General features: G+C 72.0%; 53 protein-coding genes and 4 pseudogenes (2 of these 57 running past the window's edge). 33 read left to right on the top strand and 24 right to left on the bottom strand.

The annotated features are described in order from the left end of the window. Positions 1-238 carry the 3' portion of a gluconokinase gene (locus LPA41_RS30440; RefSeq protein ID WP_229074472.1) on the top strand. 1,244 nt of this gene lie to the left of the window's left edge, so only the last 238 of its 1,482 coding nucleotides appear in the window; its start codon lies beyond the left edge, outside the window; its stop codon occupies positions 236-238. Between the two features lie 68 nt (positions 239-306). Here the strand turns inward: LPA41_RS30440 and LPA41_RS30435 are convergent. The 4 genes and pseudogenes from LPA41_RS30435 to LPA41_RS30425 form a co-directional block, all read right to left on the bottom strand. Continuing rightward, a pseudogene (locus LPA41_RS30435) lies at positions 307-1,441 on the bottom strand (RNA polymerase sigma factor). Between the two features lie 2 nt (positions 1,442-1,443). Next, a complete protein-coding gene (locus tag LPA41_RS30430; RefSeq protein WP_229074471.1) occupies positions 1,444-1,791 on the bottom strand; it encodes a YciI family protein in 348 nt (115 codons plus the stop codon). Positions 1,792-2,098: 307 nt separating this feature from the next. After that, positions 2,099-2,548, bottom strand: a pseudogene (locus tag LPA41_RS43355) (2-phosphosulfolactate phosphatase); the annotation flags it as partial. Between the two features lie 38 nt (positions 2,549-2,586). Next, positions 2,587-3,021 carry a VOC family protein gene (locus LPA41_RS30425; protein ID WP_229074470.1) on the bottom strand — a complete coding sequence of 145 codons (435 nt, stop codon included), beginning with the start codon at positions 3,019-3,021 and terminating at the stop codon, positions 2,587-2,589. A gap of 130 nt (positions 3,022-3,151) precedes the next feature. Between LPA41_RS30425 and LPA41_RS30420 the strand changes: the two genes are divergently transcribed. Next, entirely contained in the window at positions 3,152-3,391 is a 240-nt protein-coding gene (locus LPA41_RS30420) for a hypothetical protein (protein ID WP_229074469.1), read from the top strand. An 85-nt stretch (positions 3,392-3,476) separates the two neighbouring features. Here LPA41_RS30420 and LPA41_RS30415 read toward each other — a convergent pair whose 3' ends face one another. The 6 genes from LPA41_RS30415 to LPA41_RS30390 form a co-directional block, all read right to left on the bottom strand. Then, a complete protein-coding gene (locus tag LPA41_RS30415; protein ID WP_229074468.1) occupies positions 3,477-4,370 on the bottom strand; it encodes a helix-turn-helix domain-containing protein in 894 nt (297 codons plus the stop codon). A gap of 69 nt (positions 4,371-4,439) precedes the next feature. Next, the gene (locus LPA41_RS30410) at positions 4,440-5,462 is read right to left on the bottom strand and encodes a zinc-dependent alcohol dehydrogenase family protein (RefSeq protein WP_229074467.1); all 1,023 of its coding nucleotides are present in this window, start codon (positions 5,460-5,462) and stop codon (positions 4,440-4,442) included. A 197-nt stretch (positions 5,463-5,659) separates the two neighbouring features. Beyond that, a complete protein-coding gene (locus tag LPA41_RS30405; protein ID WP_229074466.1) occupies positions 5,660-6,043 on the bottom strand; it encodes an SPW repeat protein in 384 nt (127 codons plus the stop codon). Between the two features lie 81 nt (positions 6,044-6,124). Then, complete coding sequence (locus tag LPA41_RS30400; protein ID WP_229074465.1) at positions 6,125-6,985, bottom strand: M23 family metallopeptidase; 861 nt, start codon at positions 6,983-6,985, stop codon at positions 6,125-6,127. A 52-nt stretch (positions 6,986-7,037) separates the two neighbouring features. Further along, positions 7,038-7,535: a helix-turn-helix domain-containing protein gene (locus LPA41_RS30395; RefSeq protein WP_229074464.1), complete on the bottom strand. Its 498-nt coding sequence runs from the start codon at positions 7,533-7,535 to the stop codon at positions 7,038-7,040. 18 nt (positions 7,536-7,553) lie between these two features. Further along, positions 7,554-8,492, bottom strand: a complete 939-nt coding sequence (locus tag LPA41_RS30390; RefSeq protein WP_229074463.1) for a hypothetical protein — start codon at positions 8,490-8,492, stop codon at positions 7,554-7,556. A gap of 271 nt (positions 8,493-8,763) precedes the next feature. Here LPA41_RS30390 and LPA41_RS30385 point away from each other — a divergent pair, with 271 nt between their 5' ends. Continuing rightward, on the top strand, positions 8,764-9,429 hold the full coding sequence (locus LPA41_RS30385) for a DUF998 domain-containing protein (RefSeq protein WP_229074462.1): 666 nt from the start codon (positions 8,764-8,766) through the stop codon (positions 9,427-9,429). Between the two features lie 305 nt (positions 9,430-9,734). On the opposite strand, the gene LPA41_RS30380 is transcribed toward LPA41_RS30385, so the two are convergent. Then, on the bottom strand, positions 9,735-10,589 hold the full coding sequence (locus LPA41_RS30380) for an ATP-grasp domain-containing protein (RefSeq protein ID WP_229074461.1): 855 nt from the start codon (positions 10,587-10,589) through the stop codon (positions 9,735-9,737). Between the two features lie 97 nt (positions 10,590-10,686). Between LPA41_RS30380 and LPA41_RS30375 the strand changes: the two genes are divergently transcribed. Both LPA41_RS30375 and LPA41_RS30370 read left to right on the top strand, forming a co-directional pair. After that, positions 10,687-11,427: an MOSC domain-containing protein gene (locus tag LPA41_RS30375; RefSeq protein WP_229074460.1), complete on the top strand. Its 741-nt coding sequence runs from the start codon at positions 10,687-10,689 to the stop codon at positions 11,425-11,427. A 78-nt stretch (positions 11,428-11,505) separates the two neighbouring features. Then, positions 11,506-13,584 carry a serine/threonine-protein kinase gene (locus LPA41_RS30370; protein ID WP_229074459.1) on the top strand — a complete coding sequence of 693 codons (2,079 nt, stop codon included), beginning with the start codon at positions 11,506-11,508 and terminating at the stop codon, positions 13,582-13,584. Here LPA41_RS30370 and LPA41_RS30365 read toward each other — a convergent pair. Further along, positions 13,572-14,477 (bottom strand): trypsin-like serine protease, encoded by a 906-nt coding sequence (locus LPA41_RS30365; protein WP_229074458.1) that lies wholly within the window; start codon positions 14,475-14,477, stop codon positions 13,572-13,574. The two genes, LPA41_RS30370 and LPA41_RS30365, sit on opposite strands and share 13 nt — an antisense overlap. A 114-nt stretch (positions 14,478-14,591) precedes the next feature. On the opposite strand from LPA41_RS30365, the gene LPA41_RS30360 reads away from it, so the two are divergent. The 5 genes from LPA41_RS30360 to LPA41_RS30340 all read left to right on the top strand — a co-directional run bounded on the left by LPA41_RS30360 (position 14,592) and on the right by LPA41_RS30340 (position 18,488). Beyond that, on the top strand, positions 14,592-15,248 hold the full coding sequence (locus tag LPA41_RS30360; protein ID WP_229074457.1) for a response regulator transcription factor: 657 nt from the start codon (positions 14,592-14,594) through the stop codon (positions 15,246-15,248). Continuing rightward, positions 15,248-16,363 (top strand): HAMP domain-containing sensor histidine kinase, encoded by a 1,116-nt coding sequence (locus LPA41_RS30355; RefSeq protein WP_229074456.1) that lies wholly within the window; start codon positions 15,248-15,250, stop codon positions 16,361-16,363. Before LPA41_RS30360 ends, LPA41_RS30355 begins: the two co-directional genes overlap by 1 nt. Then, complete coding sequence (locus LPA41_RS30350) at positions 16,360-17,172, top strand: MerR family transcriptional regulator (RefSeq protein ID WP_229074455.1); 813 nt, start codon at positions 16,360-16,362, stop codon at positions 17,170-17,172. Before LPA41_RS30355 ends, LPA41_RS30350 begins: the two co-directional genes overlap by 4 nt. A 33-nt stretch (positions 17,173-17,205) precedes the next feature. Beyond that, on the top strand, positions 17,206-17,559 hold the full coding sequence (locus LPA41_RS30345; protein WP_229074454.1) for a nuclear transport factor 2 family protein: 354 nt from the start codon (positions 17,206-17,208) through the stop codon (positions 17,557-17,559). A 191-nt stretch (positions 17,560-17,750) separates the two neighbouring features. Beyond that, entirely contained in the window at positions 17,751-18,488 is a 738-nt protein-coding gene (locus tag LPA41_RS30340) for an alpha/beta hydrolase (RefSeq protein ID WP_229074453.1), read from the top strand. A gap of 88 nt (positions 18,489-18,576) precedes the next feature. On the opposite strand, the gene LPA41_RS30335 is transcribed toward LPA41_RS30340, so the two are convergent. Next, positions 18,577-19,014 carry a hypothetical protein gene (locus LPA41_RS30335; RefSeq protein ID WP_229074452.1) on the bottom strand — a complete coding sequence of 146 codons (438 nt, stop codon included), beginning with the start codon at positions 19,012-19,014 and terminating at the stop codon, positions 18,577-18,579. 175 nt (positions 19,015-19,189) lie between these two features. On the opposite strand from LPA41_RS30335, the gene LPA41_RS30330 reads away from it, so the two are divergent. Continuing rightward, entirely contained in the window at positions 19,190-20,434 is a 1,245-nt protein-coding gene (locus tag LPA41_RS30330) for a multidrug effflux MFS transporter (protein WP_229074451.1), read from the top strand. A 23-nt stretch (positions 20,435-20,457) separates the two neighbouring features. On the opposite strand, the gene LPA41_RS30325 is transcribed toward LPA41_RS30330, so the two are convergent. After that, on the bottom strand, positions 20,458-21,459 hold the full coding sequence (locus tag LPA41_RS30325) for an NAD(P)H-dependent glycerol-3-phosphate dehydrogenase (RefSeq protein WP_229074450.1): 1,002 nt from the start codon (positions 21,457-21,459) through the stop codon (positions 20,458-20,460). Between the two features lie 134 nt (positions 21,460-21,593). Between LPA41_RS30325 and LPA41_RS30320 the strand changes: the two genes are divergently transcribed. The 4 genes from LPA41_RS30320 to LPA41_RS30305 all read left to right on the top strand — a co-directional run bounded on the left by LPA41_RS30320 (position 21,594) and on the right by LPA41_RS30305 (position 26,103). After that, on the top strand, positions 21,594-23,228 hold the full coding sequence (locus LPA41_RS30320; protein WP_229074449.1) for a DNRLRE domain-containing protein: 1,635 nt from the start codon (positions 21,594-21,596) through the stop codon (positions 23,226-23,228). 105 nt (positions 23,229-23,333) lie between these two features. Further along, positions 23,334-24,341: a TrkA family potassium uptake protein gene (locus LPA41_RS30315; RefSeq protein WP_229074448.1), complete on the top strand. Its 1,008-nt coding sequence runs from the start codon at positions 23,334-23,336 to the stop codon at positions 24,339-24,341. Positions 24,342-24,401: 60 nt separating this feature from the next. Continuing rightward, positions 24,402-25,097, top strand: a complete 696-nt coding sequence (locus LPA41_RS30310) for a response regulator transcription factor (RefSeq protein ID WP_229074447.1) — start codon at positions 24,402-24,404, stop codon at positions 25,095-25,097. Next, complete coding sequence (locus LPA41_RS30305; protein ID WP_229074446.1) at positions 25,090-26,103, top strand: sensor histidine kinase KdpD; 1,014 nt, start codon at positions 25,090-25,092, stop codon at positions 26,101-26,103. The genes LPA41_RS30310 and LPA41_RS30305 overlap by 8 nt, the downstream gene beginning before the upstream one ends. Positions 26,104-26,127: 24 nt before the next feature. Here LPA41_RS30305 and LPA41_RS30300 read toward each other — a convergent pair whose 3' ends face one another. Next, the gene (locus tag LPA41_RS30300) at positions 26,128-26,688 is read right to left on the bottom strand and encodes a DM13 domain-containing protein (RefSeq protein WP_229074444.1); all 561 of its coding nucleotides are present in this window, start codon (positions 26,686-26,688) and stop codon (positions 26,128-26,130) included. A 171-nt stretch (positions 26,689-26,859) separates the two neighbouring features. Between LPA41_RS30300 and LPA41_RS30295 the strand changes: the two genes are divergently transcribed. The 7 genes from LPA41_RS30295 (at position 26,860) to LPA41_RS30265 (ending at position 36,584) form a co-directional block, all read left to right on the top strand. Further along, complete coding sequence (locus LPA41_RS30295) at positions 26,860-29,967, top strand: diguanylate cyclase domain-containing protein (protein WP_229074442.1); 3,108 nt, start codon at positions 26,860-26,862, stop codon at positions 29,965-29,967. 189 nt (positions 29,968-30,156) lie between these two features. Further along, positions 30,157-30,984, top strand: coding sequence for a CAP domain-containing protein (locus LPA41_RS42775; RefSeq protein ID WP_229074441.1), 828 nt, complete (start codon positions 30,157-30,159; stop codon positions 30,982-30,984). A 109-nt stretch (positions 30,985-31,093) separates the two neighbouring features. Further along, a complete protein-coding gene (locus tag LPA41_RS30285) occupies positions 31,094-32,038 on the top strand; it encodes an SDR family oxidoreductase (RefSeq protein ID WP_229074439.1) in 945 nt (314 codons plus the stop codon). 49 nt (positions 32,039-32,087) lie between these two features. Further along, positions 32,088-32,942 (top strand): helix-turn-helix transcriptional regulator, encoded by an 855-nt coding sequence (locus tag LPA41_RS30280; protein WP_229074437.1) that lies wholly within the window; start codon positions 32,088-32,090, stop codon positions 32,940-32,942. A gap of 140 nt (positions 32,943-33,082) precedes the next feature. Then, the gene (locus tag LPA41_RS30275; protein WP_229074435.1) at positions 33,083-33,991 is read left to right on the top strand and encodes an ABC transporter ATP-binding protein; all 909 of its coding nucleotides are present in this window, start codon (positions 33,083-33,085) and stop codon (positions 33,989-33,991) included. Further along, a complete protein-coding gene (locus LPA41_RS30270; protein ID WP_229074434.1) occupies positions 33,988-35,565 on the top strand; it encodes an ABC transporter permease in 1,578 nt (525 codons plus the stop codon). The genes LPA41_RS30275 and LPA41_RS30270 overlap by 4 nt, the downstream gene beginning before the upstream one ends. A gap of 95 nt (positions 35,566-35,660) precedes the next feature. Then, positions 35,661-36,584: a MerR family transcriptional regulator gene (locus LPA41_RS30265; RefSeq protein ID WP_229074432.1), complete on the top strand. Its 924-nt coding sequence runs from the start codon at positions 35,661-35,663 to the stop codon at positions 36,582-36,584. Here the strand turns inward: LPA41_RS30265 and LPA41_RS43350 are convergent. The 3 genes and pseudogenes from LPA41_RS43350 to LPA41_RS30255 form a co-directional block, all read right to left on the bottom strand. Beyond that, the gene (locus LPA41_RS43350; RefSeq protein WP_374238228.1) at positions 36,577-36,711 is read right to left on the bottom strand and encodes an alpha-L-rhamnosidase C-terminal domain-containing protein; all 135 of its coding nucleotides are present in this window, start codon (positions 36,709-36,711) and stop codon (positions 36,577-36,579) included. The two genes, LPA41_RS30265 and LPA41_RS43350, sit on opposite strands and share 8 nt — an antisense overlap. 120 nt (positions 36,712-36,831) lie before the next feature. Next, positions 36,832-37,853: pseudogene (locus tag LPA41_RS30260) on the bottom strand (alpha-L-rhamnosidase); the annotation flags it as partial. A gap of 433 nt (positions 37,854-38,286) precedes the next feature. Next, positions 38,287-38,583, bottom strand: coding sequence for a type IV toxin-antitoxin system AbiEi family antitoxin domain-containing protein (locus tag LPA41_RS30255; protein ID WP_229074429.1), 297 nt, complete (start codon positions 38,581-38,583; stop codon positions 38,287-38,289). 635 nt (positions 38,584-39,218) lie between these two features. Between LPA41_RS30255 and LPA41_RS42770 the strand changes: the two genes are divergently transcribed. Then, on the top strand, positions 39,219-40,088 hold the full coding sequence (locus LPA41_RS42770) for an ATP-binding protein (RefSeq protein WP_229074427.1): 870 nt from the start codon (positions 39,219-39,221) through the stop codon (positions 40,086-40,088). A gap of 62 nt (positions 40,089-40,150) precedes the next feature. Then, positions 40,151-41,818, top strand: coding sequence for a Na+/H+ antiporter (locus tag LPA41_RS30245; protein ID WP_229074426.1), 1,668 nt, complete (start codon positions 40,151-40,153; stop codon positions 41,816-41,818). Positions 41,819-41,828: 10 nt separating this feature from the next. Here LPA41_RS30245 and LPA41_RS30240 read toward each other — a convergent pair. Next, a pseudogene (locus tag LPA41_RS30240) lies at positions 41,829-42,253 on the bottom strand (DUF5994 family protein). A 277-nt stretch (positions 42,254-42,530) separates the two neighbouring features. Between LPA41_RS30240 and LPA41_RS30235 the strand changes: the two are divergent. Beyond that, positions 42,531-43,556, top strand: a complete 1,026-nt coding sequence (locus tag LPA41_RS30235; protein ID WP_229074425.1) for an acyl-CoA desaturase — start codon at positions 42,531-42,533, stop codon at positions 43,554-43,556. A 261-nt stretch (positions 43,557-43,817) separates the two neighbouring features. Continuing rightward, positions 43,818-44,816, top strand: coding sequence for a YafY family protein (locus LPA41_RS30230; RefSeq protein ID WP_229074424.1), 999 nt, complete (start codon positions 43,818-43,820; stop codon positions 44,814-44,816). Positions 44,817-44,828: 12 nt separating this feature from the next. Here the strand turns inward: LPA41_RS30230 and LPA41_RS30225 are convergent, their stop codons facing one another. Next, complete coding sequence (locus LPA41_RS30225) at positions 44,829-45,206, bottom strand: hypothetical protein (RefSeq protein ID WP_229074423.1); 378 nt, start codon at positions 45,204-45,206, stop codon at positions 44,829-44,831. A gap of 368 nt (positions 45,207-45,574) precedes the next feature. Here LPA41_RS30225 and LPA41_RS30220 point away from each other — a divergent pair, with 368 nt between their 5' ends. Together LPA41_RS30220 and LPA41_RS30215 are read left to right on the top strand one after the other, a co-directional pair. Next, positions 45,575-45,733 (top strand): hypothetical protein, encoded by a 159-nt coding sequence (locus LPA41_RS30220; protein WP_229074422.1) that lies wholly within the window; start codon positions 45,575-45,577, stop codon positions 45,731-45,733. 86 nt (positions 45,734-45,819) lie between these two features. Then, complete coding sequence (locus LPA41_RS30215; protein WP_229074421.1) at positions 45,820-46,794, top strand: YihY/virulence factor BrkB family protein; 975 nt, start codon at positions 45,820-45,822, stop codon at positions 46,792-46,794. 13 nt (positions 46,795-46,807) lie between these two features. Here LPA41_RS30215 and LPA41_RS30210 read toward each other — a convergent pair whose 3' ends face one another. Beyond that, positions 46,808-47,266, bottom strand: coding sequence for a DUF4440 domain-containing protein (locus tag LPA41_RS30210; RefSeq protein ID WP_229074419.1), 459 nt, complete (start codon positions 47,264-47,266; stop codon positions 46,808-46,810). Positions 47,267-47,465: 199 nt separating this feature from the next. On the opposite strand from LPA41_RS30210, the gene LPA41_RS30205 reads away from it, so the two are divergent. The 5 genes from LPA41_RS30205 to LPA41_RS30185 all read left to right on the top strand — a co-directional run bounded on the left by LPA41_RS30205 (position 47,466) and on the right by LPA41_RS30185 (position 52,129). Continuing rightward, a complete protein-coding gene (locus LPA41_RS30205) occupies positions 47,466-48,371 on the top strand; it encodes an ATP-binding cassette domain-containing protein (protein WP_229074417.1) in 906 nt (301 codons plus the stop codon). Continuing rightward, positions 48,368-49,075, top strand: coding sequence for a hypothetical protein (locus tag LPA41_RS30200; protein WP_229074416.1), 708 nt, complete (start codon positions 48,368-48,370; stop codon positions 49,073-49,075). Before LPA41_RS30205 ends, LPA41_RS30200 begins: the two co-directional genes overlap by 4 nt. 9 nt (positions 49,076-49,084) lie before the next feature. Beyond that, on the top strand, positions 49,085-50,281 hold the full coding sequence (locus tag LPA41_RS30195) for a sensor histidine kinase (protein WP_229074414.1): 1,197 nt from the start codon (positions 49,085-49,087) through the stop codon (positions 50,279-50,281). Continuing rightward, positions 50,278-50,928: a response regulator transcription factor gene (locus LPA41_RS30190; protein ID WP_229074412.1), complete on the top strand. Its 651-nt coding sequence runs from the start codon at positions 50,278-50,280 to the stop codon at positions 50,926-50,928. The genes LPA41_RS30195 and LPA41_RS30190 overlap by 4 nt, the downstream gene beginning before the upstream one ends. A 361-nt stretch (positions 50,929-51,289) precedes the next feature. Then, the gene (locus LPA41_RS30185) at positions 51,290-52,129 is read left to right on the top strand and encodes a flagellar M-ring protein FliF C-terminal domain-containing protein (RefSeq protein WP_229074411.1); all 840 of its coding nucleotides are present in this window, start codon (positions 51,290-51,292) and stop codon (positions 52,127-52,129) included. Here the strand turns inward: LPA41_RS30185 and LPA41_RS30180 are convergent. The 3 genes in view from LPA41_RS30180 to LPA41_RS30170 are tightly spaced (at most 51 nt apart) and all read right to left on the bottom strand, a layout consistent with a single transcriptional unit that may run on beyond the window. Beyond that, the gene (locus LPA41_RS30180) at positions 52,101-54,602 is read right to left on the bottom strand and encodes an RNA helicase (RefSeq protein WP_229074409.1); all 2,502 of its coding nucleotides are present in this window, start codon (positions 54,600-54,602) and stop codon (positions 52,101-52,103) included. The two genes, LPA41_RS30185 and LPA41_RS30180, sit on opposite strands and share 29 nt — an antisense overlap. Positions 54,603-54,653: 51 nt before the next feature. Next, positions 54,654-55,472 (bottom strand): carbohydrate ABC transporter permease, encoded by an 819-nt coding sequence (locus LPA41_RS30175; protein WP_229074407.1) that lies wholly within the window; start codon positions 55,470-55,472, stop codon positions 54,654-54,656. Positions 55,473-55,476: 4 nt separating this feature from the next. Further along, positions 55,477-56,143 carry the 3' portion of a carbohydrate ABC transporter permease gene (locus tag LPA41_RS30170; protein WP_229074406.1) on the bottom strand. 323 nt of this gene lie beyond the right edge of the window, so the window shows 667 of its 990 coding nt (coding positions 324-990); its start codon lies off the right edge, out of view; the stop codon is at positions 55,477-55,479.

Below are 56,143 nucleotides of genomic sequence, written 5' to 3'. Positions count from 1 at the left end.
GCCCGAGTGGTTGCAGGTGCTGGCCGACGTCCTCGGGCGGCCCGTCACCCACGTGACCCGGCGCCGCGCCACGCAGCGGGGCACGGCCCTGCTCGCCCTGGACGTGCTGGCACCGGACGTGCCGCGCGCACCCCGGGCGGTCGGGGCCGTCTTCGAGCCGCGGCCCGCGTACGTCGAGCACTACGCGGCGCGGCGCGAGCAGTTCGCGAAGGTGTACGACGCGCTGGTGCGCGGCTGACACCGCGGCGTCCCGGCTGTCCCTCATCCGCGCGGTGATCGAAGAGCGGGAGACGTTTCTGACCGGCGTCAGGGAGAGCCTGCTGCCAGTTCCGTCAGGCGGCGGTCGAGGAAGCGGCGTTCGGGGCCGTCGTCGGTGAGTTGCCGCGCGCGGTGGTAGGCGTCGCGGGCCTCTGCGGTGCGGCCGAGCCGGCGCAGCAGCTCGGCCCGGGTGGCGTGCAGGTAGCGGAAGTCGTCCAGGCCGAGCCCGTCGACGATACGCAGGCCGGCCTCCGGTCCGTCGGTCTCGGCGACGGCGATGGCGCGGTTCAGTTCGACGACCGGCGAGGCGGTCAGTCGGGCGAGTTCGCCGTACAGGGCCGCGATCTGCGCCCAGTCGCACGGCGTCGCGGCGTGCAGCGAGGCGATCGCGGCCTGCAGGACGTAGGGCCCGCGACCCCCGAGAGCGATCGCCCGGTCGAGTTCGGTGCGCCCCCGAGCGATCTGCGCGGTGTTCCAGCGGGACCGATCCTGATCACCGAGCAGGACCAGTTCGCCGTTCCGGAACCGGGTCTCGCTGCGGGAGTCGTGCAACAGCATCAGAGCCAGCAGGCCGCGGACCTCGGGTTCGCCGGGCAGCAGCTCGGCCAGCGCGCCGCCCAGCCGGATCGCCTCGGCTGCCAGTTCGGCGCGGCCACCGTACCCCTCGTTGAAGATCAGGTAGACGACGGTGAGCACGGCGTCGAGACGGTCGGGAAGCAGGTGCTCCGGCGGCACGCGGAACGGGATCCCGGCCGCTTTGATCTTGCGTTTGGCCCGCACCAGGCGCTGCGCCATGGTGGGTTCGGGCACCAGGAAGGCACGCGCGATCTCGTCGGTGGTCAACCCACCGAGAGTACGCAGAGTGAGCGCGACCTGGGACTCCACGGCGAGCGCCGGGTGGCAGCAGGTGAAGATCAGCTCCAGCCGCTCGTCGGGGAACCCGGTCCCCGCCGGTACCTCGGCGTCCTGGGTGGCCGCGAGCAGGGCGGTCTTGGCCGCGAGGGCCCGTTCGCGGCGGATCCGGTCGGTGGCGCGGTTGCGTGCCGTCGTGACGAGCCAGGCGCGCGGATGTGCCGGTACGCCATGTCGCCCCCAATGGTCGGCGGCAACGGCGAACGCCTCCTGCGCCGATCAGAATCGCCAGGACGCGGCCCCACTCGTTGCGGAAGACCTCGTCCAGCATCGCTACCAGTACACCTCGGAGGGCCGGATCTCGACGGCACCGCCGTACCGTGCTGCCGGGACGCGCGCGGCCACCTCGATGGCCGCGTCCAGGTCGTCGGCCTCGAGGACGAAGGCACCGCCGACAGCTTCCTTCATCCCGGCGAACGGGCCGTCCGTCGTCAATGTCCGGCCGCCCTCGACGCGTACCGTTGTCGCGTTCTCCGCCAGACCCATCGGTGGCATCGGAGTGACGCCCGGAGTCCGATTGACCGCCTGGTAATCGGCGTAGATCTGTTTCTGCTCGTCGGCGGGGAGTTGGGCCTGCCGTTCGAGTGCCGCGCCTTGGTAGATGAGCATGATGTACTTCATCGCCACTCCCTGATGCGTCAGGTGATCCGTCGCAGTGGGACGAACGGCGAACCGGAAAATCGACAACCGGCCCGGAAAAGATGTCGCGAACATCAGCATGGCACCTTGGTGAGGGCGACGTGGTCCCCGCGAACCTCGCCGACCATGGCGAAAGCCGACCCGTCGACGTCACGGCAGAAGGGGAGATCCTGGGACAGGTCGACGCGTTCGGACGGGGCAGTCGCGCGAAGCCGCGAGCCAGCTCGGCGGCCCCGATTGCGATGCCGGCGACCAGTTCGGCCGGGTCCGGCGCTGACCCGTCGAGCAGGCCGCCGAGGTGTTTCGCGCAGGCCAGGTCCTCGGTGGTGTGCCCGGTGCGGAGCAGGGTCCACGGGACGCCGGGGTGGTGACGGCTGATCCAGCGGGCCGTGGCGCCGACGTTGCGTGCGGACACCGCGAGCAACGCCACCGGGTCGGGACATCGGGCGAGCCCGAGCGTGCCGTTCGAGGTCGCCAGGATCAGTTCGCGGCCGTCGAGCGGGGCCGCCGACAGGTCGGCCGGCGAGTTCCCGAAGTCGAAATCCGCAGGTTTGATCCCACCGGATTCCCCCACGAGAAGCCGGTCCGGGTGCCGTCGCCGCAGGTCGCGGCCGACGTCGAGCGACGGCGCGCAGTCCAGCCGTGCCGCCCCGCGCTCGAAGGCGACCGCGGCCGTGGTGAAGGCCCGGACGACATCGATGACGACAACGACCCGGCCCGGCGGGATCGCGGCGTCCATCCCGACGATCGACACTGTCGCTCCCGTTCCGTGCCCGCTCAGTCCAGGCAGAACTCGTTGCCCTCGACGTCCTGCATGTTGAGGCAGGACTCGTTCTCCTCGTCGGCGAGCAGCAGCTTCCCGCGTGTCGCGCCGAGGGCGACCAGCCGGGCGCATTCGGCTTCGAGGGCGGCCAGCCGCTCCGCACCGACCAGTCCCCGGCCGATCCGCACGTCCAGGTGGAGGCGGTTCTTGGCGACCTTTCCTTCGGGTACGCGCTGGAAGTACAGCCGCGGGCCGACCCCGTTCGGATCGGAACAGGCGAACCAGGAGTCCCGCTTCTCCTCCGGCTGGGCGTTGTCGTACTCGTCCCACGTGGCGTAACCCTCCGGGACGGGCGGTGGCACATAACCCAGCACCGCACACCAGAAACGGGCGACGCGTCCCGGCTGGGCGCAATCGAAGGTGACCTGAAACTCTTTGACCGACGCCATCGCTCCACCTTAGACGCGCCTCGGTGGCGGCCCGCGCAGCGACGCACGTGCACGGCGAATGTCGTACCCCTCGCCTAGCCTCATCGACAACGGTCGCTGACGGCTCATCGACACGGTGATGGGGGAGATCATGACGGGGTGGGACGGTCGCCGCCGGCCTGAGCAGCACCCAGATCCTCGGCCGCCGCCGTGCTCCGACGGGGCCCTCGACATCGACGCCACCCGGGGCCGCCTGCTGACGGCCCGTGAACACATCGACGCCCAGATCCGCGAACTCACCGAAACCAGGGACGCTCTCGACGGCCTCATCACGGAGGCCGAGCGGTGGCAGCCCACCCCGGCCTCGCCGTCCTCGCCGCACGTGCGTTGATCTCCTCGGCCGGGCATAGCCGGCGCTCGCGGCGCCGGTGGCGCCGATCAGTCCGAGCGCTCGGCGGCGTTGCGTGGTGGGAACCTCATTCGCGATCCGTGGCGCGAGCAGCGCGACGATCAGTGGCGGTGTGGCCGAATTCTTGCGTGGCGGCCCAACTCGCCAGCAGGGCGAACTTCTCGGCGGAGTCGGAGGTCTCCTCGACCGTGTAGGTGCAGATGGACAGGCCCGGTTCGCCCGGCATGTCGAATACGTCGAAGGTCACCTCGACCTCGCCGACGGCGGGGTGCCGGTAGATCTTGGTTCCGGTGCGGTGCTCGTGCACGTCGCGGTCGGCCCAGTCCTTGCGGAACTGCGGGCTGCGCATCGACAGTTCTCCGACGAGTTCGGTGAGCGCGTTGTTGAGGGGGTCGCGGCCGGCTTGCAGGCGTAGCATCGCAGCGGTCATTTTCCGCGCCAGCGCCCAGTCGGCGTAGAAGTCGTGCGCTCGCGGGTCGAGGAAGATGAACCGGGCCATGTTCGGCTGCTCGGCTTCGAAGTGCGGTGCGAACAGTGCCCGGCCCATCAGATTCGCGGCTACGAAGTCCTGCTGGGCGTTGTAGACGACAGCCGGCACCACTGTGTTGTCCAGTACCCGCTGGACCGAGGCCCGGACCGGGCGCGCGGCCGGCTTAACGGCGGGTGTCGCCGGCCTTGCCGGGCCGGTGCGGGCCAGGCCGAACAGGTACTCGCGCTCGACGTCGGTGAGCTGTAGTGCCCGGGCGATCGCGTTGAGCACGCTTTCCGACGCGCCGCGGATGTTGCCGCGTTCCAGGCGGGTGTAGTAGTCGAGGCTCACGCCGGCGAGCTGGGCGACCTCCTCGCGGCGCAGGCCCGGCACCCGCCGTTCGCCGCCGTAGTCGGGCAGGCCCGCCTGTTGCGGTGTCACGTGAGCCCGCCGCGAGATCAGAAACTCCCGCACATCGTCTTTGCTACTCATGGCTCCCACGTTCAGTCCGGCGCCCGCGGGTGGAAGGGTCGATAGCTTCCCGCACGGCGGCATGCATGGTCAGAGGGTCAGCAGGACCTTGGTGGCGCGGCGATCGTCCATCGCCCGGTAACCCTCCGCGGCCTGCTCGAGCGGCAGGCTCAGGTCGAACACCTTGCCTGGGTCGATCTTGCGGTCCCAGATGAGCTGGATCAGCTCGGGCAGCAGCCGGCGCACCGGAGCGGGACCACCGTGCACGTGGATGCCGGGGAAGAACAGCGCGGTACCGGGAATGGTGACCTCGTAATTGACACCGACGATGCCCAGATGCCCGGCCGGCCGGGTGGCGCCGATCGCCTGCATCGTCGATTCCTGTGTACCCACGGCCTCGACGACCGAATGCGCGCCGAGCCCACCGGTGAGCTCCTTGATCCGGGCCACCCCATCGTCACCGCGCTCGGTGACGATGTGCGTCGCGCCGTACTCCAGCGCCAGCTTCTGCCGCTGCGGGTGACGCGACATCGCGATGATCCGCTGCGCGCCGAGCTGCTTGGCGGCGAGCACCGCCATCAGCCCGACCGCTCCATCGCCGACAACCGCCACGGTCTTGCCCGGCCCGACCTCGGCGGCCAGCGCACCGAACCAGCCGGTGCCCAGCACGTCGGATGCCGCCAGCAGTGAGGGGACCAACTCCGGCTCCGGATGCCCCGGCGTGGCCACCAGCGTGCCGTCCGCGTACGGGATCCGCGCTCTGTCGGCTTGCGTGCCGATTGTCTGCGACACGAACTCACGGTTCACACACTGCGACGGATATCCGGCACGACAGATCTCGCACGTGCCGTCGGCGACGACGAACGTACCGACGACGAAGTCACCGGCCTTGACGGTCCTGACCGCGGAGCCGACCTCCTCGACCACGCCGACGTACTCGTGACCCATCACCTGATGGTCAGCGGGCTCGACACCGCGATACGGCCACAGGTCCGACCCGCAGATACAGGTGGCGGTCAGCCGCACGACCGCGTCGGTGGGCGCAATGATCTTCGGGTCCTCGCGCTCCTCGACCCGTACGTCACCGGCCTTGTACATCACTACCCCACGCATGCGCGGAACTCCTTGCTGTGCGTTGTGGCGCTGGCGGCGCCTCCGGCGTATGTCGAAAGCGCGGCTGTTCCCGCACCTTCTGGCCTCAATCAAACGCCGGTGACCAGGGGTGCTGGGAGGGCACGACAGAACCCCCCATTCCTGGCTGTGCCTGAACGGCGTGTCGTTCATGAGGTGCAGACAGTCCGCCCGTTGCCTCACGGGGGTGGACGCCGGTCGGTGAACCAGCAGAGCGCGGCCAGCATGATGACGATCAGGCCGACCACGAGGTCGTTGAGCGTGGCGGGCAGGACCGTTCCGTAACCCAGGCGGAAGGGGGCGACGAGCAGCCAGAAGCCGAGCAGTACGTTCACCAGGCTCAACACGCGAGCGCGGCCGGGCCGGGCGACGCGGATCGTCGCCAGCACGAGCAGCAGCAGCCCGACGGCGATGTCGTTGACCACGGCGGGCGGCGCGCCGGCTTCGCGGTGGCCGAGCAGCATCGGTGCGGCGAGGAGCCAGAGTCCGGCCAGGGCTACGAACAGGCTGGGTCTCTGCGCGAACTTCTCCGCACGGCTTTCCTTGGCGACGTCCGAGTACATGCTGTCCTCCCGTCAGTTGAGGACATCCCACCGTTGCTCGGCGGTGTGGTGGTCGCGGTACGGACCCGTGACAGTTCGGAGTCAGTCGGTGCGGTGTTCGGTCAGGGAGGTGGTGCGGAAGAGCTGGCCGTTGGGTGGGAACCCGGCGAGTGCGGTGGGCTTCGGCTCGCCGGTGGACCAGCGCGGGTCGGTGCTCTCGCCGTCGGTGGTCACGGTGGGCCAGCGCATCGGGAGGCCGGCGGCTGCGGTCGGGATCCCATGGTCCATGAGTTGTACGTGCAGGTGCGGTTCGGAGGTGTTTCCGGTGTTGCCTACCGCTGCCAGCTGTTGTCCGGCGGTGACCTGGTCGCCGGGGCGTACCGTTGCGGACCCTTGGCGCACGTGGGCGTACGCCGCGAAGGTTCCGTCGTCGTGCCGGACGATGACGTGGTTGCCGAGGATGCGGTCGGTGCCGGCCAGTTCCCGGGCGAACGCTTCGACGATCATCATCCACAGCAGCGTCGGCCAGGTGTCGCGGCTGCGGTGGTCGCGTTGCCGGTCGGTCGCGCGCACCACCGTGCCGGCGGCCATGGCCAGGACGGGGGCACCGAAACAGGCGTAGCTCTCCGGGCTGCGGGTGCGTAACGACCAGCCGACGGTGGCGGGGGCGTCCGGGGAGGGTTGGAGGAGGTCGACGGCGTACATCTGGCCGTATGCCTTGACGCCGTGGCTGGGCACCGCCGTGCCCGGGCTGTTGAGCGCCACCCAGCGGCCCCGGACGGGCGGGGCCAGGTCGACCGGTGGGTTGTCGCTGCGTGGTGGGCGGACAAGGTAGAGGGCCAGGGGTACGGCCATGAGCAGCAGATCCCACGGCTTGGGGACCGGCAGCACCAGCAGAGCGATCACGAGGAACACGAACAGGCGCAGCCACCAGGTCTGCCAGCGGGCGATGGCACGTTTCATCGGCGAACTCCGTTCAACGGCGGGCATCCGGGGGGTGTGTGGCGGGCGGCGCTCATCGGCGGGCGCCGAGGAGGGTGGTGAGCAGGGGGACCACGCGGGCGGCTGGTACCTCGTAGCGGCCGCCGCCGAGGCTGTGCAACCAGCCTGCGGCGACCAGTTGACGCAGGTGGTGGTAGACCTGCCCGCTGGTGCCCATGCCGTCGAGGCGGATCAGGTCGTTCGCCGTGGCCGCGCCGCGCAGCACCTCCTGCAGCAGGCGGATCCGGGCCGGGTGGGCGAGCGCGGCCAGGGCGGCGACGTGCTGCGACCAGTCGCCGTCGAGCAGGTCCGCGGTGCCGGCGCCCTCCTGCCACCGTGCCGCACGGCCGTCCGGCAAGGTCACATGGCCGGTGATCATGACGGCTCCGGGGTCGTCGACGCGGGAGGTGAGGCCTTCGAGCGCCCAGAACGTGTCCGCGTCGGGGGTCGTCGCACGCTCCGGGGTCTGGAGGGCCTGCTCGAGCGCGGCCACCCGTTGTTCGAGCGCGGCGAGACGGTCGGTGTCACTCACGCTTCGAGCATATCGTAATTACGTGGAAACGTAATGCCGGCGTACGGCGCGCGCCGTCACCAGCAGCAGGCCGGCAGCCAGCAGCGCGAACGCGACGTTGCCCGCCCACCGCACACCGTCGCCCGGCTCCAGCAACCCGGTGAGCACGAACCCCAGCCAGGCGTAGACCGGCAGGACTCCGGCCACCAGCGCGAAGCCGTGCCAGAGACCCCAGCCCGGGGCCTGCGACCACCGCCGCAACAGGATCCACGCCGCGATCAGCACACACCCACCCAGGACCAGCCCGAACGTCGTCTCCGGCCGCGCGACGAAGGCGCTCGCCGCCACGAACGTGCCGAACCCCAGCCACAGCGGGCGCGGCGCCGGGCCGGTACCCGGGTGCACCCGCGGCGGTGCCAGCAGCCCCCAGGCCACGACCAGCACGATCACCAGCAGCACGGTGGTCACCTGTGCGGGGGAGGGGCGTACCGGCGCTGAGGCGTACGCGTCGGAGAAGATCAGCGCGCAGCCCGCCAGGTAGGCCGACGCCGTGACCGCCAGGCCCCGGCCGCGCAGCCACGGCACGGTCCGCCGGGGCCCGGCCAGGAACTCGGCGACGGCGATCGGCACCGTGATGCTCCACACCGCGTGGCCGACGACGAACGACACCGTGCTGACCAGGTCGAACCCCTGCGACGCCAGCGGCGGGTTGAACATGGACAGATCGACCAGGCCGGCCTCCGCGATGCCGTAGGCGGCACCCAGCACCAGCATGGCCGGGTAACTCCGGCCGGTCCGGCGGACCACCTCGCGGATGAGGAGGGCGCCGCCGCCGTACAGCGGCATCAGGAACGCGATGAGCGGCAGCGTCCGCACCGAAAGGTTGCCGAGCAGGAACTCACCCACCCACGGAGCAAGGAAGATCAACGCGAGTACGGGCACCGCGCGGCGAACGCGGTTCGGACGATGTCGGCTCACGTCGGTGACGTTAGGGCGGCCCAGGACCTCGTCGCTGGGGCCGGAGGTCTACCGGTCGTCGACCGAAGTAGCCCGTTGCGCACGACCATCGTCGCCCCCGGGTGGTCAGCGCGGCGTCGGCCAGGTCGAGAAGTGGCGCCTGCGTCGTGTAGCCGCGGCCCGGCACCAGGATCCCCGTCAGCGTCTCGTCACCATAGTGCTCGGGTACGACATGATCGGGCTGGGAACTGCCCACGAGGCGGGCAGTGCGACTTCTGAGAGCATCGATCACATGCGTACGCCGCTTCTGCTGCTCTCCTCAGCCGCGGCACCGTTGCTGCTGATCGGTGGCTGGTTGCTCGCCGAGTCCCGGCAGCCGCCCGGGTTCGACCCGATCACCGACCCGGTGAGCGCACTCGCCGCCACCGACGCCGCCACCCCGGCGATCATGACGGTCGGCTTCGCCGGCGCAGCCCTCGCCTACCTGACCACCGCCGCCGCTCTCACCGAGGCTGCCCGGCCTGGCCGGCTGCTGCTCGGCCTCGGTGGGATGGCGCTGCTGGCGGTGGCGGCGTTCCCGATCTCCGGTGCCGGCACCCCGGCGGGCCATTCGATCGCCGCGGTGGCCTGCTTCGTCGCGCTCGCCGCGTGGCCGGCGTTCGGCCCTGCGAGCGCCGGGGCGCTGCGGCCGTCGGCGTTCGGCCCCGGGACTGCCGGGGCGCTGCGGCGGCCCACCTCGGCCGTTGCGGCCGTGGAGCTGTTCGTGCTGCTGGCCGGGATGGGCGTCACCGCGCTGACCGGCGGACCGTTCGGCCTCGCCGAACGCATCGTCATCGCCGCCGAATCCCTCTGGCCGCTCGTGGTCGTGTTGTCCCTGCGGGTCCGTGCGCGCCCCCTTGGCGCGGAACGGCGGCCCGGCCCTGCGCTCGGCTCCCGCGACGGTCGCCCGCAGCACTGACGTACAGGCCTCCACGTGTTGATCTGCCAGCGATGCGAAATCGCGGTGATCATGGGGTCTTCACCGCGATTTCGCATCGCTAGCAGATCAACAAGGGCGCGCGAGCCACGCTGTGGCGTGCGGGTCCGGCTGTCGGGGGTGGGCGGTGCCGGGACCAGCAGGCGGGCGGCGGCGGTACGGCGGGCGCGTGCGCGGTCGACGTCAGGGCCGGAGGGTCGGCGCCGGGCTCGGCAGGTGAGCGGTCGGCGCCGGGGCCGGCAGGTCCACGCCGGGACCGGCAGGTCGGCGCCGGGCTCGGCACGGGTTCAGCGGGGATGGGCGGGGGAGAGCAGTGCGTCGATCAGGGTGGTGGCCGGTGTGGTGGCCGGGCGGTCGCTGACCTGGCCGTCGCCCAGTTCGATCACCCGCCACGTGCCGTCGGCGCGCCGGGACAGGTCGACGGTGACGAAGGGGAGGGCGAGGCCGGCCACGGCAGCGTCGAGACCGGGTACGTCGGCGTCGTGCGGTGGCGCCGCGTCCGGGGTGTCGGGGTGTGCGGTCCGGAGCCGGCAGACGCCGCCGACCCACCAGGTGCGGACCTCGGCGCCGGTGAAGTTTTCGAAGCGGCGCAGCACGTACCCGCCGGTGAAGTCCTCGCCGCGCAACTCCCGCAGCCGCCTCGCCACCTGCCAGGCGCGCGCCTGGTCCGCGAGGTCGGGGATGAAGGCGGCCTCGTGCCAGTAGTGCTTCATCGATTTCGTGTAGTCGCGGATCACGGCCGCCCCCGCGCCCAGCCGGCGGCACGCGTCGTGGAACGCCTGCTCGTCGTCGCCGGCCGTCCACGTGGTCGCGGGCGTGACGGCGGCGAGCGCGTCGTACCAGCCGGGCAGTTCGTGCGCCTGCCGGTACTGCTTCGCGCCGGTGCGCAGGGTGATGCCGCGCGGGGCGAGGGCGGCGGCGAGCCCCGCGTACGCCGCCGAGGTCAGCATCCAGCCGCGATAGACCGCCGTGGTCGCGTCGCCCCGCACCCGGGCCACCGCCCGGTCGGCCTCGCCGGCGGCGAGTGCGTCGTGGTCGACCAGGGCGACGGCGTGACCGGCCGCCCGAGCCGCGTCCGCCTCCGCCGCGAAGTGCTCGTCTATGCGCCGCGGGTGCAGCACGTCCGCCGGTACCAGCAGCATCATGATCGTTGGCAGGCCTCTCGTGATCTCGCTTCCGGGGGTTGATTGTGGCGGGCGCGTTCAAGCCACGGTTGCCGAGGTCTCCTAGGGTCGGCTGGTGAGGCTCGCGGAGATCCGTCGTTATCCAGTGAAGTCGATGCTCGGCGAGGTGGTGCCGGCGGCTGACGTCGGGCCGCGTGGCCTGGCCGGCGACCGGTTGTGGGCGGTGCGCGACCCGGACGGCAAGTTCGGCAGCGGCAAGAACACCCGCCGCTTCCGGCGGATGCCGGGCCTGTTCGACTTCCGGGCGTACGCGGCGGAGCGGGCCCCCGTCGTGGAGTTGCCCGACGGCCGCCGCTTCGCCGCCGACGATGCCGCCGGGCACCGGGCGGTCGGTGCGGTGCTCGGTCGCACGGTGACCCTCGCCCCGGAATCCGCGGTTCCGCATCATGACGAAGGACCGGTCAGCCTGCTGACGACTGCTTCGATGCGCGCCCTGACCGCGCTCAGCGGTGGCGAAGCGGGCGGTGCGGGCGGCGCGGGCGAAGCGGGCGGTCAGGGCGGTGCGGGGATCGATCCGCTGCGGTTCCGGGCCAACCTGCTGATCGATGTGGCGGGCAGCGGCTTCGTGGAGGACGGCTGGGTCGGGCGCCTGGTGCGGGTCGGTGCGGAGGTCGTGCTCCGGGTGGTCCGCCCGCTCACCCGCTGCGTGATGATCGACATGGCGCAGGACGGGGCCGCCGGCCGCAACGATCTGCTGAAGGCCCTCGCCGAGCACCACGGGATGACCTTCGGCGTGATGGCCGTCGTGGAACGCCAGGGCCGGGTCGCGACCGGCGACGTCTGCTCGTGGGCGTGAACGGCCCGTTGCCGCCGGGAGTGATCGGCTTGCGTACTGTATGCCGGTCCTGTTCCGACGACGTCGATGGGTTGACCGATGAAGAGCCCGCTGCGCCCCGGTGATCCGCGTTCGCTGGGCGGTTACGAGTTGCTGGCTCGGCTCGGTGAGGGCGGCATGGGCTCGGTCTTCCTGGGCCGGCGCGCGGACGGGGCGCTGGTCGCGGTCAAGATCATCAAGCCGGAGTACGCGCACGAGGAGGAGTTCCGGGGGCGGTTCCGCAGCGAGGTGAAACGGGCCCGGCAGGTGCCGCCGTTCTGCACCGCCGCGGTGCTCGACGCGGACCCCGAGCACCGTACGCCGTACCTGGTGGTGGAGTACGTCGACGGCCCCAGCCTGGACGAGGTGGTGACCGGTGAGGGCCCGCTGGCCGACAGCCGGTTGCACAGTGTCGCCGTCGGGGTGGCGACCGCGCTGACCGCGATCCACGGCGCCGGGGTGATCCACCGCGATCTCAAGCCGCGCAACGTGCTGTTCGCCCTCGGCGGGCCCAAGGTGATCGACTTCGGGATCGCCCGGGCCCTGGAGGTGACCAGCCAGCACACCCATCCCGACCAGATGGTGGGCACGGTGGCGTACATGGCGCCGGAACGGTTCGACGGCGTGCACCGCGACATCACCCCGGCCGCCGACGTGTTCGCGTGGGGCGCCGTGATCGCGTACGCGGGCACCGGCCGTACCCCGTTCCGGGCCGATTCGCCGGTCGCCACCGCCGCCCGGATCCTGACGCAGCCGCCGGACCTGACCGGCCTCACCGGGCCGCTGGCCGATCTGGTGGCGCTCGCCCTGGCCAAGGACCCGGAGGAGCGGCCCACCGCGCACGAGCTGCTCAACCTGCTGCTCGCCCAGAACACCGACCCGCACGCGCTCAGCCACCCGCCGACGCTCGATCCGCGGCTGCGGCAGGCCGCCGAGGCGGCTCAGCTCTCCGGGCGGCACGCCTCCGGCGGCAGCCGGCGCCCGGGTCTGCCGGTCGCGGAGGTGCCACGACGCCGGCGACGCAGGCGTACGGTCGTCGCCGTCACCGCCGCGGCGACGGTGCTCATGGCGGCGGCCGGGCTGTACAGCCGGAACACCGGTGACGTGACCGCGACGGATCCCGGGGTCACCGTCGCGCGGGCCGCCCTGCCGGTGCCGGGCGCGGTACGCGGGCCGTGGGTGGTGGACGCCCTCGACCGGCGCGGGCAGTGGCGGGCCACGACCGACGCGGCCGGCGGGCGGTGCTCGTTTGAGGACGGCCTGGTCATGACGACGACCAACTTCTCGCTGATCTGCCCGGGCACCGCCGAGACCTTCGCCGGTGACCAGTCGATCTCCGCCGACGTGACGGTCGGCAGCGCCGACTCCTGCGCCGAGGTCCGTTTCCGATCGGCCGGCGACCACGCCTACTGGCTGGACCTGTGCCCGCGGACCGTCCGGATCCGGCACCAGGGCGCGGTGCAGACGGTCACGCTCGGCGCGGTGGAGTCCACCCTGTTCGCGCCCGGTCAGCGGCGGCGGGTGGTGCTGGACGTGCGGGGCGAGGTCGCGTCGGTGCTGGTGGACGGCACGGCCGTCCTCGATGCGGCGCTGACCGATCCGAGCCTGCTGGCTGGCAAGGTGGCCTTCGGTGTCGGCCCCGCCGACCCGGCCGCGATCGACGTGGAGTCCCGCGCGGTCGTCGCCAACGCCGAGATCAGGCCGATCCAGGACGTCACCCCGTCGGCCGCCGCGGTGCTGCCCCCGTTCACCGACGTGCGCACCGGCGACACCACGTCGATCGTGAAGGTCCGGGCGTACCACCCGCAGTCACGATCGGTTGTCGTGGAACCGGTGCTGTTCATGACCGGTGACGAGTACTGTGCGGCGTTCCGGCTGGAATCCTCGGCGGACACGCCCTGCGAGCAGGCCTGGCTGACCGAGGACAGCCGGATGTCGATCACCCTGCCGACCTCGGCGAACCCGAAGCTGACCAGCACGTTCGACGACCCGGAGCGCTGCGCCGACGACCCGGTCGCGGTCGGCACCTGCCGGATCGGCGCCACCGAGTTCGCCGAACGGCTCGGCAACGGCGGCCTGGCCAGGGTGACGACCGCCGACGGCACGGTCACCGCGCTCGCCGAGGTCTACACCCCCTGACGTACGGCGGTGGCGCCACGCCGCCAGCGGGCCCGCAGCAGCAGGACCGGTGTCAGGACCGCGGCCGTCAGCAGGACCAGCACGACGCTGACACCCTTCGTCGACGGCCGCACCGGCCCGTCCGGCGCCTGCGCCATGGTGTCGGCGGCCCAGCCGGCCAGGGTGTCGACGCGGGCACTGAGGTCGGCGCCGGTGTGCGGGCAGCTGGGTCCGGAACTGACCACGGCGACGAGGGAGACCGCGCCGCCGGGCCCCTCCCGGAAGTACGGGCCACCGGAGTCGTGCGGGCACGGGCTGGTGTCCGCCCGGGGCGTCAGCCCGGCCGTCTCGACGAGGGTGTCACCGACCGCGGCGACGGTGAACGTGCCGGTCTGCAAGCGGGCCGGCGGCCGCGTACCGTCGCCGGTGGTCAGTCCGAAACCGGTCAGCCGCAGCACCTCGCCGGCCCGCGGCGCCTCGCCGGTGATCGGGATCGGCGTGACATCGGTGATGGCGGTGCCGAGCTCGGCCAGGGCCACGTCGGCGTACTCGGCCTGATGCACCGCGACGACCTCGGCCTCCTGCCCGCCGATGCCGTCCGGCTCGGAGCGCCCGACGACGGCGACAGTACGGTCCGCGACGGTACGGTCCACCCGTTGGCCGCCGGCGTCGCGGAAACAGTGTCCGGCAGTGATCACCCAGCGCGGGGCGATCAGGGCGCCGGAGCACCAGCTGTCCCGGGTGCCGCCGCCGTCGGCGGGCAGGCCGGTCATGGTGAGCAGCGCCGAGAAGCGGTAGGCGCGGTGCGGTGCGTCCTCGCCGTGCGCGATAGCGGCGGCCGGCCGAGCCGCGAGGGGCACGGCCGCGGCGCAGACGACGAGGACGACGAGCAGGTTCCTGATGAAGCCGTACATGGCAGACGATGATGCGCACCGGGTCGTCCGGGCAGCGTCAACGGCGTCTTTATCGGCCACTGACATTCGGCGTGCGAAGCTGGCGACCGGTGGGCGTGAACGGAAGGACATGGGATGCGGGTGCTGGTGGCGGACGACGAACGCCTGCTCGCCGACGCGGTCGCCCAGGGGCTGCGCCGGCTGTCGATGGCCGTCGACGTCGTCTACGACGGTGACAGCGCCTCCGAGCGCGTCGCGGTGAACCGCTACGACGTCGCGGTCCTGGACCGGGACATGCCCGGGCGCAGCGGTGACGAGGTGTGCCGGCAGGTGGCGAGCGCGCAGCAGGGCACCAAGGTGCTGATGCTGACCGCCGCGGCCGGCATCCGGGACCGGGTGGAAGGGCTGGGGCTGGGCGCCGACGACTACCTGACCAAACCGTTCGCCTTCGCCGAACTCGCCGCCCGGGTGCAGGCGTTGTCGCGCCGCTCCGGCGCCGCGCTGCCACCGGTGCTGGAACGAGCCGGCATCGAGCTGGACAGCACCCGGCACACCGTCACCCGCGACGGCGAGCTGCTGACGCTGTCGTCCAAGGAGTTCGCGATCCTGCACGTGCTGCTGCGCGCCGGCGGCCGGGTGGTCAGCACCGAGGAACTGCTGGAACAGGCCTGGGACGAGAACGCCGACCCGTTCACCAACACCGTACGCATGGCGGTGATGACCCTGCGCCGCAAACTCGGTGACCCACCGGTGATCCACACGGTCCGCCGGGCCGGTTACCGGATCGGCTGATGGGCACCCGTTCCGCGGCCCGCCGGGTGCTGGTGCTCTGCGCGGCCCTGCTCGTCGCGGCGCAGGCGGCGCCGCTGATCGCCGACCAGCTGCTGGCCCTGCTGCGCGAGTTCGGCCCCGGCTGGTGCCGGCTGCCGGTGGGCCGCGCGCCGGACGAGAGCACCTCGTTCGTCTGCACCCAGATCTTCCGCCGGCCGAGCATCCCGGGCACCGTGCTGCTCGTGCTGGTCCTGGCCGCTGCCCTGGCCGCGTGTCATCCGCTGATCCGGTGGTGCCTGAGTCCGATCCGCGACCTCGCGGCGAGCATCGGCGCCGTCGGCCCGCAGAACCTCGGCCACCGCTTGCGTCCCGGCCCGGGCAACGACGAGGTCGCGGTACTCGCCCGCGCTCTTGACGACATGATGGACCGGATCGCCGTCAGCTACGAGGCCCAGCGCCGGTTCGCCGCCGACGCCTCGCACGAGCTGCGCACCCCGCTCGCCGTGCAACGGACCCTGATCGAGGTCAGCATGGCCGACGAGCTCACCACCGAGCAGCTGGAACTGCTCACCGACCAGCTGCTGGCCACCAACGAACGCAACGAACGTCTCATCGACGGGCTGCTGGTGCTCAGCGAGAGCGACCGCGGGCTGACGACACGGACCGCGCTGCGCCTCGACCGGATCACCGGCGCGGTCCTCGACGCGCACCGCAAACGGGCCGCCGAGGCCGGCCTCACCATCACCGGCACGCTGCATCCGCGGACCGTGCTCGGCGAACAGGTGCTGCTGGAACGACTGGTCACCAACCTGGTGCAGAACGCGATCAAATACAACCGGCCGGGCGGGACCATCGACGTACGGGTCGGCGACGATCCCGCGCTCGTGGTGGCCAACACCGGGGACGACGTGCCGCCGGAGGACGTACCCGCGCTGTTCGAGCCGTTCCGGCGCCGCGCCGCCACCCGCATCGACCACAGCGGCGGCGCCGGGCTCGGCCTGGCCATCGCCCGCTCCATCACCCAGGCGCACGAGGGCCTGATCGCGGCGTCCTCCACCGGCCACGACGGGCTGCGTGTCGAGGTGTCGTTCCCGCCGGCGCGGCCGGCGGCCGAGATCGACGGCCGGACGCCGTGAGCCGGCGCGACGGGCTGACCATCGGCGAGTTCGCCACGCTGAGCCACCTGAGCGTGCGGACCCTGCGCCGTTACCACCAGGCCGGCCTGCTGGAACCCGCGATGGTCGACCCGCACACGAAGTACCGGTACTACCTGGCCGACCAGATCCCGGCCGCGCAGGTCATCCACCGGCTCCGGGAACTCGACATGCCACTGGCCGAGGTGCGGTCCGTCCTGGCGACCGAGGACCCGGCCGAACGTGCCGCCCTCGTCGCCGGGCACCTGCGGCGCCTCGAGGCCGAGCTCGACCGCACCCGGGCAGCGGTCGTGTCACTGCGCCGGCTGCTGGCGCCCGAACCCGAGCAGCTCGCGGTGAAACTGCGGCAGGTGCCCGCGCGCACGGTGGCCGCGGTCAGCGGGCACGTGCCGCTCGGGGACGCGCTCGACTTCTACGACCGGGCGATGGCGGAGCTGGACGCGGCCTTCCCGCCGGCCGAACGCACCGGACCACCCGGCGGCCGGTACGCCAACGCGCTGTACACCGGCGGCAGCGGTGCGTTCACCGTGTACCGGCCGGTCCGCGCGCCACGTGCCGACGGGCGGATCCAGGTCGTCGAGCTGCCGGCAGCCGACCTGGCCGTGACCGTGCACGCCGGGGCGCACGACGACCTCGACGTTACCTACGGGCGCCTGGGCGCCTGGGTGGCCGGTCACGCGCTGGGGGTCGACGGGCCGGTTCACGAGGCGTACCTGGTCGGGCCGCGCGACACCGGGGAGGCCGCGCGGTGGCGTACCGAAATCGGCTGGCCGGTCTTCCGTCTCGGTTGACCCTCTCCCCGGGGGAGGGTGCACGGTGGTGGCATGGACACGAACACCGCCGTTTCTTGGGACGACCTGCCCGCTGTGATCACGACCTACCTGCCCGCACACGAGGCGCGGGACATCGCGGCAGCGCTCGCCGCCTTCACCGCCGACGCCGTGGTGACCGACGAGGGCCGCACCTATCGCGGACACGACGAGATCCGGGCCTGGCTGGCCGCGACCGGCAGCGAATACACCTACACCACCGCGTTCACCGGCGCCGCCCGCACCGCGGCCGCGGAGTTCGACGTGGTCCAGCACCTGGAGGGCGACTTCCCCGGTGGCTCGGCCGACCTGCACTACCGGTTCGCCCTGGCCGGCGACGCCATCAGCCGGCTCGTGATCGAGCCGTGAGCCGCGGGCGGCCGGTGCGCGGAAAACGGTTGGCGGAGCACGGTGGTCGCTGCTAGTTTCTCGGTGCCGTGCGAGAGACCGAGGAGGTGGTACCCGTGAATGTTGTGACATGGGTGCTCCCCGGTGGGGTCATGGTCGGGCGATAGGTCGTCCGGGAGCGCCGTTCGCGAGCACTCCCGAAAGGCACGACCATGCGATTCACCACTGAGCAGCACCTCGACGACGGGGTCGTCGAACGCGCGTTCACCCTCGGCGAGATCCCCGGCATCCTGTGGACACCGGCGTCCGCATCGGCACCGGTCCCGCTGATCCTGCTCGGCCACCCACCACTCGGGTTGCGCACGATGTACCCCCGGCTGGTGGCACGGGCCCGGCAGTGCGCGGCGGAGGGCATCGCCGCGGCCACCATCGAGCTTCCCGGCAGCGGGGGCCGGCCCCGGTGGGCCGGCGCCGAGCAGGCCGGCGCCGACCTGCGGCGCACGCTGGAGGCCGGTGAACAGGTCAGCGACGAGATCATCGACGCCCTGGTCCTACCCCTCGTCGACCGGGCGGTCCCGGAATGGCGGACCGCCCTGGACGCCCTGTTGTCGCTGCCGGACATCGGCGGCCCGGTCGGGTACTCGGGGGGAGTGATCTCCGTCGGCATCCGGCTGGCGCTTGTCGAACCGCGCGTCGTGGCTGCCGGGCTGTTCGCCGGGAGCTTCGTGCCGCGCCGCATGGTCGAGGAGGCCCGGCAGGTCACCGTTCCGCTGCACGTCCTGCTGCAGTGGGACGACGAAGGGAACGACCGGCAGGCGGCCCTGGACCTGTTCGACGCCTTCGGCTCCCCGGACAAGACGCTGTACGCCAGCATGGGCGGGCACGCCGGCGTCCCGCAGCACGCCGGGGAGGACGCGGCCAGGTTCTTCGCCCGGCATCTGCGCCAGTGACGTGACCTCGGACGTGTGAGGTGCCGACGCCGGGGCCGCCCGGTGGCGGGCCGGCCCCGGCGTCGGGACACCGGCGGGTTCGACCACGTCACGGCGGGTCCTGCGGGGCTTCGGCGCCCTCCGGGGGCGTTGGGCGACGGGATTCCGGGAGTTCCAGGAAGTCGCGCATCCGGGCGCGGACGCGTGGTGATCTGATCCGGCCGGTGATCTGCCCGGCCTCGGCGAGGAGCTTCCCGGCAGCCTGGCCGCCGTCCGGTGCGGTGGCGACCTCGTCGATCGCCCAGAACTTCAACGTCTCGACGGCCTTCACCAGCGCGTCGTCGTCGCCGGTCAGGGAATCGACAGTGGCCCGCATCGCCGCACGCGCATCGTCGGGACGCCCCTCGCGGAACAGGTGGTAGGCGTAGCCGCGACGTGCGTACACGGCCTGGGTGGTGCCCTCCCGGACAGCCTTCGTGATCGCCAGCTGCCAGATCCGCTCCGAGTCGGCGGGGTAACCTGTCCGGCTCAGGGCGTGGGCGAGCACGCGCAGCTCGGCACGATCGGCCCCGGGCTGCCCGTGGAGGCTGCCGTGTTGACGACACCGGCCTCGAGGGAAGGCGGCGACCGTGAGGATCCCGGGTCGCCGGCGAGGGGCGTACCGGCGGTACACCCCTCGCCGGTGACTTCCTCCGCGCGCGTGCGGCAGGTGGGGTGGAGACATGACAGCCTCCGTCGTCGACGTGGCACCGGATCGCCGGGGCCGCGCCCGTCTCACCGCCGGCGTGGTCGCCACCGTGATGTTCGTGACCGCGATCGCGCCGCTCGCCACCGACATGTACGTCCCGGCGTTCCCGCAGGTCGCTAGTGACCTGTCGGCGACCGCGACCCAGGTGCAGCTCACCCTGACCACGTTCTTCGCCGGCATGGCGCTGGGTCAGCTGATCGGCGGGCCGGTCTCCGACCAGCGTGGCCGCCGCCGGCCGCTGATCGCCGCCCTCGTGGTGATGAGCGCCGCCTCCGTCGTCTGCGCGCTCACGCCGTCGATCGGCGTCATGATGGCGGCCCGGTTCGTGCAGGGCTTCAGCGGTGGCTGGGCGATGGTGATCGGCCGCGCGGTGATCGTCGACCTGGCCACCGGGGCGCGGCTGGTCCGGGTCCTGAACGTGATCGCCGGGGTGGGTGGCATCGCCCCGATCGTCGGGCCGCTGCTGGGCGCGGTGATCCTGCAGCTGTCGGACTGGCGGATGTCGTTCTGGGCGGTCGCCGGTCTGGGCGTGGCGATGGTCCTGGCCGTGCTGGTCGCCGTCCCGGAATCGCTGCCGGCGCAGCGCCGGCACGGCGGGGGCCTGCGGGCGTTCGCGGTCGCCGGGCGCCAGGTACTCACCCGGCGGCGGTACGTCGGATACCTCCTGGTCAGTGGCTCGGCGATGGCCGCGCTGTTCGCCTACGTGGCCACGTCGGCGTTCGTGCTGCAGTCGATGAACGGGATGTCGCCGGTCGCGTACTCGATCGATTTCGCTCTCAACGCCGCCGGGATGACGGTGGCCGCTCTGGTCGCCGCCCGGCTGGCCGGCCGCGTCGCCACCCGCAAGGTCATCCTCGCCGGGCAGGTCGCCGCCCTGGCCGCCGGCATGGCGATGCTGGCCGGCGCGCTGTGGTTCGGCACACCGCTGCCGCTCGTGGTCGGCTGCTTCTTCGTGCTGATGACCGCGCAGGGCCTGATCGGCCCGAACGGTGGGGCGCTCGCCTCCGCGGAGGTCCCCGAGCACCCCGGCACCGGCTCCGCCGTCCTCGGATTCGTCACCTGGATCGCCGCCGGGACGGTCGCCCCGATCGCCGGGCTCGGCGGCGAGGACACGGCCGTACCGATGGCGTCGCTGATGATCGCGGGCACGGTCCTCTCCATGGCCGGTCTGCTCCTGGTGGCCCGCCCGGACCGGGCGCCGGCGGTCCGCCACGCTTGAGGCGCGGCAACTCGCGCCCGGCGTCAGCCCGGTTCGGACTCGTGCCCGGCCGGCAGGGTGCGCAGCAACCCGTCGTAGGCACGGGCGGCCGAGATCTCGCCGGTGACGACCTGGTGGATGGTGCGGGTGATCGGCATCGGCAACCCGTGCCGATCGGCCAGCCGGACCGCGGCGTGCACCGTCTTGACCCCCTCGGCGACCTGGCCCATCTCGGCGAGGATGTCGTCAAGCGTGCGCCCGCGGCCCAGCTGCTCGCCGACGTGCCGGTTGCGGCTGTGCGGGCTGATGCACGTCGCCACCAGGTCACCCATCCCGGCCAGTCCGGCGAGCGTGCTGGGCTCGCCGCCCATCGCCACGCCAAGGGTGGTCAGCTCGGCCAGTCCGCGGGAGATCACCCCGGCCCGGGTGTTGTCACCCACGCCCAGGCCCTGTGCGATGCCGGTGGCGATCGCCACGACGTTCTTCAGCGCCCCGCCGACCTCGCAGCCGATCACGTCGTGGTTGGTGTAGACGCGCAGCAGCCCGCGGCGGAACACACGCTGTATCTCGGTGGCGACGGTGAGGTCCTCCGTCGCGATGACCGTGGCCGCGGCCATGCCCGCCATGATCTCTTTGGCCAGGTTGGGGCCGGTGAGCGCGGCGGCCGGATGCCCCGGCAGCACGTCCTTGATCACCTCGGTCATCCGCAGCAGCGAGTCGCGTTCCAGCCCCTTGCTGAGGCTGACCACCGGGATCCAGGGGTGCAGGTCCGGCCGGACCCGCTCCAGGGTGTCCCGGAACGCCCCGGTCGGCACCCCGACGACCAGCAGCTCCGCGTGCGCGGCCGCCTCGGCGAGATCGCACGTCGCCCGGAGCCGGTCCGGCAGCGGGAAACCGGCGAGATAGCGCTCGTTGCGGTGCCCGGTGTTGATCTCGTCAGCGGTTTCCGGGCTGCGCGCCCAGATCAGCGACTCGTGGTCGCGGCGGGTGAGTACTGACGCGACGGTGGTGCCCCAGGAACCGGCACCCAGAACGGTGATCCGCATGATCCCCCTCATCCCGCACGCGCCGCTGCGGGTGCGGGATGAGGATACGGCCCCCCGCCCGCCTTCGTGTTCCGTCCGGACAGTCCCGGCCGGTGCCCGCGACCGCAACCCGGTGGCACCGATCCTGGCCCCGGATGCGCACCCGTGCTGCCGGACTGTTCCTGGTCTGCCCGGCCGAACGGGCCGGACAACATGGGGGAGATTCTTTGCGACGCGCCAAGCTGCCGACAGCCGTGACAGCTCTGACCGCCGTGATCACCGGCGCCGCCACCGTGCTGACGCCGGGTGCTGCCGCCGCGGCCACCACCGACGTGGTGATCCCGGCCGCCGACGACACCTACACCTCGAGCGGCCGCGCGAGCACGGCGTTCGGGTCGGAGGACAAACTCGCCGTCGGCACGCTCGGCGGTGACAGCAAGACCGTCTACGTGAAGTTCACCGTGCCCGCCGGCACCGACGTGCGCAAGGCGGTGCTGTTCCTGCGCCCGCTGAGCACGCCGTCCGGCAAGCTCACCGTGACCCGGATCGTCGACAACTCGTGGACCGAGGGCAAGCTGACCCACGGCAACGCCCCGAAACTCGGGCTGCCGGTCGCCTCGGTGACACCGAAAGCCGCCGACACGCGCGTCGGCTTCGACCTGAGCCACGAGGTGTACGGGCCGGGCACCTACTCGTTCGCGCTGACGTCGTCGCTCACCAACGGTGTCGTGCGGTTCCAGTCCGGCGAGAACACCGCCAAGGGCGGGCCCGAGATGGTCCTCACCACCAGCCCGGCCACCGCCGCTCCGACCCCGTCCCGGCCGAGCGCCCCGGTCGCGGCCGGCGACTACCGGAACTGCGTCACCGGCACCAAGCTCGTACCCTCCTGCGGTGTGCTGTGGGGCGGCGCCGCCGGTGGGTTCACCAGCCTGCCGCGCGATGTCGAACACCGGAACTGGGAGAAGCGCAGCGGCCGCACCGCGACGATCTTCCACACCTACCACAAGGGCGACGAGGCCTTCCCGACCGCGGCGGAGATCGCCATGACCGGCGACGCGGCGAACCCGCGCGTGCTGCTGCTCAACTGGAAGATCGCGTACGGGTCGACGTGGTCCAAGGTCGCGAAGGGCGAACAGGACAAGCGCATCGACGCGTTCGCGGCACGGGCGAAGGCGTACGGCAAGAAGCTCTTCCTGGTCCTGCACCACGAGCCGGAGAACGATGTGGTCGCCAAGGCCGGGTCCGGCTGGGAGGCCAAGGACTACGCCGCCATGTACCGGCACACGATCGAACGACTGCGGGTGAAGGGCGCGACGAACGTGGTGAACGTGCTCGCCTACATGGGCAACGAGAAGTGGCTGGCGCAGTCCTGGTGGAAGGACCTGTACCCGGGCGACGACGTGGTGGACTGGATCGGCCTGGACTCCTACGTCTCGGCCGAGAAGGGTTACTACCACTACGGCGACTTCGGCGACCTGCTCGACCGCGCACCCACCGGCGGTGGCCTCGGCTTCTACGACTGGGCCACCACCAAGCACCCCGGTAAGCCCATCATGATCGCGGAGTGGGGCGCCTACCACCGGATCGGCAAGGCCACCGACAAGTCGTTCGTCTACGACAGCGTGCTCGCCGAACTGGTGAAGCGGCCCGCGATCAAGGCGATCGTGCACTTCGACACCAAGGCTGACAACGAGGGCGACCGCGACATCAGCATCGACAGCACCCCGGCCGGCCTGGCCGCCTTCCAGAAACTGGCCGCCAGCCCGATCTTCACCGTCAAGCTGGGCTGACGTCCGGATCCACCACGTGCGAGCCGCCACCTGGCCTGGGTGGCGGCTCGCGCCGTTGCCCGCCGAGGAGGGGCGCTATCGTGGTGGCGTGCCGGCGGCCCATCGATGATCCACCTCCCCCTGGTCCGGAGTGGCCCGCTGCGGGCGCTCGCGGTGCGGGTCGCCATGGCGCTGGCGCTCGTGTTCGTCGTCGTCACGGTGGTCTTCGCCGGCCGCGACGGTTACCGGGACGTCAACGAGGACGGGCTGACACTGCTCGACTGCTTCTACTACGCCGTCGTGTCACTGTCGACCACCGGGTACGGCGACATCACACCGGACTCACCCGGCGCCCGGCTGGTGAACATTCTGGTGATCACCCCGGCGCGCGTGCTGTTCCTGATCATCCTGGTCGGCACCACCCTCGAGGTGCTGACCCACCAGTTCCGTAACAGCCTGCGGATCGACAGATGGAGACGGAAGTTGAAGGACCATGTCGTCGTCTGTGGATACGGCACCAAGGGCCGCGCCGCGGTGAGCGCCCTGCTGGAGAACGGCTACGACAAGTCCCGCATCGTCGTCGTGGAGACGTTCGAGCCGGCGCTGCGGCAGGCCATCGCGGACGGTCTCGCCGTGGTGGAGGGCAACGCCACCCGCTCGGCGGTCCTCACCGACGCGGACGTGAAGAAGTGCAAGGCCGTCATCATCGCCACCGACACCGACGAGGCGTCGCTGCTGATCAGCCTCACCGTCCGCCAGCTGACCGCCGGCCAGGTCCGCATCATCGCCGCGGTCCGGGAACAGGAGAACGCGACACTGCTCAAGCAGGGCGGCGCCCACCACGTCATCGTCTCCTCGTCGACGGCCGGCCGGCTGCTCGGCCTGACCACCACCGCGCCACCACTTATCGACGTGGTGGAGGACCTGCTCACCCCCGGTCAGGGCATGGCCCTGGCGATGCGCTCGGCGGAGCGGGCCGAGGTCGGCCGCAACCCCCGCGAGCTGGCGACGCTGGTGGTGGCGCTGATCCGGCGCGGCAAGGTGCTGCCGCTCGGCGGCGAACGGGCCGCGCTCGTCGAGACCGGCGACATGCTGGTCTACATCCGGGTCGAGGAGACCCCCACCGCGGCCTGACCACCGCCCCGCCGGACGCGCGGGCGGCGCCGCGGGCGCCCATCTCGGTAGCCTGCCGTCGTGACACCTCAGGTGCTTGTCGTCGACGACGACCCGACCGTCAGCGACGTCGTGCGCCGATACCTGGAACAGGACGGCTACCGGGTGCGGCTGGTCGCCGACGGCCTGACCGCCCTGGCCGCCGTCGACGCCGAACGCCCCGACCTGGTGGTGCTCGACCTGATGCTCGGTGGCCTCGACGGCCTCGAGGTGTGCCGGCGGTTGCGGCGTGACGAGCCCGCCCTGCCGGTGGTCATGCTGACCGCGCTGGGGGAGGAGAGTGACCGGGTGCTGGGTCTCGAGGTCGGCGCCGACGACTACGTCACCAAGCCGTTCAGCCCCCGCGAACTCGTCCTGCGGGTGCGTTCGGTGCTGCGGCGCACCGCCCCCGCCGCCCGGCCGCCGGCCGAGCTGCTCCGTGACGGTGACCTGGTGGCCGACACCGGCCGGCGGGTCGCCGCCCTCGGCGGCCGGCCGCTGTCGCTCACCGTCCGCGAGTTCGACCTGCTGGAGTTCCTGATGCGCCACCCCGCCCGGGCCTTCTCCCGGGCCGAGCTGCTCGATCGGGTCTGGGGCTGGCAGTTCGGCGACCAGTCGACCGTCACCGTCCACGTCCGGCGCCTGCGCGAGAAGATCGAGGTGAACCCGTCCGCCCCCGGCCGGCTGGTGACCGTCTGGGGCATCGGTTACCGCTACGAACCGGCCGCCGATGCGTGACGTCCTGCTGATCGGCCTCTACGCGCTGACCGCCGGTGCCGTGGTCGGGCTGCTCGGGGCGGGCCTGCTGCGGTTGCTGCCCGGCCGCTCGATCACCGTGCACGTGTGTGTGCTGCTGCTGGTCACGGTCGCCGCGGTGGTCGCCGGGGTCGTCACCGTGGCGCAGGCGATGTTCCTGTCCGGGCACGACCTGCAGGTCGTGCTGATCACCGTCGCCGCGTCGGCGGCGGTCAGCCTCACCCTGGGCTTCGTCTTCGGCCGGCGGCTGGCCACGGCGGCCGTCTGGGCCGCTCAGGCCCGGGAACGGGAGCGGCGGATGGAGGCCGGCCGCCGGGAACTGGTCGCCTGGGTCTCGCACGACCTGCGTACCCCCCTCGCGGGTCTGCGGGCGATGGCCGAGGCGCTGCAGGACGGTGTGGTGGCCGACCCGCCGGCCGTCGCCGAGTACCACGGCCGGATCCGTGCCGAGACCGACCGGATGAGTGCGCTCGTCGATGACCTGTTCGAACTGTCCCGCATCCACGCCGGCGCGCTGCGGCTCACACCGGCCCACCTGCCGCTCGGCGACGTCGTCTCGGACGCTGTCGCGGCGGTGACGCCGCTGGCCGTCCACCGGGGCATCACGGTCGAGGCCGGCGGCGCCGGGTGGCCGATGGTCACCGCCGGCGCGCCCGAACTCAACCGGATCGTCGGCAACCTGCTCGCCAACGCGGTGCGGTACACGCCGCCGCACGGGTCGGTCCGCGTCGACGCCGGCCGTGACGGGCCGCAGGTGTGGCTGGCCGTCTCCGACAGCTGCGGCGGCATCCCGGACGACGACCTGCCTCGCGTCTTCGACGTGGCGTTCCGGGGCAGCCGGGCGCGTACCCCGGACGGTGCCGGTGGTGGCGGGCTCGGCCTGGCCATCGTGCGGGGCCTGGTGGAAGCACACGGCGGGCAGGTCGCCGCCGGCAACGTCGCCGGGGGCTGCCGCTTCGAGGTACGCCTGCCGGACGTCTCGCGGTGACCGCCACCGGACCGGGTACGGCTGTCAGGCGAGCGCCGCCGCCCCGAACGACACGGCGAACCGCTTGCACCAGATGCTGACGCTGCTGAACCCGGCCGGGTCCACGCCGGCGCCGATCCGGTAGACCTGATCGCCCCGGTTGCCCTTGAGCTTGCCCAGCTCGGCGTACTCGCCGTCGTCGAAGACTCGCCACCCCGCGGTGCCGGTGCGCACCGGCTGGTCGGACAACCAGACCCGCAGATCCGGTCCGTCGCTGGTGTTCAGGCCGGCCAGTTCGAGCCGGTGGCTGCCGTCGGGCTCGCGGATGATCCGGGCGGTGCCGGTGGTGTCGTGCTCATGGGTCACGAACGTGCCCTGCTTGATCACCACCGGACCGGGTGCCGCCGGACTGGGGGAGCTCGACGCGGCCGGGACGGGGGAGCCGGAGGCGGACTCCCGCGGTGCCGCGGACGCCACGACGGTCAGCGACTCGCTCACGGTGGTGTCGGTGAACAGCCGCCACGGCTGGAACCAGTACAGCGCGGCGGCCCCGAGGACCACGACGACGATCCAGGTGACCGGTGTGGTGAGCAATCTGCGGATCATCGGGCCAGTCAACCGTCCCGCCGCCGGGGCGCGCCAGGGGCAAGGCCTTACGGGACGCTTACGGAGAAGTCTCTCACGGATCGCCGTTCGTGGCCGAAGATCCGGACAGGGGCCGGCTGTGGCGCGGCCATGCCCTCGTGATGCCCGGGTTCGTGAGCGGGGGAGCAGCCGATGAGCTTCGTGCCGTCCGTCCTGCGGACGCTCGCGTTCGTCGTCGCCTACATGGCCGCCACCTACGCCGGGCGCCTGACGGTCATGGACGAGACGAACCTGAGCCTGGTCTGGCCGGCCGCGGGAGTCTCGGCGGTGTGGGGAGTCGTCCAGTACCGGTCGCGCTGGCGGATTCTGGACGTGCTGGCGCTGTGCGCAGCCACGGCAGTGATCAACATGGCGACGGGGGCGTCGGCGTCGCTGGTGGTCTGGTTCGCCGCGGCCAACGTGACGCAGGCCGCGGTCTTCGCCTGGCTGGTGGACCGGTGGCTGCCGCAGGTCTGGGGCGGCGGCGGAACCCGGTCGTTGTCCCGGCTCCCGGAGCTGTGGCGGGTGACGGCCGCGGCGTTCATCAGCACCGCGTGCGGGGCGCTGCTCGGACCCACCGGGGTCTGGGTGGTCAACGGCGTCTACTCGTGGCCGGCGACAGCGGTGTGGCTGACCCGCAACACGGTGAGCATCCTGCTGATCGGCGCGGCGGGCATCCGGATCGGCGCGATGCTGCACGCGTACCGCCGGACGACGCCCCGGGCCGGCATCCGTGCCCATTGGGCGGCCGTCCCGCTGCGGCGGCGGCTGGAGTACGTGACCCTGGTGACGCTCTCCGCCGTCGTCTACGTGGTGGTCTTCGGTGCCGGTCATCAGTTGCCACTGGCCTTCATGGTCGTCGTCCTGACGATCTGGGCGGGGCTGCGGCTGCACACCACCTTCGTCGCCCTGCACGACCTGGTGTTCGGCTCCGTGGCGGTGCTGTTCACCCTGCACGGCACCGGGCAGTTCGCGCAGATCGAGTCGCATGCCGCCCGGGCCATGGTGGCGCAGGCGTTCGTCGGCATGATCGCCCTGGTCGGGCTGGCCCTGGCCATCGGCCGCGACGAGCGCCGGGAGCTGGTGGCCCAGCTGCGCGCCGCCGAGCATGCGGCAGCCCGGCAGGCCCGGATGATGAGCACCATCGTCGACTCGATGGCGGAAGGCCTCACGGTGGTCGACGCACAGGGCCGCTTCCTGCTGCGCAACCCCGCGGTGCGCCGGCTCGTCGGCGGCGTCGTCAGCGCGTCCGACCGGATCGCCAAGCCCGACTTCTACGGCTTGTTCCACCCGGACGGCCGCCCGCTGGCGCCGGACGAGATGCCCTACCGGCGAGCGCTGGCCGGCCGGGACGTCCGGAACATGGACATCCTGGTCCGCAATCCGGGCGTGCCGGAGGGGCGCCTGCTGAGCGTCAGCGCCACCGCCCTGCCCGGCGAAGGCGACGGTACGCGGTACGCCGTCAGCGTCTTCCACGACGTCACCGCGGAACGCCGCCACCGCAACGAGCTGGCGTCCTTCGCCGGTGTCGTCGCCCACGACCTGCAGAACCCGCTCACCACCGTCGAGGGCTGGAGCGAGGCGCTCGCCGAGATGATCGAGGAGGCCGCCGACCAGCGGGTCACCGCCCCGCTGGCGGACCCGGTGCGCCGGATCCACCGGGCCGCCGGCCGCATGCGCAACATGATCAATGACTTGCTGGAGTACACCACCGCCCGCGACGCCACGATGTCACCCGCCCCCGTCGACCTGGGTGAGCTGGTCAACGACATCGCCATGGCCCGGATCGACCAGGCGCAGAGCAACGACACCCCGGTACCCACGTTCCGCATCGGCGAGCTGCACCCCGTGCACGCCGACCCGGTGCTGGTGCGTCAGCTGTTCGAGAACCTGATCGGCAACGCCATCAAGTACACCGCGCCCGGCGTGGTCCCGCACATCGTCGTCGGTACCGGCCACGCCGACGCGATTGTCACGGTCACGATCGACGACAACGGCGTCGGCATCCCGGACGGCCAGCACGAGGCCGTCTTCGACGACTTCCACCGGGCGCACCGGTCGGAGGGGTACGCCGGCACCGGTCTGGGCCTGGGCATCTGCAAGCGCGTGGTGCAGCGGCACGGTGGAACCATCCACGCCGCCCCCAACCCGGCCGGGCGGGGCACCCGCATCACCGTGACCCTGCCCGCCGACGCGTCCGCCCTGCCGGCGCCGGAGCCCGACGAGGCCGCCACCCGCCCGCCGGACCAGAGCCCGGCACCAGCACCAGTACCGGTCCCGGCTTCCGTGAGCGAGGCACCGACCCTGGCTCCCGCGGCGACCTTCGAATTCGCCGCGCACCTGGTGCTGGACTACCTGCACGAGCAGATGCCGCTGGCCTTCTGGGCCGTCACGCGCGTCGAGAACGGCCGACAGACCTACCTCTACCTGGACCCCGACAACGGGTACGGCCTGCGACAGGGCGACAGCCACCCGTGGGAGGCGAGTTACTGCATTCACATGGCCGCCGGGACGGCACCGGCGGTGGCCCGGGACGCCCGGTCCGTGCCCGCGTACGCGAACGCCGGTGTCAACGACCTCATCGACATCGGCACCTACGCCGGGGTGGTCATCACCGAACCCGACGGCACCCTGTTCGGCGCGATCTGCGGCCTCGACCCGCAGACGCACACCGGCGACCCGCGCATGGTCACCGCCGAGCCGTTGCTCGCCCTGCTCGGTCAACTGCTCACCACGGTCCTGGCCGCGGATCGGGCCCAGAACCGGTCCTCGGACGCGTTGCTGCGCGAGCAGCTGAGCGCGGAGACCGATGCGCTGACCGGGTTGCCGAACCGGCGCGCCTGGCAGCGAGCCGTCCAGCAGGCCGAGACCCGGTACGCCCGGCTCGCCGACCCCACCGTGATCGCCATGCTCGACCTCGACGGGCTCAAAGCTGTCAACGACACCCGGGGGCACGCCGCCGGTGACGCCTACCTGGTGGCCGCTGCCATCGCCGTGCAGCGTGCCCTGCGGGAGAGCGACGTCGTCGCCCGGCTCGGCGGTGACGAGTTCGGTCTCCTACTGACCCACTGCCCGGAGGACCAGGCGCCCCTCGTTGTCGCCCGCGTCCATGCCGAACTCGAGGCCGCCGGGGTCGAAGGCTCGATCGGATGGGCCGCGGTCACCATGGCAGGCGGCTTCGCCGGTGCCGTCGAGCAGGCCGACGCCGCCATGTACGCCACCAAGATCCAGCGCCGCGAGCAGCGGTCCGCATCCCGCTGACGCCTAACCGTCCGGACCGGTCTTCAGCTCCCTCCAAGCGCCGCATTACATTTCGATTAGTCGAACCTTAGAGATTCCTTAGTTTTGATCTTTCGCCGTTCTCGCGGTGAACAGTAGGTCGGCCGCTTCCTGCATCTGGAAGATCCGGCAGCGTCGCCGCTGCCACCCGAGTCGACGAGGTGAAAGTTCGTGCCCACCCCACCCAATCCGCGGATTCGCTACGCCCTGACGGCCCTGGGGGCCCTCGGGCTGATCGGTGCCGGCTCGGCCGCCATCGTCGCGGGCAGCAGCTCCGGGGACCGGGAGATCCGTCTGGCCGCGACCACACCGGACACCGTCGCCACGGCCGGCGCCGCCGCACCCGAGGCGGCGCCGGGCACCTCGGCGGGCGCGTCACCGTCCACCCCGGCCTCGGCCTCCGCGTCGCCGTCGGTCGCGCCGTCGGCGTCGGTCACCCCGTCGACCGCCGCGTCGAGCCGACCCGCGCCGTCGGCGAGCGCCTCGGCCACCATCACGTCGCAGGCCCGGCCCAAGCCGTCCGCGACCAAGAAGCGCACCCGGACGCCCGCGCCGGAACCGAGCCGCACCACCGAGGCGCCGTCCGGTGGCGGCAACGACTCCGGCGCGTCGAACTCGGTCACCGCCGAGGTGGTCCGGCTGGTCAACGCGGAACGGCAGAAGGCCGGCTGCTCCGGCCTGGAGAGCGAGTCGCGCCTGGACGCGGCGGCGCAGAAGCACTCCGAGCTGCAGGCCGAGCAGAACAGCATGTCGCACCAGCTGCCCGGCGAGGCGAGCATGGGCGACCGGGTCACCGCCGAGGGCTACCGGTGGCGCAGCGTCGGCGAGAACGTGGCCGCCGGTTACCCCAGCGCGGCCAGCGTCATGGACGGCTGGATGAACAGCCCCGGGCACAAGGCCAACATCCTCAACTGCGGCTACGAGGAGATCGGCGTCGGCCTGGCGAAGTCCTCCTCGGGCACCCAGTACTGGACCCAGAACTTCGCCGCACCGGCCTGACCCGCGCTGCCTGACCCGCGCTGCCTGACCCGCGCAACGCGGGGAGGCTCGCTCAGCCTGGGATCGGCGGGCCGTGGCTAACTTTCGCGACCCGCCGCATCCTGGTGCCATGCCACGCAGACAGCCCACCATCACCGTCCCCGACCTCACCGGCAGGCGTGCCGTCGTCACCGGAGCCAGCGACGGCATCGGCCTCGAGATCGCCGCGCGCCTCGCCGCCGCCGGGGCCGCCGTCGTCCTGCCGGTCCGCAACGCGGCCAAGGGCGAATCGGCGATCGCCGAGATCAAGCGGCGCACGCCGGCCGCCGACCTGTCCCTGCGCGCCCTCGACCTCTCGTCCCTGGCGTCGGTGGCCGCGCTCGGCGAGGAACTGCGGCGGGAGAACGAGCCGATCCACCTGCTGATCAACAACGCCGGGGTGATGACGCCCCCGGAACGGCAGACCACCGCCGACGGATTCGAGCTCCAGTTCGGCACCAACCACCTCGGCCACTTCGCCCTGGTCGCGCACCTGATGCCGCTGCTGCGCGCGGGCCGGGCACGAGTCACCGGCCAGATCAGCGTCGCGGCGAACTCGAACGCCGTCAACTGGGACGACCTCAACTGGGAACGCTCGTACGACGGGATGCGCGCCTACAGCCAGTCGAAGATCGCCTTCGGGTTGTTCGGCCTGGAACTGGCCCGGCGCAGCCGGCTGCACGGCTGGGGCATCACCAGCAACGTGTCGCATCCCGGTGTCGCCCCGACCAGCCTGCTGGCCGCCCGCCCGGAGGTAGGCCGGTCCCGGGAGACCGCGGGCCGCCGGCTCATCGGCGTGCTGTCCGCACGCGGCATCCTGCTCGGCACCGCCGCGTCGGCGGCACTGCCGGCCGTGTACGCCGCCACCGCCGGACGCGACGGCGCCTTCTACGGTCCCGGCGGGCCAGGGCACCTCGGCGGTCCGCCGGCCGAGCAGAAGCTCTACTCGCGCCTGCGCAGTGAGTCCGACGCCGTACGCGTGTGGCAGGTCTCGGAGAAACTGATCGAGGCGTTCGCACCGCAGCCTCAGTGGTAGAGCGGCCTCAGTGACAGAACCGCATCGAGCCGGCAACCGGGAGGACACCGTGCCCATTGATCGAGCCGGGCTCGCCGAGTTCCTGCGCCGGCGCCGCGGGTCACTGCAACCCGAGGACGTCGGCCTGCCCCGCGGGCAGCGCCGCCGCACGTCCGGTCTCCGGCGGGAGGAGGTAGCCACGCTCTGCCACATCTCCGCCGACTACTACAGCCGGCTCGAACGCGAGCGTGGCCCGCACCCCTCCGAACAGATGATCGCCTCGATCGCGCAGGGCCTGCACCTGTCCCACGACGAACGTGACCACCTGTTCCGCCTCGCCGGGCACCAGCCACCCACCCGCGGTCCGGCCGGCGAACACATCAGCCCGGGGCTGCTGCGCATCTTCGACCGGCTCGCCGACACCCCCGCGGAGATCGTCACCGAACTCGGCGAAACCCTGCGGCAGAACCGGCTCGGGCTCGCCCTGACCGGCGACCTCACCCGGTTCACCGGCCCGGCCCGCAGCATCGGGTACCGGTGGTTCACCGACCCCGCCTGCCGGGCCCGCTACCACCCCGACGACCATCCGCTGCACTCCCGCGTCTTCGCCGCCGGGCTGCGCCGGGTCGTCACCGTGCGCGGGCCCGGCTCGTGGGCCGCCCACCTGCAGAACCTGCTGCTGGAGCAGAACGAGGAGTTCCGGGCCGTGTGGGGCGAGCACGAGATCGGGGTCCGGTACGCCCACGTGAAACGCTTCGTCCACCCCGAGGTCGGTGCCCTGGAACTGACGTGCCAGGCGTTGCTCGACCCCGATCAGGGGCATTCGCTGCTCGTCTACACCGCCGCGCCCGGCAGCGAGAGCTACGAGAAGCTGCGGCTCCTCGCCGTCATCGGTGACCAGGAGATCACCGTCCCCACGTCCTGAGCGCGGCGGCTCGGCGGTGCCCGGTCGCGGGGCACCGCCGGTTGCCGGGGCGGCGTACCGTGCCTCTGGAGTGCCGGAATGCCGGGCCGGCGGCCGCCGCCCGGATCCGTACTGCGTTGTCCCTCCGCCGAGGAGCTGACATGGGCACGTCCCCGCAAGCCGCGATCGAGATCACCGCCGTGCACAAGTCCTTCGGGGTCACCAAGGCCCTCGACGGGCTCGACCTGACCGTGGCCGAGGGCGAGGTGCACGGTTTCCTCGGGCCCAACGGCAGCGGCAAGACCACCGCCATCCGGGTGCTGCTCGGTCTGCTGCGCCCCGACGCCGGCCAGGTGCGGCTGCTCGGCGGTGATCCGTGGCGCGACGCCGACACGTTGCACCGGCGCCTGGCCTACGTGCCCGGCGACGTCACCCTGTGGCCCGGCATCACCGGCGGCGAGGTCATCGACCTGCTGGGGCGGCTGCGCGGCGGCGCCGACCGGCGGCGCCGCGACGACCTGCTCGAACGGTTCGACCTGGACCCGCGCAAGAAGGCACGCACCTACTCCAAGGGCAACCGGCAGAAGGTCGCGCTGATCGCCGCGCTGGCCTCCGACGCCGAGCTGCTGCTGCTCGACGAGCCCACCTCGGGGCTGGACCCGCTGATGGAAGCGGTGTTCCAGCAGTGCGTCCACGAGATCAAGGACCAGGGGCGTACGGTCCTGTTGTCCAGCCACATCCTCGCCGAGGTCGAAGCGCTCTGCGACCGGGTGAGCATCATCCGGCTGGGCCGCACGGTCGAGACCGGCACCCTCGGCGAGCTGCGCCACCTGACCCGCACGTCGATCGCGGTGGAGACGAGCCGGCCGGTCACCGGGCTCACCGGCATGGCCGGCGTCCACGACGTGGTGATCGCCGACCACCACGCCCGGTTCGATGTCGACACCGCACGGCTGGACACCGTGATCCGCGAGCTGGCGCCGCTCGGCGTGCGCAGCCTGACCAGTTCACCGCCGACGCTGGAGGAGTTGTTCCTGCGCCACTACGGCGAGGACGGGGCGGCGTCATGACCGGGACGGCGCGGCTGCTGGGATTCCTGCTGCGCCGCGAGCGGCTGAGCCTGCCCTGGTGGCTGGCCGGGGTCACCCTGCTGCTGTTCGTGCAATCCACCCAGAGCCAGGAGCTTTACGGTACGGCCGCAGAACTCGAAACCCTCCGGCAGACGATCGGTGCCAACACCGCGGTGATCGCGATGAGCGGTCCACCCGAACTGCTCCGGTCGATCGGCGGCGAGATCGTCTTCGAGATCTTCGGGTTCCTCGCCATCGTGGTCGCCCTGATGAACATGTTCCTGGTCGGCCGGCACACCCGCGCCGACGAGGAGTCCGGCCGCGCCGAACTCATCCGGTCGGCACGGGTGGGCAGACGTGCGCCGCTGGCCGCGGCCCTGCTCCTCGCGGGCCTGGCCGACGTCGCCGCCGGCCTGCTGGTGTTCGCCGTGGCCGTCGGCACCGGCCTGCCGATCGCCGGGTCGGCCCTGTTCGGCGCCGCGGTCACCGGCGTCGGACTCTTCTTCGGCGCGGCCACCGCCGCCGCGGCACAGGTCTTCGAAAGCACCCGCGCGGTCTACGGGACGGTGGCGGCTCTGCTCGGTGCCGCGTTCGCGCTGCGGGCCGCCGGTGACGTCGGCGACGGCACCCTGTCCTGGGCCTCGCCGATCGGGTGGGGCCAGCGCGCCTACCCGTTCGCCGGTGACCGCTGGTGGGCGCTGTTGCTGCCGGTGGCCGCCGCCGTGCTGCTCGGTGCCGTCGCGGTGGCGTTGCTGGCCCGCCGCGACCTCGGTGCCGGCCTGGTGGCGACCCGCCTCGGTCGGGCGCAGGCCTCGGCGGTGCTGCGCGGGCCGTACGCGCTGGCCTGGCGCCTGCAACGCGGCTCCCTGGCCGGCTGGGCCGCCGGTCTGTTCCTGGCCGGCGTCGCCTACGGTTCCATCGCCGAGAGCATCCAGGACTACGTGCGGGACAACCCGGAGATCGCGCAGTTCCTGACCGGCGGCGCCGACGACATCATCAACGCCTACCTGGCCGTCACCGCCGGGATGGCCGCCCTGCTCGCCGCGGCCTACGGCGTGTCGAGCGTCCTGCGGGCCCGGACCGAGGAGACATCGGGCCGGGCCGAGGTGGTGCTGGCCACCGCGACGAGCCGCTGGACGTGGCTGGCCGGTCAGCTCAGCGTCGCCGTGCTCGGCACGGTCCTGACCCTCGTCGCGTTCGGCATCGGCGAGGGCTTCGCGTACGGCATGTCCGTCTCCGACCCCGGCCAGGTGCCGCGGCTGGTCGGCGTCGCGCTCGCCTACGTGCCCGCGGTGTGGCTGGTCGTCGGCGTGACGGTGCTGGCGTTCGGCTGGCTGCCCCGGCCCGCCACGATCGTCGCCTGGGCCGTGATCGCCTACTGCGCCGTGATCACCCTGTTCGCCGACTCCTTCGGCCTGCCCGGCTGGTCACGCCAGGCCTCCCCGTTCGTGCACACCCCCCAGGTCCCGCTGGACGCCGCCACCGCGCCGCCGTTCGCCCTGCTCACCCTGATCGCCGCGGCGCTCGTCGCAGCCGGGTACGCCGGCCTGCGCCGCCGAGACGTCGGCTACTGACGGGGCCTCGCGCGATTCCGGCGCGGTTGCACCTTCCGTAGCGGCATGTGGTCCAGTGGACCCACGTCCCGATCCGTTGCGGAAGGTTCCTGTTCATGCACTCGTCTTTCATGCCACCGCGCCAGGTCAGGATCGGTGACGCGGCGGCCTTCGCCGGGACCACGCCACGGGCGATCCGCCATTACCACGAGATCGGCCTGCTGCCCGAGCCGGAGCGGGGCGGTGACGGCCGCCGCCGCTACGGGTACGAGGACATGATCCGCCTGCTGTGGATCCGCAAGATGGCCGACGCCGGGATCGCCCTGGACGACATCCGCGACGCCTTCACCACCGGCACGGCCGCCACGGGCACGGCATCCACCGGCACGGCTTCCACCGGCGCGGACAGCGGTGACGGTATAGCGGGCATCCTGGACCGGTTGGCGGAAACCCTCGCCGAGCAGGAGGCGGAGTTGCGGCGGCAACGGACCGCCGTGCAGCGGATGCGCGCCGAAGGCAGCCGCATGGGCCTGCTCTCCGACTTCGTCACCGAACGCCTCAGGAGCCTGCCGGAAGGCTCCCTGCGTCAGGCGGACCTGGACACTCTGCTCGTCACCGAGCGGATCTTCGGCCCGCTCGGCGCGGCCGTCCAGTCCACCCGCTTCGTCGCCCTGGCCACGCATCCCGCGCTGCGGGAGGATTCCGACCGCATCGACGCCGCTGAGGAAGCCCTCGACGACAGCGTCGCCGTCGACGATCCACGGGTGGCTCGCGTGGCCGCCGAGCGGCACGCCTTCGAAAGCGCCCTGGAAGCCGCCATCGCGGAGTCCGGTCTGGACAGGGACGACGATGCCCTCTTCGACGCCTGGGACGCCGTGCACCCTCCTACCGCCGATCACGGCGCGGACGAGGCCTGCTGCAGGCGGGAGATGAGCGCGCTCGAAGCCGTCGGCAAGATGCCCTACGACTTCTCGCCGGCCCGCCAGCGCTGCATTGAACTGTACGTGGAGCTGTCCGCCCAGGACTCGCCCGCTACCTGAGACACGGCCCGGGTGGGACCTCGACGTCGAGCTGCATCGTGTCGCCGTCCAGGCGCCAGCTCACCGTGATGGTGCCCTGCGGGCTGTCGAAGCTTCCCCGGGCCCAGCCCACCCGCGCGTCCGGCACCGGTGCGACCACGAACCGTTCCCAGGCGACCGAGCCGGGCGCCTGGCGCAGACCGAGGGTGTGGGTGTGCAGGAACCGGACGACCGCGCCCTTGCTGTAGTGGTTGAGCGACGCCGTGGCGTTGCCGTCGGCGTCGACGCCGTCCCACTGCTCCCAGATGGTGGTGGCGCCCCGTCCAGCATGCCCAGCCACGACGGTGTGGTGCGCTGGAACAGCAGCCGGTAGGCGACGTCGGCGAGCACCGGCAGCAGGTCGGCGGTGGACAGGAAGCCGGTGCCCAGGTGCCAGCCGGCGTCGCGGATCAAGGTGACGAGACGGTCGGCGATCTCGGCGCGGCGGTGCTCGGGCACCAGGTCGAAGGCGAGGGCGCGGACGCATCCGGCCTGCGTACGCATCCCGGTGTCGAGGAATTCGGCCTGCCAGGCGTCGCGGATCTGGTCGGCCAGACCGGCATAGCGCTCGGTCCGGGAGGTCCGGCCGAGGACGTCGTGGATCGCCGCGAGGGTCCGCACCGAGCGGCAGAGGTAGGCGGTGCCGACCTCGCCCTTGTCGGCCATGAACCAGGCCATCGGGTCGCCGGCCGGGCCGCGGTCGCCCGGTTCCAGCCATTCACCCCAGTGGAAGCAGCCGTCCCAGACGAACGGGCTCGGACTGCGGGACGGGTGGTGGGCGTCGCGGGCCCGGCCCAGGGCCCATGCGACCCAACGGGTCATCGCGTCCAGGTTCTCGGCGAGGACCTGCCGGTCGCCGTAGATCTCCCAGAGCACCCACGGCACGTGGACGATCGCGTCACCCCAGCCGGCCGAGCCGGTGATGTGGTCCGCCTCCGGGTTGTCGATGACTTCGAGCCGGGCGTGGTCGGGTGAGGTGTTGACGATGCGCCCGTCGGCGAGCTGGTCGTCGCGGACCGAGCGCAGCCATTTGCGGCCGAACCCGTCGACGTCGTAGAGCCGGGCCGCGGTGGGCACGAAGACCTGGTAGTCGCCGGTCCAGCCGAGACGTTCGCGGGTCGGGCAGCCGGTGGGGATGTCGACGGCGTTGCCGCGGAAACTCCGGTCGGCGACCTCGTGCAGCCGGTTCAGGTCGTCGTCGCCGCAGGTGAAGGTGGCGGTGCGGCGCAGGTCGGTGTGCACGACCCGCATCACCACGTCGCCGGGGTCGCGGCTGAACCGGGCGTAGCGGAAGCCGTGGACGGTGTGCCGCGGCTCGAACGCGGTCCAGTCCGGCGCCGGCGCGTTGCTGCACCGACGCCGCGTGCACCACTGCCTTGAGCAGCAGGCCGCTGGTGTCGACGAGGATGTGGCGTTCACGGCCCCGGGGTGCGTCTCCTGCGTCCCAGCCGATGGCGTCACCGCCTTCATGGCTGTGCGCGGTCCGCGAGTCCAGCGCCGCGGCCGACGGGTTGCGGGTCACGGCCCTCGGCGATACGCAACCGGTCATCAACTCGAACCCACGTGCCGTGTCGATAACCAGCCGACGCGGATACCGCAACGGTCGGCCACCACGACGCGGATACCGTCGCGGGCGGCCGCCAAGACGCGGATACCGCTGCGGCAACAGGGTCTCGATCACCGCTCACTGCACCAGCAGGTGGATCGCGCCGGCCTCTTCCTCGACCAGTCCGAGTTCCTCGGCCGCGGAGCGGTGCGACAGCGCGGCGCCCGCTCCCGCCGAGAGCACCGCCGCCCAGCGCATCGCCGGCCGCGGCACCTCACCGGTGAAGGTGGCGTAGACGCCCCGGTACAGCCGAGGCCACCGTCCCGGCCGGTGCAGGTTACGGGTGGTGTCGGCGCTCAGACCGGCTTCCCGGGTTTGCGTTGTGGTGATCACGCCACGCTGGCGGCGCTTGATGTCTTCGAGGGTTGCTGCCATGCGAGCGAGGTTCCGCCCTGGTAACCGAGATCGCCACGTGGTCTGTGGAGAGGCGGGGAATGTGGACAACGCTTACGTGGAGTCTGGTGGGTGTCATAGGCCCCACTACCAACCACAAACCCCTTCGGCCTCTCCCCACCGCGCTCCAAGATCGCAGCGCGGGGTGGGTGAGGCGGCCCACGTTGGGGACGGCGCAACTGGGAAGCGACGCGCGCTGAAACCGGCGCGCGCTGAAACCGGCGCGCGCTGGGTCCCGGCCCTGGGCGCGAGGCGCACGCTGGGGTGACGCGCTGAAACCGGCGCACGCGGAGACCGGCGCGCGCTGGGTCCCCGCACTGGGCGCGACGCGCACGCAGAGAGCGGCGCACGCAGAGAGACGCGCACTGAACCGGCCACCCGGCCGGTACGGGCACCGCGCCCCCGCCGACGGGCGATCACCGGTGCGTCCGGTATATCGTGAGATTCTGCGGCGGTGCTGTCTCACCGCCGCCCGCTGCTCCAGACCCCGGTGGCGCATCCGTTCTGACAAGGTGCCCTGGAGCAGCTGTGAAAGTCGTCGTCCACCGTGCGCGTCCGGCGTCGGACTCCCCATCCCGTGACACGGCCCCCGCCCGCCCGGACCGGGACGGTGGGCGGTGACGGCCCTCGACCAGCGTGCGGGGGCGCCGGCTTCGCAGCCCCCGTACTTCGTCACCACCGGGTTCGACCGGCGGGGGGTGTCGGTCGCCGTCATCGCGCACGCGAGCAGCACCGTGGTGGAGATGAAGGTGTACGGCAGGTGGTCGCAGCAGCTCGGCGACCAGGTCACGGCCGGTCTGCGACTGTGCATGGCCGGGCCGGCCGAGGTCGTCATCGTCGACCTGCACGATGTCGGCGATCTGCACGGGTCGAGTCTGTCGTACTGGCGGGCGGCGCAGCGGGCGGCCCGGCACGGACCCGCACCGGTCCACTTGGCACTCTGCGTGCCCCGCGCGACGATGCTGGACTACCGGCTGCGGCACCACGACGGCGAACCGGCCCTGCTGTTCGCCACGATGGCCGACGCGCGCTTCGCGATGGCGGCCCGGCTGGCACACGAGCACCGATGGCAGACCCGCCTGCCACCGCACCCGGCCTCGGTGCGGGCGGCCCGCGACCTGGTGGCGCGGGCCTGCCACGCCTGGCAGCTGCCTCACCTGCACGACGCCGCCACCTTGATCGTGTCGGAGCTGGTGACCAACGCGGTGGAGCACGCCGGCACCGAATTTTTGATCACCGTGTTCCGGCGCGGCGGGGACCTGAACCTGGCCGTCCGGGACGGCGACACCCGGTACCCGCGTCTGACCGAGGACGCACCCCGGACCCGGCAGACCCCGCTTGCCGACCGGGGGCGGGGCCTGCGACTCGTGCACACCGCCGCGTTCGGGTGGGGAGCCATGCCCACCCGGGGCGGCAAGGTCGTCTGGGCGACCGTGTCCGGCGGCACGGACGACGACGCGTGCCCTCGCTCCGCCTTCCGCCGGTAAAAATCCGGAGGCGGCGGACACACCCGCGGGTTCTCGTGGACCCGCGTGGGAGAGGGTAAGGCATGAGCGTCCACGAGTTACTGGTCTTCGCCCTTGCCGCAGTCGCCGTGGTGGTGGCGGTGAGGTGGGTCGCGAACCGGACCGGGATACCGGCCGCGGCGCTGCTGCCCATCATCGGCATCGGGTACGCGTTGCTGCCGGGACCCAACGTCACGCTCGATCCGGAGATTGTCCTGACGTTCGTGCTGCCGCCGCTGCTCTACAGTGCCGCCCTCGACTCCTCACTGCTCGGGATCCGCCGCAATCTGCGTACCGTCGTGAGCCTCTCGGTCTTCCTGGTCCTGCTCACCGCCGTGGTGATCGGCCTGGGCTTCGCCTGGTTCGTCGCCGGCGCGACCTTGGCCGCCGGCATCGCGGTCGGCGCGGCAGTGGCGCCACCGGACCCGGTGGCCGCCCTCGCGATCGGCCGCAAGGCCGGGTTACCACCCCGGCTGGTAACCCTGATCCAGGGTGAGGGACTGCTCAACGACGCCACCGCCCTCACCATCCTGAGTGTCGCCGTCGCCGCCGCCATGGACGGCGACTTCTCGGCGCCCGCCGCGGTCGGCCAGTTCGTGATCGCCGCCGTGGGTGGTGTCGGGGTCGGTGCGTTCGTCGCCTTCCTCGTCCGCCTGCTGGCCCGCCCGCTGAGCCGGGACCCGCTGATGGCCAACGCGGTGTCGCTCAGCGTCCCGTTCGCGGCGTACCTGCTCGCCGAGCAGATTCACGTCTCCGGGGTGCTGGCCGTCGTGGTGGCGGGGCTGGTCGTCGGGCACCACACGCCCCGGAACAGTTCCGGCGCGGGCCGGTTGCAGACCAGTGCCGTCTGGCGGCTGGTCGACTTCCTGCTCGAAGGCTTCGTGTTCCTGCTGATCGGCCAGCAACTGCCCGCCGTGGTGCGTGGCCTGGGCAAGTACGACACGTCCACCATCGTCACCGCGGTCGCGATCACGGTCGGCTCGGTGCTGCTGCTGCGACCGTTGTGGCTGCTGCTCACCCAGTCGTTGCCGCGCTCGCTGCACACCCGGCTGGGCAGCGACCGGGCCGGCCGCGACGACACCGACACCGAGACCGACGACGGGGCGCCCCTCAGCGGCCGGGAGGTGGTCGCGCTGAGCTGGTCCGGCACCCGCGGCGTGATCAGCCTGGCGGCGATTTTCACGTTGCCGCTGGTCACCGACAGCGGGGCGCCGTTCCCGGACCGCGACCTGCTGCTGTTCTGCACCTTCGTGGTCGTGCTCGTCACCCTGGTCGGCCAGGGACTGACTTTCGGGGTGCTGGTCCGTTCGCTCGGTCTGAACGCCAACGACAACGACAAGGCGCGCCTGCGCAACGAGGCCCGGTCGGCGTCGGTGGAGGCCGCCCTGGTCGCCCTCGACGACCTGGAGGCGCAGGAACACGACGACATCCAGGACCACGTGATCGAGACGATGCGCGGTCACCTGCGCACCCGCCTCGCCCGGTACCGCGGCCGGGTCGCCCTGTTGCAGAGCAGCGACCCGGACAGCCCGCCGGTGTCGCCGCACTACGAGGCCGCGCTGCACGTGCGCCGGGTGACACTCGACGCCCAGCGCGAGGAACTGCTGCGCTGGCGTGACTCCGGCCGGCTCCCGGACGAGGGTCTGCGCGTCCTGGAACGCGAGCTCGACCACGAGGAGCGCCTGCTGCCGGACCGGCCGGTGCAGCGTTAGCGGGGTCCGGTCAGCCGGCGCGCCGCACGCCGGCCAGCAGCTCGGGTGTGCGGCGCCGGTCGTCGCCGTCCGCGGCGGCGCTCAGGGCGGCGTCCGCCGACTGGCGGCTCGCGTCCGGCGGGACGACCAGCAGATCGAAACGGTCGCGCCCGAAGTCGCTCATGACGGTGATCAGCCCGGCCGGCTGCGACGTGTACCAGCCCAGCCGCGCCGCCGCGCGCCCGGCGGCGGCCCGCGGCGGGTGCGGCAGATCCCACTCGGCGGGGTTGAGCAGCACGTGCGTGATCTGACCCGCAGATCGGCGAGCGCCGCCACCAGCGCGGGCAGCTCGGCCGTCGCGTCGGTCGAGCGCGGCCACCAGGCCCCGTCCAGGGTGGTGGTCCGGGACGGGTGGGGGTCCAGGCGCAGTCGTGCGGTGTCGGTGGGCTGGTTCATCGGCGTGCCTTCCGGTCGGCGACGTCCGCGCCATCAAGGGGCGGGCGCGGTGCGCTCGTCGGGAGACGTCGAGAAAGCCGGTGTTGCCCCCACCGTACGCGTGTCTGCGCCATCATCGGGGATGCGGCGCGGGTATTCTCGCCGCAGTGGCTGTCCGGACTCCTGCAGCCTTCGTCATCAGCCTTTCGCCGGCCCGTTTTCCCGGACCGGCGAGCACGTCGTGAGGGAGTCGCGCGATGAGCGTTCCTGGTCCCGTCGTCCCCCGCCCCATCGCCTCATGACGTCCGCAGTGGAGCGGCCGAGACCGGCCGGCAGCGACTTCGCCCCGCTGAACCGCCTTGTCATGGAGGCGGGCCTGATGGACCGGCGCCCGGCACACTACGCCGTCCGGATGGCGGTCGTGACAGTGCTGTTCGCGGCGGTGTGGGCGGCTTTCTTCCTGCTCGGTTCATCCTGGTGGCAGCTGGTCGTCGCCGTCCTCATGGGTGGCGTGTTCACCCAGATGGGTCTGCTGGCGCACGACGTCGCCCACCGGCAGGTGTTCCGGACCCGGCGGACCAGCGAACTCGTCGGCCGGCTCGCCGGCAACGTCGCGATCGGGATGAGTTACGGCTGGTGGGTGGAGAAGCACACCCGGCACCACAACAACCCCAACCACGACGACCTCGACCCGGACGTGCAACCCGAGGTGCTGATCTGGGCGAGCGGGTCGGCCCTGGGCCGGCGCGGGCTGGCCGCCTTCGTCACCCGGCACCAGGCGGGGCTCTTCTTCCCCCTGCTCACCCTGCTCAGCCTGGACCTGCGGATTTCGAGCATCAAGGCACTGCGGCGTACGGGCATGAAGCAGCGCGGCCTCGAAGCCGCCCTGATGGCCGTGCACGGCGTGACCTACCTGGCCGCCCTGCTGCTGATCCTCACCCCATTGCAGGCGCTCGCGTTCTTCGTCGTGCACCAGGGCGTGTTCGGCGTCTACCTCGGCATGACGTTCGCGCCCAACCACAAGGGCATGCCGCACCCCACCGGCGACGAGGACTTCCTGCGCAAGCAGGTGCTGACGTCCCGCAACGTCACCGGCGGCCGGTTCACCGACATGATGCTGGGCGGGCTGAACCACCAGATCGAGCACCACCTCTTCCCGGCGATGCCGTCACCGAACCTGCGCAAGGCCCGGCCGCTCGTCAAGGCGTACTGCGCGCAGGTGGGCGTTCCCTACGTCGAGACCACCCTGGTCGAGTCGTACCGCCAGGCCTTGCGCTACCTGCACGAGGTGGGCAGCCCACTGCGCGAGCAATCTCGCCGCTGACCGCCGGGCTGTCAGTCCGGTGCCGTACCCGGATCGGGGGCGGCGGCGGTCCGGGGCAGGGCGAGCATCGCGAGGGCGGCCAGCAGGTAGGCCGCCATCTGCCACGGCATGACCTGGGCGAGACCGTGCCCGAACAGTGCCGGGGCGTCCCCGGCGGCGGGGAACGGTGGTCCCGGCCCGGTGAGGGTGAGTGCTCATGACGGGCAGCGTGGCAATGCTGGCGGCCACCGGCTGACCGCCATGTCTGCGATCGTGGATCCCGTGGCCACCACCTCCGCGCGACTCCTGCGCCTGCTGTCCCTGCTCGAGGCGCGCGTCGAATGGCGCGGCTCCGAACTCGCCACCCGGCTGGACGTGTCGGCCCGGACCCTGCGGCGGGACGTCAACGCCCTCCGCGAACTCGGCTATCCGGTGAACGCCGTGATGGGCGCCGACGGCGGCTACCGGCTCGGTGCCGGTGGCCGGCTGCCGGCTCTCGTCCTCGACGACGACCAGGCGATCGCGATCGCCCTGGCCCTGCAGACCGCGCCGGCCACGGTGACCGGGATCGACGACGCGGTCGCCCGGGCGCTCACCACCCTGCGACAGGTGATGCCGGCCCGGCTGCGCGCGGCCAGCGAGGCGTTCGAGGTGACGTCGCTGCGCAACTACTGGGAGTTCTCGGCCGCGCCCGTCGAGGTGGTCACGCTCCGGACGGTGGGCGCCGCGATCCGTACCGCCCGGGTGTTGCGCTTCGACTACTGCGATCCTGACGGCACCGTCCCCGATCCCGGCCGGCCCGGTTTCCGCCCACCCCGCGAGGTCGAGCCGCATCACCTGGTGGTCTGGGCGGGGCGCTGGTATCTGATCGCCCGCGACCACCGTGACCGGACGTGGCAGACCTACCGCGTCGACCGGATCCGGCCCCGCACCCCCGGTGGCGGCGCGGTCTTCACCCCGGGCCCGCTCACCCGGGACGACCTGACCCGGCTCGTCGTGCAGAACCCGGACCGCGGCGACACTCCCGGGCAGTGGCAGTGCGTCGGCTCGGCCGTGCTCGATCTGCCCGCCGCCGTCGTCGCGCGCTGGGCGCCGGGCGGCTCCGTCGTCGAGCCCGTCGGCGAACACCGCAGCAGGCTCACCATCGGCGGCTGGTCCTGGGCCGGGATCGCGGGACTGTTCATCACCTTCGACACCGACCTGAGCGACGTCGAGCCGCCGGAGTTGCGGGCCGCGATGGACCACATCGGCAAGCGGCTCGGCGCCGCGACAGCACGGTGACGCCGGGGTGGGTCAGCCGCCGGCCTGGGACAGGCCGAACGCGACCAGGAACCCCGCCACCGTGACCAGGCCGGCCAGCAGGTGGGCCCGCTCGAACGCCTCCGGGATCATCGTGTCCGCGACCATCGCCAGGATCGCACCGGCGGCCAGCGCGGTGATGCCTGCCAGCGCTGCCGCCGGCGCCCCGCCGAGCAGGGTGTACCCGGCGACGGCGGCCAGCCCGCTGACGACCGCGATGCCTGACCACAGGCCGAACACGTACCGGGGGCTGCGGCCGGCGTTGCGCATCCCGGCCGCGCTGGACAGGCCCTCGGGGACGTTGCTGATGAACACCGCGGCCACCGTGGCGACACCGACCCCGCCGCCACCGAGCAGGCCGGTGCCGATCACTATCGACTCCGGGATGCCGTCGAGCAGGGCGCCGAGCGCGATGGCCGTACCCGATCCGCTCTGCTCCTGTTCCGAAGGCTGCTGCCCGCTGGAGCGGCACCGAACGCCATCACCGTGGCCACCAGCTGTTGCGGCACCCGGACCAGGTAGCCGGCCGCCGCACCGACCAGCAACGCCGACCCGGCCAGCAGTCCCCACCCACCGGCCAGCAGCCACTCCGGCATCCCGCTCCCCCTCGTCCCGTTGGTCTCCGGCGAGCATGCCCATCGAGGGGCGGTCTCATCCGTGTGCCGCCGGAAGATCCGGAGTGTCCTCGCGCACGAGCGGGGTACAGGGAGGACACCTGCCCCTGAGGAGATTGAGGTGCGATGAACACCAACACGATCGTGAAAGCCGCCCTGCCGATGGTCACCTCCGCCGCCACCGCCTGGGTGGTGCGCCGGACGCGCCTGCCGGCCGTGGCCGCGCCCGTGGTCAGCATCGCCGTCGGCGCCGTCGTCGCGAAGCTGGCCCAGCGCCTGCGCTGAGCCGGTTCGCGCTGCTTCGAAACGCCGCCTGCGCTGAGCCGGTTCCCGCTGCTTCAAATCGCCGCCGGCGGGGAATGCAGCGGGTCATGCGCACCCCTACCGGGAAGCGGCCGGCGGACGACGCCGAAGCCGTGCCGGGCCCGCCACCGCAGAGCCCCGCCCATCTGCCCGGGCGCCTGTGGTGGGCGACCCTGCGCCGCACCGTCAAGGAGTTCGACGACGACGGTCTGGCCGACTGGGCGGCGGCCCTGACGTACTACGCCGTGCTCTCGGTCTTCCCCGGCCTGATCCTGCTCACGTCGGTGCTCGGCCTGATCGGCCGGCCCATCCTGGAACCGCTGCTGGACAGCCTCGGCCAGGTCGCGCCCGGCCCGGTGCGCGACATCCTCACCAGCAGCCTGGTCACCATCGCCCAGAACCAGACGAAGGCGAGTGTGCTGGCCGTCGTGGGCCTGGCCGGAGCGCTCTGGACGGCCTCCGGGTACGTCGGCGCGTTCATGCGTGCCTCCAACGTCATCTACGACGTCCCGGAGGGTCGCCCGCTGTGGAAGACGCTGCCGATCCGGGTGGCGATCACCGTGGTGGTGGGTGCCGCGCTCGCCGCCGGCACGCTGATCGTCGTGTTCACCGGTGAGGTCGCCGAATGGGTGGGCCGGTTGCTGAACGTGGACAGAACCGCCCTGACCGTCTGGTCGATCGCGAAGTGGCCGGTCCTGCTCGTCCTCGTCGGCGGCATCCTGGACCTGCTGTTCTGGGCCGCGCCCAACGCCCGCCAGGCCGGGTTCCGCTGGATCACCCCGGGCGGCGTGCTCGCGGTCCTGCTGTGGATCGCCGCGTCGGCCGGGTTCGGGCTCTACGCCGCCCACTTCGGGTCCTACGACAAGACGTACGGCACGCTCGGCGGGGTCGCGGTCTTCCTGGTCTGGCTGTGGCTGTCCAACATCGCCGTCCTGCTGGGCGCGGAACTCGACGCCGAACTGCACCGCAGCCGCGCCATCGCCGGTGGCCAGCCGGCCGATCAGGAGCCGTACATGCCGTTGCGCGACACCAAGGCCCTCTGATCGGCCGGGCCGCTCAGGCGCCCAGGTACTGCTTGAGCATGTCGCCCCAGCCGGCCTGGATCATGCTGGTGAACCGCCACTCGCCACCGGTCTTCGCCATCACGTCGACGTAGCGCATGTGCTGGGTGCTCTCCCCGGTGGTCACCGTGGAATCGCTGATCACCACGGCGATGTCGGCGTTGAGGAAGACCGGCTGCCGCTGGTTGTCGATCCGGACGGCGGTGGGGTCCGCGCCGCCGGCGCTCAGGTCCATCGTCTGCACGAACGTCGCGCGGTCCCACTGCTGAGTCACGTACTCGCCCGCCGAGTCGCTTGTCATCACGGTGAGCGGGAACCGGGCCATGTCGGCCATGGCCTGGATGTCGTTGCGGCGGACGTGCTCGTCGTACCGGTCGAACCAGGCCAGCAGGCCGGCGGTGTCCTGGGCGGTCGGGGTGAATGCCGCGACGGTGAAGGGGCTCTGCGCGCTCATGTGACTCCTCTGCGTGCCGGACGTGAACTCCGTACACCATACGTCGTTTAACGGCGCGCGACAAAGGGGCGCACGACAAAGGGGCGCACGACAACGGGGCGCTCGACAAAGGGGCGCACGACAAAGTAGGCCGAACGACATAGGTGACCGCCGACCGACGGGAGATGTCCGCGGGCGCCCGGGCCGGAAGGCTGGCAGCATGATCGAGCTGCACGAACTGACCAAACGCTACGGCGACCGCACCGCTGTCGACGGTGTCACGGCGACCATCCCGGCCGGCCAGGTCACCGCCCTGCTCGGACCCAACGGCGCCGGCAAGTCCACCGCCCTGCGCATGCTGCTCGGCCTGGACCGGCCCACCTCCGGCACCGCGCTCATCGACGGCCGGCGCTACGCCGACCTGCGCGACCCGCTGCGACTGGTCGGCGCCCACCTCGACGCCCGCGCCTTCCACCCGCGCCGCACCGGGCGGGCCGGCCTGCGCGCCCTGGCCCGCTACAACGGATTCCCGCGGGCACGGGTCGAGGCCGCCATCGACGCGGCCGGCATCGGGGCGGTCGCCGGCAAGCGGGCCGGGACCTACTCGCTCGGGATGTCGCAGCGGCTCGGGATCGCCGGTGCCGTGCTCGGCGACCCGGCCACGATCGTGCTGGACGAGCCGGTCAACGGGCTCGACGCGGACGGCGTGCGCTGGGTGCGCTCCCTGGTCCGGCGCTGGGCGGGCGAGGGGCGTACGGTCCTGATCTCCAGCCACCTGATGAGCGAGGTGGCGCTGATCGCGGACCGCGTCGTGGTGCTCGGCCGGGGCCGGCTGCTCGCCGACGCGACGGTCGCCGACTTCACCGCCGGGCAGCGGGCCGCCGTCGAGGTGGCCGCGGCCGACGACGAGTCGTTCCGGTTGCTCGCGGCGGCTCTCGGCGAGCACGGGGAACGGGTCGGCGCGGACCGCCTGCGGGTGCACGGACTCGCCGCGGCGGCCGTCGGTCACCGGGCCCAGCAGGCCGGCGCGGTGCTGCGCGAGTTGCGCACCGACGCGCCGAGCCTGGAGGACGCCTACGTGCGGCTGGTCGAGGACGAGGCCGAGTACGTGGCGGTGGCGTCATGAGGAACGCGCTCGCCGCCGAGTGGGGCAAGACCTGGTCGCTGCGCTCACCCTGGTTCTGCGTGGTCGCGGCGGTGCTGCTCACCGTCGTCATGGCGACCACCCTGGCCAACGACTTCCGGTACGACGTCGCGCAGGGCAACCTGCCCGGATCCGCGACCCTGGCCGTGCTGGACCCGCTGGTGCCGGCGATGCAGGTCGGCCAGCTCGCCCTGGTCGCGCTGGCGATGCTGGTGGTGACCTCCGAGTACGGCACCGGCGTGATCCGCTCCACCTTCCTGGCCCGGCCCCGCCGCCGTGACGTGCTGCTCGCCAAGACCGCTGTCGCCGGCGGCACCGGGTTCGCGGCCGGCCTGGCCTGCGCGGCGGCCGGCTGGGCGGCGACCGCCGTGGTGCTCGGCGGGCACGCGCAACCCGGGGAACCGGTCGCGGCGAGCCTGCGACTGGCCGTGGTGGCGGCGCTGGCCGGCATGCTCACCGTCGCCGTGGGTTTCCTGCTGCGCAGTGCCGCCGGCACCCTGACAACCATGTTCGTGCTGCTGGTGGGCCTGCAACTGGTCGACGCCCGGATCGGGCAGTATCTGCCGGCGGGCGCGGCCGTCGGGTTCGCGACGGGCGAGGGCGTACGCCATCTGCTGGTCCTGACCGCCTGGGTCGCCGCCGCCCAGCTTGCCGCCGGGCTGCTCCTGACTCGCCGAGATGCTTAGGCTGCACGCATGCACGGCTGGGGTCAGTGGTACGCGCTCGCCGCGGCGGCCGTGGTCGCCGGGTGCTACCTGTCCGGGCGGCACCGTCGCACCTGGGCCGTGATCGCCCTGCTCAGCGCGCTGGAGGTGGCCGCCGCGGTGGCCGTCTCGCAGACCCAGGACACCGTGTCGTGGCTGATCGACCAGGCCGTCGTGGTTCTCGCCGTGTTCGCGGCGCTGACCGGCGCCTACCGGCGGCTGCGGCACGAGTTCGTCGAGCAGGGCTGGGCGCATGCCCGCGACGCCCGCCTGCACGAGCGCGCCCGGATCGCCGCCGACCTGCACGACACCCTCGGGCACGACCTCGCGCTGCTCTCGTTGCAGGCCGCCGGTATCCAGGTGACCGCGGCGGACCCGGAGACGCGGGAACGGGCCGCGGCGGTCCGCGCGGGCTCGGCGGCGGCGATCGAGACCGTACGCCGGATCGTCGATCTGCTGGACGTCGAGGCGGACACCGACGTCGCGACGGTGCTGGACCGCGCCCGGCAGGCCGGGATGACGCTGCGGACCACGGGTGCCGCGCCCCGGGAGCGGTTCGTGGCGAGGCTCGTCGCCGAGGCGCTGTCCAACGCGGTCCGGCACGCGCCCGGCGCCCCGGTGACGGTCACCTTCGCCGGGCGGCGGGTGGAGATCGTCAACCCGGTGCCACCGGACGCCGTCGCGGCCCGGTCCGGAACCGGGCTGGCGATGCTGTCGGCGCGCCTCGAACAGGCCGGCGGTGCGCTGACGGCCGGGCCGGTGGACGGCCTGTTCCGGCTGGTCGCCGACGTACCGCCGGGTCTGGACGGTGACGGCGCCCGGTGGGGTGCCGGGCTGGGTGCCGACTACCTGTCGCGGCGGCGCCGGGTCCGGCGGATGCTGGCCGGCACCGTGCTGATCCCGTTCGCCGTGCTGCTCGTGGTCGCGACCGGCTTCTACGTCTGGGCGGTCCGGGACGCGGCGATGGAGGATCGCGTCTTCGCCGGGTTGCGGGTCGGCATGCCGCAGGCGGCGGCGGAGCGGGTGCTGCCGGGGCGGGAGGCGCCGATCCGGTTCGGCGGCCCGAGCAGGCCGGGGTGCCGTTATTACACGGACGGCAACTATCCCCTCGCGTACGGGAACTATGTCGTCTGTTTCGCGCAGAACCGGGTGTCCCGGCTGCAGGACCTCACCGGACGGGACGAATGATCAGGATCCTGCTCGCCGACGATCAGCCGTTGGTCCGCGCCGGGCTGCGGACCGTGCTGGCGTCCGACCCGGAGCTGGAGGTGGTGGCCGAGGCGGCGGACGGGCGCGCCGCGCTGACGGCGGCCGAGCGGTGCCGGCCCGACGTGGCGCTGCTCGACATCCGGATGCCGGGCATGGACGGCCTGACCGCGGCCGAGTCGCTGCGCACCGGCCATCCCGCCCTCCGCGTCATGATCATTACGACGTTCGACGAGGACCGGTACATCGCCCGCGCCCTCGACGCCGGGGTGCACGGGTTCCTGCTGAAGTCCGGTGACCCGTACGAGCTGATCGCCGGGATCAAAGCCGCCATGAACGGCGGCACGGTGCTGGCGCCCGCCGTCGCGCACCGAATCGTCCGCGTTCTGCACGGCGGCGAGCTGCGCGACCGGCTGGCCGCCCGCACCGGCGTGCAGTCACTCACCCCGCGGGAACGCGACGTACTCGCCCTGCTCGGCGAAGGCCTCTCCAACGCCGGGATCGCCCGCCGCCTGCACCTGGCCGAGGGCACCGTGAAAATCCACGTGAGCGCGGTGCTGAACAAGCTCGGCCTGACCAGCCGGGTGCAGGCGGCGATCTACGCCTACCGGGCGGGCCTGGCGGGCTGACCCGCCGAGGGCAGCGGTGACGCCGGGCTTGTGTGCGGGTGTTGATCTGCTGGCGGTGCGAAATCGCGGTTTCGGGTCCATGATCACAGCGATTTCGTAGCGCTAGGAGATCAACATCTCGGCTACTTGTTCCCTTGCTCCGGGACCGCGGCCCGGCTGATGCCGGGCGCTCAGGCAGTATCGGCCGCGCGCCACCTGGGTTGCCTTCCGCCGGCTCCGGGCAGCCCCGGGCGTGCGAACGACCCGGACGGCGCGTGCCGTCGGCCGCTCGCCGGTGCACCCGAACAGCAACCGCAGCTTCGATCATGACGGGTGGTGGACGGGCGATGGGAGGGGCTGATCAATCGGGGGAGGTGACCGGATGCGGTACGACACACGCCGCGCCGCGCTGGGCGTGCTGCTCGCGGCGGGGGTCTGGCTCCCCGGCGCACCCGGGTACGCCGCCACACCCGTCCCGCTGTCCGGGGAGGTCGCGACGACCGCGGCGTTCGAGGACCGCCTGGACGCCGCGCTGCAGCGGATGCTCGACGCCGTCGTCGGCCCCGGCCGGTCGTCGGTGACCGTGCACGCCGAACTCGACCACGACCAGGTCACGACCACCACCACGACCTACACCCGGGACCCGGCGATCGGTGCGCTGTCGGAAAATCTGAGCCGCAGGTCCTTCGCCGGCAGCGACGGCACCACACGGTACGAGGCCGCCAGCACCGCGCGGACCCAGGCCCTCGACGCGGTGCACCGGACCCGCAGCAACGCCCCCGGTGACATCGAGAAGCTGGCCGTGGCCGTGATCGTGGACGCCGCGGCCCCGGTCGACCTGGCCGCGGTGCGGGAACTCGTCGGCGCGGCCGCCGGCGTCGACCCGGGCCGCGGCGACACCGTGGTCGTCACCGCGCTGCCCCTGCACGCCGCCGCCCGGCCGGCCGCCGCGTCGGCCATCCCGGAACAGGCGCCGCTGCTCGCGCAGGCCGCCGAACGCCCGGCCGTGCTCGCCGGCGCGCTCCTGGCCCTGCTTCTCCTGACGGCCGCCCTACTGGTCCGCCTGCGAAAAGCTGGCCGAGCCGACCCGCGAAAAGTCGGCCGAGCCGGCCCGCCGAGCATGCCGGACCGGGCCCCGATCACCGTCACCGCCGTGCTGGGCGCCCCCGTGTCCTCGCGGGCGCCGGGCACCCTCAGTGCGGGCCCACCGCCGTCACCGTGATCACGGCCGTGCCGGCCTCGTCCGAGGCCGCCAGGTCCACGGTGGCGTCGATGCCCCAGTCGTGGTCGCCGTCCGGGTCCTCGAAGACCTGACGGACCGTCCACACCGCCGGGCCCTGCTCGATGTGCAGCAACGCCGGTCCGCGCGCGGCCGGGCCGGTGCCCAGCTCGTCGTACTCCTCGTAGTACTCCTGGATCGCCTTCTGCCAGCGCTCGGCCGGCCAGCCGTGCTCGGCGTCCAACTCGCCGAGCAGGTCCCAGCGGCGCAGCGCGGCCAGTTCGACGCGGCGGAACATGGCGTTGCGGACCAGGACGCGGAACGCGCGGGCGTTGCGGGTGACCGCGGGCGGCTTGTCGTCGAGGCGTACCTCGTCGATCTCGCCCGACGGGTTCTGCAGCCGCGCCCACTCGTCGAGCAGGCTGGAGTCGACCTGGCGGACCAGCTCACCCAGCCACTCGATCAGGTCGGTGAGTTCCTCGGTGCGGGCGTCCTCGGGCACGGTTTGGCGCAGCGCACGGTACGCGTCCGCGAGGTACCGCAGCACCAGGCCCTCGGAGCGGGACAGGCCGTAGAAGGAGACGTACTCGGTGAACGTCATGGCCCGCTCGAACATGTCGCGGACCACGGACTTCGGCTTGATCTCGTAGTCGCCGACCCACGGGTGACCCTGCCGGTACGTCTCGTACGCGGCCTCCAGCAACTCCTTCAGCGGCTGCGGCCAGGTCACGTCCTCGAGGAGTTGCATGCGCTCCTCGTACTCGATGCCCTCGGATTTCATCGCGTTGACCGCCTCGCCGCGCGCCTTCTGGCGTTGCGCCGAGACCACCTGGCGTGGGTCCTCCAGCGTCGACTCGATCACCGAGACCACGTCGAGCGGGTATTCCGGGGCCTCCCGGTCGAGCAGTTCCAGGCAGGCCAGCGCGAACGGCGACAGCGCCTGGTTCAGCGCGAAGTCGAGTTGCAGGTCCTCGACCAGGCGGTAGACGGCGGTCTGCCCGTCGGGCGAGGTGACCCGCTCGATGACCCCGCCGGCGATCAGGGCCCGCGCGATCGCGATGGCCCGGCGGATGTGCCGGCGCTGCGCGTTCGGCTCCTCGTGGTTCTGGGTGAGCAGGTGCCGCATCGCCTGGTACGGGTCACCGCCCCGGTTCATCACGTTCAGCAGCATCGCGTGCGACACCTGGAACGACGAGGTCAGCGGCTCCGGGTCGGCGTCGACGAGCCGGTCGAACGTGGGCCGGCCCCAGCCGATCTGCCCCTCCGGCGGCTTCTTGCGCACCACTTTGCGGCGCTTCTTCGGGTCGTCGCCGGCTTTCGCCAGGGCGCGCTCGTTGTCGATCACGTGCTCGGGGGCCTGCACGATGACGGTGCCGATGGTGTCGAACCCGGCCCGGCCGGCCCGGCCCGCGATCTGGTGGAACTCGCGGGCCTTGAGCAGCCGCGTCTTCACACCGTCGTACTTGGACAGACCGGTGAACAGCACGGTCCGGATCGGCACGTTGATGCCGACACCGAGCGTGTCCGTCCCACAGATGACCTTGAGGAGGCCGGCCTGCGCGAGGGTTTCCACGAGCCGGCGGTACTTCGGCAGCATCCCCGCGTGGTGCACGCCAATGCCGTGCCGGACCAGCCGGGACAGCGTACGCCCGAAGCCCGCCGTGAACCGGAAGTTGCCGATCGCCGCCGCGATCTTGTCTTTCTCCTCGCGGGTGCACATGTTGATGCTCATCAGCGACTGCGCGCGTTCCAGGGCCGCGGCCTGCGTGAAGTGCACGATGTAGACGGGCGCCTGCTTGGTGGAGAGCAGTTCCTCGATCGTCTCGTGCAGCGGCGTCATCGCGTACTCGAACATCAGCGGCACCGGCCGCTCCGCGTTGCTGACCACCGCTGTCGTGCGCCCGGTGCGTTTCGTGAGGTCGTCGACGAACCGGGTGGTGTCGCCGAGCGTCGCCGACATCAGGATGAACTGGGCCTGCGGCAACTCGATGAGCGGCACCTGCCACGCCCAGCCGCGATCCGGTTCGGCGTAGAAGTGGAACTCGTCCATCACGACCTGGCCGACGTCGGCGTCCGCGCCCTCCCGCAACGCCAGGTTCGCCAGGATCTCCGCGGTGCAGCAGATGATCGGCGCATCCGCGTTCACACTGGCGTCACCGGTCAGCATGCCCACGTTGTGCGCGCCGAACACCGCGCACAGTGCGAAGAATTTCTCGCTGACCAGCGCCTTGATCGGTGCGGTGTAGAAGGTGGTGCGGCCGTCGGCGAGGGCGGCGAAGTGCGCGCCGGTCGCGACCAGGCTCTTACCGGAACCGGTCGGGGTGTTCAGGATGACGTTCGCCCCGGTCGCGACCTCGATGAGCGCTTCCTCCTGATGCGCGTAGAGCGTCAGGCCTTGCTCCGTCACCCAGGCCTGGAAGGCATCGAAGACGGCGTCGGGTTCGGCAGTGCCCGGGAGGCGGTCGGTGAGCGTCATGATCCCCCAAGTCTGTCAGCATCCCGGAGGTCCGCGTGCGGGTGCCCCCGCTCAGCCCTTGACCGCGCCGGTGAGGCCGCCGACGATGCGGCGTTCGAAGAGGCTGAAGAATATCAGCGCCGGGATCATCGACAGTGAGGTGAAGGCGAGAACCTTGGCGGTGTCGACCGAGTACTCCGAGGCGAACGCCTGCACGCCCAGCGGCAGCGTGAAACCCTCCTGGTCGTTGAGGATGAACAGCGGCAGCAGGTAACTGTTCCAGCTGGCGATGAAGGCCAGGATCCCGGTGGTGATCAAGCCGGGTACCGACAGTGGCAGCACCATCCGCCAGAAGAAGCCGAGCCGGCTGCATCTGTCGATGGCCGCGGCCTCCTCGATCTCCTTGGGGATCGCCTGCAGGAACGGCACCAGGATGATGATCGTGGTGGGCAGGCCGAAGGCGATCTGCGGGAGGATGACGCCGGGCAGGGTGTTGATCAGGCCCAGGTTCTTGATCAGCACATAGAGCGGCGTGATGGCGACAGTCATCGGGAACATCAGGCCGGCGGCGAACAGCGCGTACATGGCGCCGCGGCCGCGGAAGCGGTACCGGGCGAGGACGTAGCTGGCCATCACGCCGAGGCCGACGACGCCGACGGTGGTGACCAGGGCGGCGAACGTGGAGTTGCCGACCTGCCGCCAGAAGGTGTCGCCGGTCAGGACGTCGGTGTAGTTGCCGAACACCCACGGGTCCGGCAGGGCGGCCGGTTCGCTAGTGATCTGCGAGTTGGTCCGGAAGCCGCCGATGATGATGTAGATGACGGGCCCCAGCATGAGACCGACGAGCATCAGGGCGGCGAGGTAGACGGCGGGGCGGGTGGTTCTGGACATGTCCTTACCGTCCTGAGGTCAGGGCGCCCTCGGTGTCCCGGCGCAGAACGAAACGCTGGTACACGAGCGCGATGATCATGGAGATGACGAAGAGCACGACCGCCACCGCGTTGCCGTACCCGTAATTGCCGGCGTTGCGGCCCTCGGTGACCATGTAGGTCGCCATGGTCGACGTGCCCGCGGTCGACGCGACGTACTGGCCCCAGATGATGTAGACCAGGTCGAACAGCTGCAACGCGCCGATGATCGACAGGAAGGCCCAGATCCGGATGGTCGGCCCGAGCAGCGGGAGCATGATCCGCCGCTGGGTCTGCCAGTAGGAGGCGCCGTCGACCGCGGCGGCCTCGGTCAGCTCGGACGGGATGTTCTGCATGCCGGCCAGGAACAGGATCACCGCGAACCCGACGTATTTCCAGGTCAGGATGAGCATCAGGGTCCAGATGGCGATCTTCGGGTTCGCCAGCCAGTCCTCGGTCAGCCCGCCGAGCCCGATCGTGCGCAGGATGTCGTTGACCGCGCCGTTGGTCTGCAGCATCAGGGCCCAGGCCGTGCCGACGATCACCTCGGAGATCACGTACGGCACGAAGATCAGCACCCGGATCACCGACTGGCCGCGCATCCGATGGTTGAGCAGCAACGCCAGGCCGAGCGCGATCGGGCCCTGCAGGACG

It is taken from the genome of Actinoplanes sp. DH11 (assembly GCF_020873875.1).
Taxonomy (GTDB): Bacteria; Actinomycetota; Actinomycetes; order Mycobacteriales; family Micromonosporaceae; genus Actinoplanes.
This window is presented reverse-complemented; position numbering and strand designations above follow the sequence as displayed.

Coding starts and splice junctions, on each gene's coding strand:
- LPA41_RS30430 (WP_229074471.1), bottom strand. CDS start 1,791: ATGAAGTACATCATGCTCATCTACCAAGGCGCGGCACTCGAACGGCAG.
- LPA41_RS30425 (WP_229074470.1), bottom strand. CDS start 3,021: ATGGCGTCGGTCAAAGAGTTTCAGGTCACCTTCGATTGCGCCCAGCCG.
- LPA41_RS30420 (WP_229074469.1), top strand. CDS start 3,152: ATGACGGGGTGGGACGGTCGCCGCCGGCCTGAGCAGCACCCAGATCCT.
- LPA41_RS30415 (WP_229074468.1), bottom strand. CDS start 4,370: ATGAGTAGCAAAGACGATGTGCGGGAGTTTCTGATCTCGCGGCGGGCT.
- LPA41_RS30410 (WP_229074467.1), bottom strand. CDS start 5,462: ATGCGTGGGGTAGTGATGTACAAGGCCGGTGACGTACGGGTCGAGGAG.
- LPA41_RS30405 (WP_229074466.1), bottom strand. CDS start 6,043: ATGTACTCGGACGTCGCCAAGGAAAGCCGTGCGGAGAAGTTCGCGCAG.
- LPA41_RS30400 (WP_229074465.1), bottom strand. CDS start 6,985: ATGAAACGTGCCATCGCCCGCTGGCAGACCTGGTGGCTGCGCCTGTTC.
- LPA41_RS30385 (WP_229074462.1), top strand. CDS start 8,764: ATGCGTACGCCGCTTCTGCTGCTCTCCTCAGCCGCGGCACCGTTGCTG.
- LPA41_RS30380 (WP_229074461.1), bottom strand. CDS start 10,589: ATGCTGCTGGTACCGGCGGACGTGCTGCACCCGCGGCGCATAGACGAG.
- LPA41_RS30370 (WP_229074459.1), top strand. CDS start 11,506: ATGAAGAGCCCGCTGCGCCCCGGTGATCCGCGTTCGCTGGGCGGTTAC.
- LPA41_RS30365 (WP_229074458.1), bottom strand. CDS start 14,477: ATGTACGGCTTCATCAGGAACCTGCTCGTCGTCCTCGTCGTCTGCGCC.
- LPA41_RS30360 (WP_229074457.1), top strand. CDS start 14,592: ATGCGGGTGCTGGTGGCGGACGACGAACGCCTGCTCGCCGACGCGGTC.
- LPA41_RS30355 (WP_229074456.1), top strand. CDS start 15,248: ATGGGCACCCGTTCCGCGGCCCGCCGGGTGCTGGTGCTCTGCGCGGCC.
- LPA41_RS30345 (WP_229074454.1), top strand. CDS start 17,206: ATGGACACGAACACCGCCGTTTCTTGGGACGACCTGCCCGCTGTGATC.
- LPA41_RS30340 (WP_229074453.1), top strand. CDS start 17,751: ATGCGATTCACCACTGAGCAGCACCTCGACGACGGGGTCGTCGAACGC.
- LPA41_RS30330 (WP_229074451.1), top strand. CDS start 19,190: ATGACAGCCTCCGTCGTCGACGTGGCACCGGATCGCCGGGGCCGCGCC.
- LPA41_RS30325 (WP_229074450.1), bottom strand. CDS start 21,459: ATGCGGATCACCGTTCTGGGTGCCGGTTCCTGGGGCACCACCGTCGCG.
- LPA41_RS30320 (WP_229074449.1), top strand. CDS start 21,594: ATGCGCACCCGTGCTGCCGGACTGTTCCTGGTCTGCCCGGCCGAACGG.
- LPA41_RS30315 (WP_229074448.1), top strand. CDS start 23,334: ATGATCCACCTCCCCCTGGTCCGGAGTGGCCCGCTGCGGGCGCTCGCG.
- LPA41_RS30305 (WP_229074446.1), top strand. CDS start 25,090: ATGCGTGACGTCCTGCTGATCGGCCTCTACGCGCTGACCGCCGGTGCC.
- LPA41_RS30300 (WP_229074444.1), bottom strand. CDS start 26,688: ATGATCCGCAGATTGCTCACCACACCGGTCACCTGGATCGTCGTCGTG.
- LPA41_RS30295 (WP_229074442.1), top strand. CDS start 26,860: ATGAGCTTCGTGCCGTCCGTCCTGCGGACGCTCGCGTTCGTCGTCGCC.
- LPA41_RS30285 (WP_229074439.1), top strand. CDS start 31,094: ATGCCACGCAGACAGCCCACCATCACCGTCCCCGACCTCACCGGCAGG.
- LPA41_RS30275 (WP_229074435.1), top strand. CDS start 33,083: ATGGGCACGTCCCCGCAAGCCGCGATCGAGATCACCGCCGTGCACAAG.
- LPA41_RS30270 (WP_229074434.1), top strand. CDS start 33,988: ATGACCGGGACGGCGCGGCTGCTGGGATTCCTGCTGCGCCGCGAGCGG.
- LPA41_RS30265 (WP_229074432.1), top strand. CDS start 35,661: ATGCACTCGTCTTTCATGCCACCGCGCCAGGTCAGGATCGGTGACGCG.
- LPA41_RS30255 (WP_229074429.1), bottom strand. CDS start 38,583: ATGGCAGCAACCCTCGAAGACATCAAGCGCCGCCAGCGTGGCGTGATC.
- LPA41_RS30245 (WP_229074426.1), top strand. CDS start 40,151: ATGAGCGTCCACGAGTTACTGGTCTTCGCCCTTGCCGCAGTCGCCGTG.
- LPA41_RS30235 (WP_229074425.1), top strand. CDS start 42,531: ATGACGTCCGCAGTGGAGCGGCCGAGACCGGCCGGCAGCGACTTCGCC.
- LPA41_RS30220 (WP_229074422.1), top strand. CDS start 45,575: ATGAACACCAACACGATCGTGAAAGCCGCCCTGCCGATGGTCACCTCC.
- LPA41_RS30215 (WP_229074421.1), top strand. CDS start 45,820: ATGCGCACCCCTACCGGGAAGCGGCCGGCGGACGACGCCGAAGCCGTG.
- LPA41_RS30210 (WP_229074419.1), bottom strand. CDS start 47,266: ATGAGCGCGCAGAGCCCCTTCACCGTCGCGGCATTCACCCCGACCGCC.
- LPA41_RS30205 (WP_229074417.1), top strand. CDS start 47,466: ATGATCGAGCTGCACGAACTGACCAAACGCTACGGCGACCGCACCGCT.
- LPA41_RS30200 (WP_229074416.1), top strand. CDS start 48,368: ATGAGGAACGCGCTCGCCGCCGAGTGGGGCAAGACCTGGTCGCTGCGC.
- LPA41_RS30195 (WP_229074414.1), top strand. CDS start 49,085: ATGCACGGCTGGGGTCAGTGGTACGCGCTCGCCGCGGCGGCCGTGGTC.
- LPA41_RS30190 (WP_229074412.1), top strand. CDS start 50,278: ATGATCAGGATCCTGCTCGCCGACGATCAGCCGTTGGTCCGCGCCGGG.
- LPA41_RS30185 (WP_229074411.1), top strand. CDS start 51,290: ATGCGGTACGACACACGCCGCGCCGCGCTGGGCGTGCTGCTCGCGGCG.
- LPA41_RS30180 (WP_229074409.1), bottom strand. CDS start 54,602: ATGACGCTCACCGACCGCCTCCCGGGCACTGCCGAACCCGACGCCGTC.
- LPA41_RS30175 (WP_229074407.1), bottom strand. CDS start 55,472: ATGTCCAGAACCACCCGCCCCGCCGTCTACCTCGCCGCCCTGATGCTC.